The following is a 57,671-nucleotide window of genomic DNA, read 5'->3' as shown; positions in this document are numbered from 1 at the left end:
AGGTTAAACTCCGTGTCTGAAACCTGCTTGCTTGAATAGCTCCATGTAACGGGTTTCTGAATCTCGGCCGACATGCCGAGTACGCAACATAAGAGCAGAAAAGATAGAACTACTTTCTTTGTCATAATGAATATCTGATATTTTTGTTTTTTTATTCTCCTTTAGTGGTCATGATCTCTAACACCATACGGTCGGTTTCGTTCATCCCCTCCGACCCTATTTTAGTAAGATTAAGAATGGTTTTATCCACATCTTCGTCTGTGATGCCTTCGATAGAAGTTACTACTTTGTTATCCATCGCCATCAATGCCGACAATGTAGCTGTGGAAACACCGTTGGACACTTTGAGTGCACAACTGGGTTTTGCTCCGTCGCAAATCATTCCGGTAATGTTACCAATCATGTTCTTAATCGAATAGGCAATTTGCTCACGGGTACCTCCCATCAGGTAAGTGATGCCGCAAGCCGATCCGGTAGCCGCAACAATGGCACCACACAAACCGGACAACCGCCCCAGACTTTGCTTGATATAAATAGTCATCAAATGACTTAGCGCCAGGGCGTGAATCAATTCTTCCTCCGATTTACCCGTTTCCTCGGCAAACACAGACACCGGCAAAGTGGCAGCTATTCCCTGATTTCCACTACCGGAATTACTCATCACCGGAAACATGGCTCCGGCCATACGAGCATCGCAAGCCGCAGCCGTAACCGACAACATACGGGTGAAAATGGTATTTCCCATCACGTTTTGCTGACTGCCATTACGCACGGTCTGCGCTACACTGTGCCCATACTGACCTTTCATCGATTCTTTAGAGGCCGCTTTGTTCATCACGGATGACTTTAGTATAAACCGCAGTTCCTCCACCGGACTCTCGATAGCAAAATCGCACACTTTATTAAACGACAAATTTACACTTTTTTCGCGTAATGTGCTTCCGTCAGTTTCATCATCCAAATGCAGGAGTATTTCTCCGTTTTTCTCGATGTGGGAAAAGCGCGTGTGATCATGGCTAATGATTACCTGCACCTGATCGTTTCCGCTTTTGACCTGTACTTCGATATACAGTTTTTCGGCAATTCCCTGTTTTAAATAAACAGTCATCACCTTATCGTCAATCATTTTTTTACCCTGTTCCAAAGCTTCGGGCGTCAGGTCTTTGAGCACTTCGAGACCGTATTCGGACTTCCCGATAAGCGCACCCAACGCAATGGCGATAGGCAACCCTACCATACCGGTGCCGGGAATACCAACACCCATGGCGTTTTTGAGCATATTGGAACTAAGCAAAACTTCAATTTTATCGGGAATTGCACCCAATACTTCTTTGGCTTTGGCTACTGCCAGAGCAACTGCTACCGGTTCGGTGCAGCCTATGGCCGGAATAACCTCCTGTTTTATCAGGGCTATTATGTCCGAGCGTTCTTCTATTGTGAGCATTTTTTAGTTTTTGAATCTTTATGCAAAGATACTACATAATTCAAAGGTGCTTTGCATTTTAGATATATAATAAATCATTAAAGATATCAGCTTTTTGTTGATCTATAAATTTGGAAGTATATAAGCTGAAAGAACAAGAAAGAGGAACCTTTTTTATCGAAAAACAAAGAATTTAAAACACGAAAAAGAAAAACTCCCCGCTGAGTTATGAATCTCAAGCGGGGAGCTTTGAGTACAAGGAAGATTAAAGAACTATTTAAATATTTCACTAAGGGTTTCCTGAAGTTTTTCTTCTCTCAAATCACGAGCTATTATTTTTCCATCTTTATCAATCAAAAAATTGGTTGGAACCGCTTTTACACCATACATAAGTACGGCTTCATTTTGCCAGCCCTTCAAGTCCGAAAGATGATTCCAGTTTAAACCATCTTTTTGTATTGCTGCTATCCATGCAGGCTTCTTTGTATCCAACGACACCTGAACTATTTCAAAACCCTTATCATGAAACTTTTTATAAGCATTCACCACATTCGGATTTTCTTTCCGGCAAGGTCCGCACCAAGAAGCCCAAAAATCGAGCAATACATATTTGCCTTTAAAATCAGACAGTTTAACGGGGTGACCTGTAGTATCATTCATAGTAAAATTGGGAGCAACTTTTCCTATTGAAACTTTAGCTTCAGTATCCAAAAACTCTTTTATCTGAATACCATAAACGGACTTTCTAGCCTCGGGAGTAAGATAATTAAACATTTTCTGAGCATTAGAAACATCATGCCAGGATACATATCTATCAACAATAATAAAAGCAGAAGCAACAGAGTTCGGATATTTCCTAACTACTGGAAAAACGGTACTATCCGTTTCTACATTCAAAACCTTAAACTCATCATCAAAAGCTTTGCGTGCAGAGTCACTTAGTTTTGCAGTACGGCTATTCGGGTCTAGTCCTTCTTTCTTATATTCCTCATTCATTCGTTTATAAATATCCCCTGCTTTTTGTGTCACTACACTCCACATTTTAGCCCACCCGATATATATATCGGAGATAGGAGATCCTTTTACGGTCGACTTTCCTAAAGAGTCAACAGATATGGTTACTTTATTATTTTCAAGAAAGAAGCCAACAAAAACTTTCCTGTCTTTTGTTGATAAAAACGCGTACACAGGTTCAATCACCTTTCCTTTAAAACTAAATTTACCGCCTGCAATAATAGCCGAATCCTTTTTGTCTTTTGCATTTTCACGATATCCAAGATAAACAACTCCCTGATTAATTCCTTTTACTTCACCCGAAATCAGAAAATTCGGAACCGGATTAGACGAGACTGTCTTTTTTCGGTTATTAACGGCATTTAGCGTTATTGAAACCATGCCACACAATACCAAAGCCAAATATATTTTTTTCATTTTCTATTAGTGTATTACAACTATTTGTTTATTTTAATCGATTAATTATGATGTTATCAATCTTTTCCGTCTATTTGTCTACGTTTTGTGTTATAGAACCATTACCATTATTATCAGTTGCTCCTTTGGGGAAAGGCATTGTCCACAAATGTGAAGTTGGCGACAGCGAGTAGGTCGTTCCACCCACTACTTTGGTAAAAGTTCTAGCCAGATTTGCTTCTTTGTTCCACCTTCGGGTGTCGGCAAAAGGCATAACTGTCATAATCAATTCGTTTGCTTTAGTTTTAATGATATATTTTAAAGCTGTAACGGCATCTGTAGTCACCAATGGTTGATAAACAGCAGGCAGAATTCGTTTTATCCGAACAGCGTTAAGCGCATCCATAGCTTCCTGAACTTTCCCGGTCCGGGCTAAACATTCAGCCTTGATCAGGTAGACTTCGGTGGTTGTTAATCCTCCGTAATTAAAAAACCCAGTTAACGTGCTGGTATAATACGTATCGGAGCCAACAGTTCTGAGCTTCCATCTGGAAGCAAAACGGGCATCTCCGGGCTCAAAAGAAGCAGCTCGCGCAACTGGTATATTTCTTTCGGAGGTAGCATAACTTCTTTCCCCATGCCGGAAATTATAATTTTCTACAGAATTAAATCCCATGGGAGAAACTGTTTTCACATACGAATTCGGATTTTCAATTTGCGCCTTGTTGCTGGCATAATATGCAGTCCAATCAAAAAGTGTTGATTTCACTTGAAGTGCCAGTTCGGCATTTGCCAGAGCATTGCTATATTTCCCCATCTGCAAATAACAACGAGCCAGAAAAGCATAAGCAGTTGCTTTATTCGGATGAAGTACTGTGGCCGATACATCGGGTAAATTCACCAAAGCATCTTCCACACTCTTCAGCATATCATCATAAATTTCCTGTATAGTAACTTGTTTATAGGGTGCGTTAATAACAGCGCTCGAAATAAGTGGAACAGAAAGCTTTGTCGAAGCTGATGATTCGTCATACACATTTGCATAATAATTTACCAGATTGAAATAACTCATAGCACGCAAAACTTTAGCCTGAGCTATTAATGTGTTACGCTCAGTTTCGGTGCACTGGGTAGCAGTCGGAGCATTCTCAATAATAAGATTACAGGTAGAAATAGCAGCATAACTAATATAATAGCAACCTTCATCACTGTTATTCAAAGTAACCCGATTGGCGGATTCGTCCCACATGTAATTTGCTTTCCAAAGAGGATAATATGACAGGTCGGAACTGGTCAGGTTCCTATCATTTAGCAATATGCTTGTCTGAGTCACATCAACTCTCTGGTTGCTATATTCATCGCGTATAAAAGCTTCGTAATCGGCCAACTTGGTCGGAATTTTTGCTCCTTTAGGCAGTACCCCAAGATAATCATTACAGGACGAAAAAATAATACTAGTAAAGAATACCAGCACGTAGCTAATGGTCAATATTTTATTTTTCATTTTGTTCGGGATTTATAAATTAGAAACTAACGTTCATGCCTAGAACGAAATTGGGAGCGTTATAACCACCCAACATGAATTTTGCATCACTGTTCGCAGCAAAAGTATAGAGATTCTCAACATTAAAGTTAAATCGGACACTATTCAATGAAACCTTTCTTACTAAGGATGTTGGGAGTTGATACGACAACGAAACATTACTTAACCTAATATTAGATGCATCAACCACGTTAATGTCGGCATAATTATAAATATCATACAAATCAGAAGTAAAATCCGATTCAGAACCATACATAATCCGAGGAATATTGGTCTTTGTTTCATCACCCGGCTGTTTCCAACTATTGTTTATTTGTTTATTTACAGTAGTAATATTGGGAATATAGTTATAAGTTGCCGACGAATAAGCCACAGGCAAATAGGCCAGATTTGTATTTCTAACCTTATAACCAAGTCGATAAACAAACAAACATGACAGTACAACATTTTTATAATTGAATGAGGTGCCAAAAGAACCTGTATGAGCAGGAACTGTGGACCCACAACTAACAATTGCATCAACATCGGCTGGATTATACGAAACTGCTTTTCCATTTTTATCATAAACCTGAGGCAAACCAGTACTACTTAAACCTGCCCATTTGTAACCGTAAATTGTATTGTACGAATTCCCAATCCTCGGATAAGCTGAAGGATAATCAAGCTGGAGAACATATACAGGAGCCTTTACGTTTACATAAGTGACCTCATTTTTATTGTACCCATAAAGAAATGATGCATTCCATTCAAAATTTTTCGTTTTGAGAACTACGGCATTCAAAGTAATTTCGATACCTTTATTCGTCATCTCTCCATTGTTAATAGCATAGGTAGAATAACCCCAACCTTCCGTGGGAACACCCATGGTGTTTGACAATAAGTTAGTTCCTTTCTTATTATATACGTCCAAATAACCAGTAAGCCTGCTATTTAGAACTGAAAAGTCGATTCCTATATTAGTGGTTGTTGTTTTTTCCCAGGACAAAGCCGGATTTGGTCTGGAATTAATAGTACCCTGCACACCACCGACATTGCTGTTCTGTGAATAATATGCAGTCATGTACGGAGCCGAATTTTTCGCGATGTTTCCACCAACTCCATACGACATTCGTAGTTTTAGCAAGTCCACCCATGCAACATCAAAAAATGACTCTTTGCGAATGTTCCAGCCCCCACCAATCGACCACGAAGGTTTGTTTTGGTATTTTGAGTCAGTTCCCCACAGGTTCGAACGATCCCAGCGCAAACTTCCGGTAAGCAAATACTTGTTATCGTACGAGTATCCGAAATTAGAATATACAGAAACAAAACGATTGACCAGCTCCTTTTGAGCTGCAAAACTGGCTGCGGAAAGGGAAGTACCTCCTATTATCGTACCATACGTATTCATCAATGTTTTTTGATCTACCGGAGTATAGCTTAGCATTTCCGAATCATAATTATAGTAGGTATTATTACCATACTCCAGTTTAGATTCACGAATCTCAGATCCAAGCAAGAAAGTAACATCATGCTTATATGAAAAAGTCTTATTTAAATCCAATTGTTGACGGAAATTATACCCGGTAGATTTTTGAGTTTCACCATACTGTATATTACCATAAGGCAAGTTATAAACTGCAGTATTCGATGCTGAAACAGTAGCCATTCCATTGACCATACTACGCACAGCATACGAATTTTTGTCTTTCAATTGATTAATTCGGTCTACTCCATATTCATACTGAAACATTGTATTATATTTCAACCAGTCCGCAATCTTTACATTAAGTTTTGCATAGGTGCGATTTGAGAACTCATTTTTCTTTCTTAGATTCATTCCCAATTCATTCAAAGCGGTAATATCCATACTATATAAACTATATTTATTGATATTATCCAATGTATAAGAGCTTAATCGAGAAGCAGCAGTAGATGTGAGTGCATTTCCCGACCCATCAACCAACCCATCATAGGCCTGATAACTGTAACCGGGGGCAAGAGCACTATAAGTTTGCGACGTTGAATTTTTATAAGAAGTATAACTACCTAAATCAAGTGTTAGCCAATTTGTAATCTCAGTTGAATTACGAAGATTAACACCATAGGATTCATCCTTTGAATAAAGGTTCGCAAATTTGTTATTTTTATAGGTTACCGAAGCATTGAAAGAATTTCTTCCGGTTGCTTTCCCTATATTCAAATTATATTGTTGATATACCGGGCTTCGTCTGGCATACTTTTCGTAATCTGTATAATAGTTATATCCCTTCCCTGCCAGCGAACTGAGCTTCGTATTTAAGTCACTTTGGGATATTTTACCTGAATAAAAATCAAGTAACGACTGCATACCCTGACTGGTATATACAGCATTCTTTCTCAACGAGGAAGCATAAGAATTTACAGTAGGATCCGTGACAAAGCCCGAGCTACCTGCATTTGTTTGTAAATTAGGATTTCCTGCCGCCCAACCTTTTTCAAGGTTAACAATATCATTAGCATCAGTCATATTTTTTATGTAATATGAATTCGGGGAGGTAGTTAGGTCGGCCGAGAAGGAGACTTCTGTTTTGTCTTTCTTCGATTTTGTTGTTGTTACTACAATCACACCGTTTGAGGCTCTGGCTCCGTAAATAGAAGTTGCAGCAGCATCCTTAAGCACTGTTATACTTTCAATATCCTCAAGGTTTAATCCTGGTAAATTTTCAATAATGGATCCATTAACATCATAACGGGTGTTTTCTACCGGAAACCCGTCTATTACAAATAGTGGATTAGCCATACCTAACATCGAACTTGTTCCTCTGATGCGCCCATCACTATAGCCTGCTATTTGCCCATCCAATATTGAACTGAGATCACTTAGACGTCTTTGACCAAGCTGATTTTTATTTACCTTCGCATATGCTCCGGTCGCTCTTTCTTTCGTTACTGTTTGATATCCTGTAGAAACCACTAAGGCTTCGGAAAGATTTACGCTATTTGGAGATAATGACACATTAACTAAACTACTTTTGGCCTCTACCTCTCTTGCATCAAAGCCTATATAAGAAAACACAAGCACATCCCCTTTTTCAACTTCAATAGAGTATTTTCCGTTTTCATCTGTAATTACTCCTCTATTATTTCCTTTCACACGAATGCTCACCCCAGGCAAGGGTTGCTTATCTACATCGGTTACAATTCCTGAAATCTGTCTTAGCGAGGCATTCTCTGCAGTTTTTGGTTTGGAAACAGACCGCTCGATGATTATAATATTTTCATTTTTTATCGTAAATGTCAAATCTGTATTTGACAACAACAAACTTAGAGTCTCTCTTATTGTTCTGGTTCCCTTATTAATAGTTATATTGTTATATTTAGAAACTTGAGACAATGTAAAAGTTATCCGGAAATCAGATAATTTTCCTAATTCATTCAGTCCATATTCTAAGGTCTTATTTTGCATCCCAAAAGTTATCTTGCTTTCAGCAGTCTGAGCGCATAAGACAGTAGAGAATAATTGACCAGCTAACATAAAACTCAATATCAGATAGACTCTCATCTTTCCAGAGAAATGGAAATGGAAAATATACAATAAATGAGATAATGCATTTATAATTGTTTTTTTCATATCTTTGCAACTAAATTTATAATAATTGATATTTGATTGTTATGATTTGAAATCCCTCAAAGCTTGCAGGCGGAGGGATTTTTTTTATCACTTTCAAACTAAGAAGTATTGTTTTTCATCATTTTTTAATTTTAATTTTTTACATATTTAATTATTACTATATCGTCTTTAATTTCAAACTGCGTATTCAAATTAACAGCACACAAAATATCGAGTATACTCACCAAAGATTCTGTACCACTAAATGATGAAGTTATCTTCTCATTTGCCAATTTAATATTTGCTATTGATATACTTTTTCCATAACGTTTACTAAGTACCTTGGCAATGTCTTCAAAAGATGTTCTATTAAATACCAGATCCTGTTTTGTCCAATTATTTACAACTTCCTCGGCATTTACTTTTTGTTGCTTAGCATCGGTATTCCGAAGATCGTAGTTAACCGATTGATTAACCGTCAATACTGCCAACACTTTCTTATCATCCTCCACCCGAACCTTTCCACGGGTTACGGAAACAATTACATTTTTTTGTCCCGGCCAAGCCTTGATATCAAAAGCAGTTCCAAGTACAGTTGTTTTTACATTCCCGGTGTGGATAATGAATGGTTTCGAATTCATGTGCTTCACATCAAAGTAAGCTTCTCCACTCAATCTCACTTCACGCGTTCTGCCTCTAAATTCTTCCGGATAGTGAAGTGTACTTCCCGATTTCAAAATAACACTGGTTCCATCGGGCAACGTAAGATGGCGGATATACGAAGTAGCTCGATCCGGTGAAACCGTTGGGGCTTTAACAACCACCATGGCCAGTTCACTACTACGATTATTCAATAAAAGAGTAGATATCAACCCTACTGAAAATAAAATAAATACAGAAGCTGCCACAGCAACTACTCTTCGATTGAAGATTACAGACTTCCTTTGCAATTTTATTGTCGGTTTATCAGAATTCAAAATTTCATTTAACTTCCGTTCCTTTTCTGTTTTTGAAATATGAGTTTTAGGCTCATATTGATCTAAAAGTTTCAAAAGCTCCGGTTCTAGCAAATCATCGCTCATTGATTCAATAAGTCGAGCTAATTCCTCTTGCTCAGATTGATTACAATCAAACGCAATGTGTTTTTCCAATAATTCTTGAATTCTGGTGGTTTTCATTTCTTATCAATAATGATTAATTTCCAATATCAGGACAGATGCCTTTGCGCATCACATAAGATATTGGTAAGACGTACGAAGAAAAATAATATCCAGTGGAGATTAAAAAAAAATGAATTTTCTTTTAAATAGACATTAAAACGGCTACAATTAATAGCTCGGAGTAGTACAAAGAGAGGTATTTGTGAATATTTCCCACTGCGAGCTTCATGTGGCTTTGAATGGTTGAGCGGGAAAGATTTAATTGTTTAGCAATCTCATCTTGTCTAATACCTTGTTCTTTGTACAAAGTATATATTTTTTGTTGTTGAGGAGGTAATTGTTTAACAGCTTCAGAAAGTTTTTCTTTTAGTTCGTTATCAATTAAAAGTTCTAATGGTTCAGGCGTATTATTTTGACTGTCTAATTCAAAGTGAATAGAAGTAGCTAAAACTTCACGAGCCAATTTTCTTAAATGATCAATAGCTTGATTTTGAGCTATTCGAAAAAGAAATGCATTGATATTTTCGACATCAACCATATCAGCTCTGTTCTGCCAGATTTTCAGAAAAACTTCCTGAACAATATCCTCTGCCTTTGCTTTTGAATGAATTAACCCAAACACAAAACCAAATAGTTTGTCATAGAAAGTATAAAATAATTCGGCAAAAGCATCTTCATCTCCTGCTCTAAGACGTAACAGTAAGCTAGACTGATCAACACTTCTACTATATTTAGACTTCTTCTCTATCATTTATAATGAAAGCAACACAAACCATTCCGTTGCAAAAATACAATTATATCTTGATTCTCGAGCACAATGTAAACTTAAAAGATGATTTCACTTTAAAAACGCTAATCCAACAATTAAATCTGATTGCAAAGTTAGAGACTATATTCATATCCTGAAATACCTCTTTAAGGGTATAAACATACCCTGATAGTAGTATTTTATGCAAAATGAATAAAAGCAAATAAAAAACTCCCTACCGGAGTTATGAGCCTCAGGCAGGGAGTATAAAGAAAGAAGAAGATTAAATAATCAAACTATGAGAAAGAATGATTATTTAAAAATCTCTTTCAGTTTTTGTTGCAAATTTTCGCCTCTCAAATCCTTTGCAATTATTTTGCCTTGCGGATCGATAAGAAAATTGGTAGGAATAGCTTTTACCGAATACAGCACAGCTGCTTCATTGCTCCAACCTTTGAGATCGGAAACCTGTGTCCACGTCAACTTGTCATCGGCAATAGCTTTTAGCCAGGCAGCTCTGGCATCTTCTTTATCCAGAGAGACTCCAAGAATTTCAAAGCCTTTACTCTTGTATTTGTCATAAGCTACTCTTACATTAGGATTTTCACGTCGACAAGGAGCACACCACGAAGCCCAAAAATCGACTAACACGTATTTTCCTTTAAAATCGGAGAGTTTTACCGGTTTTCCGTTCGCATCTTTCTGCGTAAAATCAGGAGCATCAATGCCCACTTGAGTCCTCTTTACTTCTAAAATGCGCTTGATAACCGATTCTGCTAAAGGAGTTTTCTTTATATCGGAAGAAAGTGTATTGTATATTTTCTCAGTTCCAATGGCATCAAAACCATCTTTAAGGGTAGAATTGATTAGCAACAGTAAATTTTATACATTTTTAATTTAAAACACACAAGAAATGAGATTTTGATGAGAAAAAAATGAGAAAAAAATGAGAGTCGAAAAAATAATAATGTTGTAATATTGCAATATCAACAAATCCTCAAAATAAATATCTATACAAGCAAGAAAAAATAGCATAAACATATAATAAAAACACGTAAATCATAGACGCAAATTAAAAATATCAACCATTAAAAAAAAAATTATGTACAAGACACTAAAAATTTCAACGATGTTATTCTTCCTATTATTATTTAGCTGTACGCAAGATAATATTTCAGATCTCAGTATTGATACAAATAAAGCTGAAGCTTTAGCGACCAAATATGGAATGACAGTCAAATTAAGAGCTTCAAATGAATTATCAGGCAAGACTGACTTCAATTCTTTAGAAGAACTCGATTCATATCTAAGCCAGCACAGACTTAAAGACACGATTAGTATAAATATAAAATCTTCCGTTCCGAAAATTTCTAAAACTGCCACACATTTGAGATATAATGTAGGCTCAGCTGATGAGGCTTATGATGCTTTAGAGACTCAATCATCAGAACAAAATGACTATTATTATTGGACTGGAATATTTCAAAATATACAAGACCAGGGCTTTCCTGGATTCTTTTCATTGGCCATAGCCCGCAGCTACACGAATGTTTACACTGTCGATCAATTTAATCTACAATATGCTGGATCAAACATAGGAACATATAACATCATCCCTGGATATAAGCAAGTTGTCGTTTATACGTCTAATAACTACGGAGAGGTACATTGTGTGGGTGTCTATACAGAAGAGTACACCGTAGCCTTTTATCATTATTCTAAACAATATAAATATGATTTTGCTGGACATTTTGATCTAAGTAGCTTTACTCTCTTTGCTAATATGACTTATTCCAGAATAATAAATTCAAAATAGATTAATATACGGTCAATAAAATTTGCAAATAAATGAGGGTATCTCTAAAAGGTATCCTCATTAAAAACTTCCTTTTTGTTGAAAAACGGTAATAATATGCATACTTCAATTTGCAAATTTAGGAAGTTCTTCGAGATAGTGAAATACCTATTTTAGGGTATAAACATACCCTGATAATAGCATTTTACACAACATGAAGACATTAAATAAAAAACTCCCTACCGAGTTATGAGCCTCAGCAGGGAGTATAATGAAAGAAGAAGATTAAATAATCAAACTATGAGAAAGAATGATTATTTGAAAATCTCTTTCAATTTTAGCTGCAAATCTTCGCCACGAAGGTTTTTAGCAATGATTTTTCCGTCCGGATTGATCAGAAAGTTCTGAGGAATAGACTGAACAGAGTATAACTGGGCAGCCTCATTATTCCAGCCTTTCAGGTCGGAAACATGATTCCATACCAGCTGATCTTTCTCAATAGCCTTTAACCACGCAGCTTTACTTTTTTCGCTGTCAAGCGAGACTCCAAGTATCGTAAAATTCCGGTCTTTGTATTGATTATAAGCAATTACAACGTTTGGATTTTCGGCACGACACGGTCCGCACCACGATGCCCAGAAATCGATCAGCACATATTTTCCTTTGAAATCGGAAAGTTTGAGTTCTTTACCATCGGGGCTGAGTTGCTTAAAATCAGGCGCCTGAGCTCCAACAGCTACCAGTTTGAGCTTTGCTATTTTTGCCAGCAATTCCTTACCCGAAGCTGAATTACGAAGTTGCTCGGTTAACCCGTTGAACAACGGTTCTACCAGTTCAACTTCAAAAACCGGATTGCCCAATGATTTCAAAGCATCCAAAGAGACAAAACTACCGGGATTAACCTGAATATATCCCTTAATAAGAGTCTTCAGCTCATTGTCCACAGCATCATAACGTGTATCGATGTCTTTCTGAAATTCAGCCGACTTTTTCTTTTCATCGGAAGCTCCGTAATATTCAGCTAAAATTGCATTTTGTTTAGCCACAGTCGGAGCCAGCAAGGCATTGTACTTTTTATTCTCAACATTGATAGGCGAACCTGTAATCTCCGATTTGGAAACCGAATCGGTACTAAGAACTTTAATTTTACCCTTTTCAAGATAAATTTCAAGCAAATCAGGTTTTTCAATTTTCTTCAAACCAGTTCCGGCATGATCTACCACCAGACGTGCTTTGGCTGGATCGGCAATCTGTCCTTTAAATTCAAACATTCCATTTTTTAGAATTGCAGAATCAATTTTTGTTACGTTGTCTCTTTTGGTAAGAAGATAAACCTTTACAGGAGCATTAAAATTGCCGACTTTCCCATTAATGGTATACGGACCCGACTGAGCCAGCAAAGCTGTTGGTAACAGAGTCAAAGCTAATAAACGAAATACTTTCATAAACTTTATATTTTTTAAATTAGGGACTGAAATTAAAGAAAACTTTTCAATTTGTTTCGCTTCGTCTCTCTCTTTTAATTTTATTTTTTATCAGGATATAAAATTAAACGGGCAAAATTAGTTCCATCGAGATATTTATTAGCACAAATCTTTATTGATTCAGGAGTAATTTTATTCAAATCATCCTGATACGAAAGAATTTGTTCCAGATTCTCATTATTCTGAAATTGATTCGTCAAATAATTCAACCAAAAGTTATTTTCTTTCAATTGTACCTCGGTAGAGCGTCGCTCTTCGGCCAGCACTTTATTGACATCCACCAACGATGGTCCGTTTTGGCGAAGTTTATTAATTTCATCCAGAGCCGAATTGATTAGTTTTTCCGTATTTTCAGGGCCGCAACCAAACATTACCGAGAAAGAGAAACGATTATGCGGATACTTAGCATAAGAAGCTCTTGCTTCTACTCCGTAAACTCCACTTTCGTCTTCGCGAAGACGCTCCGTAAGTTTAATAGTCAACACCTCAGCAAGCGCATCCAAAAGATTATTCTCATCATTGCTGTAGTTGTACTCACCGCTAAATACCAAACGCACTGTCGATTTCGGATCCTGTCCTTTGTAAACCACCTTGTTTATTTTACCCGCAGGAATATGAATTCCCAAATCACGTGCACTTTCGGTGCGATGTATTGCAGGTAAAGATCCCAGGTATTTTTCCAACAAAGGTTTTACTTTTTCCAAATCCAGATTACCTACAAAAGTGAATGTAAAGTCGCTGGCATCGGCAAAACGGTCTTTGTATATATCAAATGCCCGATCGAGATCTATTTTATCAAGTCTGGCTATGCTTGGAGCAGACCTACGTAAACTATAATTACCCAAAACAGTATTCACTGTATCCGCAAAGACAGCTGCCGGATCATTACCACGAGTAGAAAGAGTAGCTCTTTCCTGAGAAAGTACTCCTTTGTATACTTCAACATCTTTACGAGGCTGTGTAAAATAAAGATAAACCAGTTGCAAGGCAGTTTCAAAATCTTTAGGAGTACTATATCCCGTCAGTCCTTCGGTGCGCTCACCAATATAGGGCGAAACACGAACTTGTTTACCCGTAAGATATTTTCCAAGTTGAACCAGATTGAAATCGGCAAGTCCACTATAACCAACTAACGACGAGGCACGAATTGCCGACTCATAATCGGCGTCGCTATAAAGAGAAGTTCCGCCCGAACTAAAGGCATGAAAACTTATTTCGTCGTTTTTGAAATTAGTCGGCTTCAGATTTACTTTCACTCCGTTGCTGAGTGTATACTCAATCAAACCCAGCGCATCCTGCTTTTTCTCAGAAACAATTTTTCCGGCAACCGGTTGCTGAGTCATTAAAGGTTTATCAACTGACTTATCAATATATGAGTTTATCGTACTTTTTTGAACATCCAGCATCCATTGATTAACAACCTTCTCTGTAGGTAATGTAGTTGAATCTTTGGTAGAACCCAGAACAACGATATCCCGGTTTATATCCACCAGATATTTTTTTATTAACCCATTCAGCTCAGCAAGAGTTATTTTGGGAAAACTATTTTGGTATAACTTATACTCGTATTCAATACCCGGAGCTGCATCGCCCTTCAAAAAGAGGTTTAGATATTCATTCGTGTAACTTTCCGATTGGGTTTTATCTTTTTCTTTATAAACAGACTCCATCGATTGCATCAAAGCTTCTTTAGCCCTGTTTAACTCCGATTGAGTAAACCCAAATTTTTTCAATCGTTCCATTTCAGTCCACACTGCCTTAAAGCCTCTCTCAAGCTCTCCCGGTTTTGCCACTACAGATGCTGAAAGTACATCTATGTTGGCAAGAAAACTTCCAATAGAACCTCCGCCCTCAATAAAGGGAGGACTAGCCTGCTTACTTAATTCATCAAAACGTTCGCTAACAATGAAATTAAAAATAGATCGAAGAATACTTTGATGATAGTCCTCAACCGTTTTTAATGCAGTAGCTTGATGTTTTACGAATACCTGAATAGCCGTTGTCGGATATTCATTATCTGTAGCAATAAGAAATTGATTTTTTTGCAACAACGGTACTGTATATTTAATCCTTGGCTTAGGAGCTTTGGGTAATTTTAAGTCTGAAAACAAAGCTATTATTGTTTTTTCCGTTGCAGCTACATCAACATCACCCACCACTATCAAAGCCTGAAGATCCGGACGATACCACGTTTTATAAAAATCAGTAAGAGTCTGAGGTCTGAAGTTATTTAGTATCTCTTCAGTACCTATAGGAAGACGATTACTGTAGCGCGATTTATTTAAAATAACCGGAAGATATTTATATTGTAACCGCTGTGAGGCATTTTTCCCCAAACGTTTTTCTTCAAGAATCACTCCCCGTTCTTTATTTATTTCCACTGAGTCAAGCAAATCGTCTTGCGCCCAATCCCTCATAATTTGAAATCCATTTTTCAATAGCTCCGGATTATCGGTGGGTAATGGCAACTGATAAACGGTTTCGTCAAAACTGGTATAAGCATTCAGATCGCCTCCAAAGCGGACACCTGCCTTCTGAAGGTAACTTACCAACTCGTTTTTGGGAAAATGCTTAGTCCCGTTAAAACTCATATGTTCAATAAAGTGAGCCAATCCCTGTTGATTATCATTTTCGAGAATCGAACCGACCTTATTGGCTAAATAAAGTGTTACCCTGTTTTTAGGCTCTGTATTCCGACGGATGTAATACGTAAACCCATTCGGCAATTTGCCGACCTTTACCGACGGATCCAACGGAAGAGTAACTTGCTTTTTTGCTTGTTTCTTCCCTCCAGATGGATAGGCAGATACCTCTCCGATAGAAAGCAAAAGAATGGCCACAGCCACCCATACTACTTTTGTATATTTCATTTATTTGTTTCTTTTGTGGCTAAGAATCCAGTTTCCCATTAAATCAAGTACTTCGGGAGCAAAGGTCTCATTAAGACTTTCATATTCCTCACGCGTGCATAGTTTACAATGTTGGAACAGATGATTTAAACCGGGTACACTAACTATTTTGAAATCTTGATTTCCTGCCTCTGTCAGGTATTTTCTGAAGTTCTCCAGATTTTCATTACAAGCCACCATCAAGTCTCTATCTCCATTAATTGCCAAAACCGGAACTTTTACTTTTGTCAGGTATTTGGCCGGATCATATTGAATAAAATAACGATACCAAGGCCCTGAAGCAAATTTAACGTAACTATATATAGGGAAACGGAAATGATCAAACTTGACATTTAGCGTTTTAAAATAAGCATCATCTTTTATTTTCCACTTATTATAAGTTTCGTTCAGTTTGGCTTCCATACTATCTGAATTTGCATACGCGTAGGCTGTATTAAACATCAACTCATTGATGTCGTTCGAACGACCCTTATCGTAGCTAGGCAATGAAGAAGCATCAACAATATCTCTGTTCTGTTTTTTTAGCGCTGTCAACCCATCTGTAGCCAAACCTGCAATACTAATCATAAAAGCAACATCGTTGGATTGTGCTGTTACAATAGAAATCACTGCACCTCCTTCGCTATGCCCAATCAATCCGATATCTTTGGGGTCAATTCCTTTCTGAGATTTCAAAAAGCGAATAAAAGCCATCACATCCTTTGCAAAATCACCGGTTGTTGAAGTCTCATACACACCGGTAGTCTGCCCCACTCCTCTATCGTCAACACGAAGAACGGCAATGCCTCTACGAGTCAGGTTATCTGCAATGGCTGCAAACATCTTATGTCCCGCCATAGTACCATCCCGATCCTGCTCTCCGGTTCCTGAAACGAGAATAACCGCCTGATGATTATTCAACGTATCCGGTATAGTAAGAGTAGCTCCAAACTTAATGGAGTTATCTTCATTGCTAAATTGTATATCTTTTGATATATAAGGCAGAGATGTTGCCTTTTCGCCAGAAGCATTCTGAGCCTTTACCTGATTGATTGCATTGAAGGCTAAAGCAAAGCAAACTACAACAAGGATTCTTGTTGATAATATAATTTTCATCTTTTATTATTAATCGGTTATTTGATACTTTTTGTTAGTTCTACCATTCCTGATATTTCATCGGCCAATTCGCTAGGGCTACCTTTATAACCTATAGAAATGAACTGAACATTGCCATTGCCATCAACAAAAATCTTCTGTGGAATTCCGGATATGGTAAAAGCTTTAGCTATACGACTAAAAACCTCATCATTTATTTTGGCTCCCTTTACCTTATTGTCAAACAGAACATGGAACGGATAGTTATTGTCTTTAATATACTTTATGGCTGCCGCTTTATAATCAGCACTGTGTTCTTCTGTATCGACAAAATAAAATTCCACACTAGGATCGTTTTTGTATCTTTCTACAGCTAACTTCATTCCGGGGAAAGATGCTTTACAAGGTACGCACCAAGAGGACCAAAAGTCAAGTACATAAGTCTTTCCTTTTATATTATTAGAATCTATCAACTTTCCATCAATATCCATCATTTTCCAGGCCGGCATTACACCTTCACGTCTATTTCCGTCCAACGATTTCAACTCTTTAGCAACCAGCTTCGGGTCTTTGTGCGATTTGACAAATTCATCAAAACCTGCTTCTGAATTATGTTCTGCAACGTATTCTTTCTTCAGCAAATCAAGCATCAGAGGCGTTACCTGGTTATTATACAAGGCTCCAATCAGTAGCTTTTTGAGCCCTTCTTTATCACCTGTTTCAGTCAACAATGAAATCATGCTATTATTCACATCGGCCACAGTATAATTGAACGATTGCTGAGCCTGCAACGCGTAAGACAGTGCTTCTTTGTTTTTGCCAACATTTTTCAGTAAATCAATATACGTAATCAAAACAGTTCTTGCCATATCATCCTGCCATTGTTCTTCCCACTCATTCGGAGATAAATAATAGTATCGGGCAGGTTTTACAGACTTAATGCTTTCCATGTGGTCTACAAGTAATTTAGCATACTGGTACAACTCCTGATCGGGAATATCTTTCCTATCATGAGGAATTTGAATCAGTTTGTAAAATAAGGTTATAGACGCACCAAACGAAAGCTGATTTAAATACGTTTGCAAACTACTGTAATTCTTATCCATAGTATCAATAAGAACAATCATTTCGTATGCTTTATCGTAATTAATCATATTGTTTTCGTTGTATTGAGCATCCGCCGGTGATTCAGGGAAATCTATCAGAAATTGAGCCAACGCCTGGCGTTTTTTCTTCATATCTGTTTGTTTACTTGCAGCTCTGTAAGCATTTAATCGTGCAATGGATCCCTTTGGATATCTTCCCAGTATTACTTTAGTCAGCGAATCGGCAGGCTGCGCCATTCCCAGCAGGTTTTTGTAAATAACAGCAGCGTTAACAAGGCTTTCTTCTGTATTTTGCTTTATCAAAAAGGCAGCTATATTCTTCATACGTTGCTCAGCACCATCAACATGACTTCTGTATAAAGAATTAGCAAAAAGCATAGCCATAGGAGCTGCAGACACGGAATTTTTGACAATTTCGTTATTTATCCACATATAAGTAACGGTATCGTTTACAGCAAACTTTTCTAAATCGATATAATTTGGAATTGCATATCCGTAATCGGGAGAGCGCATTAATCCCCACGCCGCATTAGCACCAGGCATAGAAGACTGATCTGCTTTTTGAAGCATCCACACGTATCCATTATTCCCATTATTGTCTATCTTACCATTTGATTTAAATTTAAGGGCAAGAAGTCCGCAATCAGAAGGAACATCCAATGTTCCTTTCCAGTTGTTGGATTCATAATTCAGCGATAAATCTTTAGTTATCCATTTGTAATTACAATACAGATAAACCGTTCCCTTGACGTCTTTAGAATCGCCAAGTGAACTCTCTTTTGCATTATAGCTTATTTCAAGCTTTCCCCCGGGCTGTGGTTTTTCGGGATTTAGTACAACAGCCTTTTCTGTCTGTGCAAACGCACTTAAGCTTAGCCCCAAGGCCAAACTTAAGTGAAGTAGCACCATTTTTATTCTGGTCATTTTATATTTAATTTAAACATTTATGTATCATTCCGGATTTTGCTCCATTTCAGGACTTAGCTTTATTTGATAAGCTGGAATAGAGAATATGTAACGATTACTAGTTGGAGCAAGCGTATAGGTTATTCCTGCTAACGTTCTGGTATATGTCTGCGCAAACATCGGATCATCTTTCAATCGTCTCATATCCCACCAACGCAGCATACGACAGAAGAACTCACGATGACGTTCATCTATCACCTTTTTAAGCGCATCGTTCAAATCTGTTGCAGACAAATCCACATAATCAGCAGCTTTAAATCGTTTTTTCCGTAAAGCGTTCAGCCAATCCATTGCTATTTCCGGTTTGTTATTACGAGCATAATACTCAGCCTCAATAAGCATCATTTCCGGAACGCTGGGGCCTATATTGCGTCCTTCGTTCAAAGCTCTGTCTTTATAGAAAAAACGTCCGCCCGCAGCAGTGTATGAGCTTGATATATTTGCTGCTGCCGTAGTAAACAAGTTATACCGTTGGTCTTTCGTTCCCAATAATGTCAATAAGCTACTGCTCAACCTCAAAGCATAGGGTGTATAAGCAGAAACACCACCATATACTGTCTTTGACAATAGAATTTCAGGATCACTGATCCTCCTTGGATAAGTAGTAGAGGATAGTGCTGTAATAGTGCTCAAATCATTCAGCGTACTTCTATACAACAAAGCGCTATCGGCATATAGTTTGGCATTGGCATAATCATTCATGCACAAATATGTACGGGCTAGTTCACCGTAAGCCGAAGGTTTTGACGGTAAAGTAGTGTATAACTGCTTGAGAGGCAATGAAGGAATCGCTTTTTTCAAATCCGCAATAATCTGATCGTAAACAGCTTGAATTGACGGACGCTTAAGTGACTGCTCGGTTGTTTCCGTCAATATCATTGGCACACCTAAATCGCTGACTGCTGTACTTGCTTTATATGGTTTTGCATATTTATTTACCAACATTAAGTATGCATCTGCTCTGTGTACAAGAGCTTCTGCTATCAGTGCAGCTTTTTGAGATTCTGTTCCCCCTTTGCTCGTAGGCACTTCATTAATCACTACATTCGAATATGTTACTGTATTGTACATGGAATTCCAGTCATCGTCCGACTGATAATTTCCAATCGGATAAATAACTGCTTGCCATGTATATGCTTTTGGCCAATAGCCATAATTATCACTACTGCTCAATGCTAGATACTGTGTACTACCATCGACAAGTTCAACATCATCAGAGGCAATATCTGTTAACCTTGGCCCCATTTCATACCCAGAAGTATTATTCAGTAAATAACGATAATTATCAATATCCCCGGGAACTAATTTTCCCTGAGTTTTGATGTCCACGTATTTTTCACACCCAACGAATGACAGACAGAGAAATGCGGACAGTATAATATATAATTGAGATTTCATTTTCGATTTCATTATAAATTAATATTCAAAGAAACTGTATAAGAGGTTGACGCAGGCAGACTGTATGATGAGCTACTTACAGATGAAACATAATCAGGATCATAACCTTGTTTGTTAGCTGTCCAAAGTAAACCCAGGTTATTTACCGAAAAACCTAACTGAGCACTCTTCAAATGACATTTAGTCATTAATGCAGAAGGCAGTTCATAATTAAGCGATATTTGTCTCAGGCGAATATAATCACCCGATAAAACATTGATATCTGAATATTGATATCGATACTGACTGTAGGTAACTGCCATAGCACTTCCATTAAGTCCCGGAGTGTTCGTTATAGCCTCATCACCAGGCTTTGTCCATCTGTTTGCTATATCTGCACTTAAATCATATTTAGTAGAATAAGAAGATGTTATATAGTTTGAAATGGTTGGTTTAAGAAACACACTCCCAAATTGATACGTCAAAAACGCATACAGGCTAAACTGTTTATATTTCAATGTTGTATTAAAGCTTCCATAAAAAGGAGCAGTGGTACGACCTGCATTTTTAAACACATCAAAAGAAGTAATGGTGTTTGTGGTTGCCTTAATAATCCCACCTTTTTCATCATATACCTGGGTAAGTCCATTAGCATCTAAGCCTGCGTTCCGATACACTAACAACTTATCGGTAGGATAACCAGTTAAAACACCAATACTCATAGGTGACATACTGTAGGAGCTTGTATAGAGACTTGGAATAAAACGTGCATCCGTTACTTTATTGGTATTATACGAAAATGTTCCTCCAACATTCCATTGCCAGTCCTTATTAGTCAGAACAATACCATTTAAGTTCAGATCAACACCTTTCGAATTCATTGAAAGCATATTGCGGGTAAGTGTACCACCAGCAACAGTACCTACATAAACACTACTAATAGGGTAATAGGAATATAGTAAATCTTTACCTCTTTTGTTATAAAAATCGATTCCTCCATTTAGTCTGCGACTAAATAAACTGAAATCCAGTCCTAAATTAGTTACATAGGTTTTTTCCCATCTCAACTGAGGATTCGCCATTGCAATTAAGGTTGCATATGCTTGTCCTGTAGCTTGATCGGAACTTGACATCCCAATATTTGTAAATGGATAAGTGGATAATGATAAATTACCGTTCACCCCAAAGGAACTGCGGAAAGCCAGATTATTTATCCACGATTGCTTCTGAATAAATGATTCTTTGCTCAATATCCACTTCAGCCCTGAAGACCACAAAGGAGTTGCTCTGTATTTTCTATCCAATCCAAAATTGTTATAATCATCGTAACGAACACTCGCTGACAAAGAATAGCGATCCAGTAAAGCATATGCTACATTGCTATAGTACGATAAAAATCTACGTCTTTTATCGTATTGAGATGGATAACCACCATCTGTAAATGTAGTATACGAAGTAGGTGTAGATCCGGCTACGTATGCATAAGTAGGTGTATTACTGTAGTTAATATTGGAGTTCGTGAACCCTGTTTCCTTATTATAACCGTATAAGGAAAAACCTGATTGGCTCATATTGGTTTCACGCATCTCCATACCGGCTAAAGCCGAAATTTGATGGATACCATTGAAAAGGTGGTCGTAGTCTAATTGCCCACGTAAACTATGATTGTTTTCGTTCGTATTACTTTGCTTTAAAACACCTCCATTTGTAATTCCTAAGCTATTGTTAGCGGCCGTTGAATAAGTATAATAGTTAACTAAATTTCGGAAATAATAGGTATTCTGATTGAGAAAGTTTTGTGCTTGGCTATAGGTTCTTTCCAACGTATATTGCAACGAAGCCTTTACACCAAACAAAAGAGGCATCTGCAAATTTATCGTACCAAGGTAATTATCATTTTTCTGAAGATTATCCGCATTTGCCAGTTCGTCCAGATAATTATAAGTCCAGTCTTTATAAACCGGAGATAACGCACCCGTCCAGGTCGGATCTAATCTAGCGTACGATATACTTTTATTGTTATTATCTGCCAATAGACTATACGGCATGAGTGTGCTAGCACTTGGAAGAAATAAAGAAGAAAGTCCTAAACCATTATTCTTATAGGTAAAGAAAGTTCCTTTTAGATTAGTAGAAAAAGTCGCCCAATTAAATAATTTCCAACTATTATTCAACGTCAGAGTAATCCGATCTGCAGAGTTACCTTTGATATTAGGGTTTTCATTGCTGTATGATGTCGAATAGAAATAACGTGAATTATTTGTACCACCACTTACCGATAAGTTATACTGCTGACTGGTTGCCGGTTGAAGTAGATATTTATTTATTTGAGACTTATTGTCAATACTGCTCATGTTTTTTATAGCTGCATCATAGTCAGATTGACTAATCGCACCGGATTTTAGCTTAAGCGCTAAATTTGTTCCATCACTCATCAGATATTGAGCTGTATAATAGGATGTAGCAGGCATAGAAGTAATGAATCCCCTATCTACTAACTCTTTCTCATAACTAAGCTGCTGAGCGGAATTCATCGTTTTCAGATATCCTAAATCAGGCTTATCTGCAACCATAAAGCTGGATGAAAAGTTTATCTGAGGAGCATGGTTCATTACACCTTTCTTTGTTGTAAGCACAATAACTCCATTGGCAGCACGAACTCCCCATATCGAAGCTGCAGCAGCATCTTTCAACACCGTGATATTTTCAATATCGTTTGGGTTGAAGTTAGAAATATCCATTTCTGAAATAGCTCCATCCACTACAAGCAAGGGAAATTTTTCTCCTGAAAACGTACTGCTTCCCCTTATTATTACGTTGTAATCGGTCGCCCCTACAGTTCGCACATCCGAACTTATTGATTTCCCATTAGTGTTATAATCAAAAGAGCGGTCTCCTCCGGTTAGTGATATCTGCATACCGGGAACCAAACCTTCTATCCGTTGTAGGATATTAGCATTTGAACTTTTGCCCAAATCTTTGGCACTGATTGTTCCAAAAGATCCTGTTGCTCTTTCCTTAGGAAGTGTTTGATAACCTGTAGACACCACCGAAACCTCTGACAGCGAAATTTGATTTGGAGTCAACGAAACATTAAATTCACCATCGGTTTTTGCCATAATCTCTCTTGGATTAAAGCCTATATAAGAAAGGAGTATTATATCTCCTTTTTCTACTTCAATTGAATATCTTCCATTTTCATCTGTAATAGTTCCTTTGTCACTGCCCCTTACCCGAACACTTACTCCGGGTAAAGGATCTGATTCCAAATCGGTCACAGTTCCAAACAGTAAAAACTTAGAGTTATCCGACGTCGACTTGGCTCTCGCTTTTTCAAAAACCAAAATACTTTTACCCTTCAAAGTATATGTAAGCGAGGTATTTGCCAATAATAATCCCAACGTTTCTCTTACAGTACGATTGTCTTTTGGTACCGTAATGTTGGTATAACTTGAAACCTGAGGCAATGTATATGCCACCCTAAAACCGGAACGTTTTGCTAATTCATTAAGTCCCTGCTGTAAAGTTTTATCATGTAATTCAAATGTAATTTTAGTTTCCAACGACTGAGCATAACCCGTTGTTGTGAAAAACAGTTGACCTGCAAGCATCAAGCACAATAGCACATAAAACCGTTTGCGCTTAAAATTGATTGCAGAACTTAAGTCTACTAATTTACCTAAAAAATCTAACGTATATACCGCTTGTATAATCTTTTTTTTCATATCTTTGTATGCAGTTATAAAAATTTATTATGGATTTTTTTGACTTAAATCCCTCGGAGCTTCCTACGGCAGAGGGATTTTTTTTATTCCTTTTATTTAAACTAAGATGTATCGCTTTTACCATTCATTCTTTGGTTGTTTAATTTTTATTCGATATAATAATTTCATTATTTTTCTCTTCAAATTGTGCATCGGAGTTAATAGTACAAAGCACATCAAGTATATTTTCCAGAGATTCTGTACCGGCAAATGAAGATACAATTTGCGTTTTGGCTAATTGAACATTACCAATAGATATATCTTTTCCATAACGTTTACTCAACACCTGAGCAATCGATTCAAATGTTGCTCCATCAAAGTCAAGATCTTGTTTCGCCCAACTACTAACAATCTCATCACTATTAACTTTGTGTTGTTTAGCCGTTGTATTCTGAACATCGTAGTTAATCTGCTGGTTAATGGTCAACACAGCTAATACTTTCTTATCATTCTCCACCCGAACCTTTCCACGGGTTACAGAAACTATAATATTCTTGTGATCAGGCCAGGCCTTAATATCAAAGGCAGTTCCCAAAACGGTGGTTTTTACAGCGCCTGTATGAATAATAAATGGTCTTTGGGAGTCGTGCTTCACATCAAAGTAAGCTTCACCAACTAGAGTTATCTCGCGGGTTTTCCCTCCAAATGTCCTCGGATAGTCAATAGTACTACCGGCATGTAAAACCACACTACTTCCGTCAGGTAAAACAATAGTACGTGTATAGGTAGTTGCCTTGTCGGGCGAAACCAGAACAGCTTTGGCTATTACAGCACCTGATTCGTTCAAACCCTTATTCTTCCGAACGTAAATTCCGATTGAAACCAGAATTAGCAATGAAGCTGCCACGGAGATAGCCCTGAGGTAAACAGAACGCCTGTTAGTTCTTCGTTGATCCAGATTCAGATTTTTCTTTTCGGATAGAATATTAGCTAATATATCCTGCGAATCTTCTTCCGACAAAGTCAGTTCAGAAGAATAATTAGTCCAGAGTGCCCGAAACTCAGCTTTAAGATCTTCATCCTGCAAGGAATTAATCAATAAATTAAGTTCTTTTTTCTCGTCGGAGTTACAATTCTGAGAAAGATACTTTTTCAATAAGTACTGAATTCTACCTGTTTCCATTGTGTTGGTCATGTTAAAATAAAAGGATTATGAATTTATTTGTTTTGTATTCAAATAGAAACTAATATGCTTTAATTATCTGTAAGACGTACAGAATAAAAAATACACCTAGTCAAAATTGATTATTTGTTTGAAAAATATGCTTTTTAGCAAAAAATAGAACAAAAGTAGACCGCCAACCCGACAAATAAGCTACAAAAATTATATTATAGGAGCTTTTTATCAATAAGAAGGAAAGTCATTTTTGGAATAAAACGGAGAGAAGATGAATTACATTAAGGGCAAGAATCGTAAAGAAAAAATAAGAATGAGAAAGAAAAATACGAATATTCTTTAAAGCTTCCCTCATGTGATTCTGAGTTGTAGAAACGGAGATATTTAATTGCTCGGCAATTTCATGATGCTTGAATCCATATTCGTTATGAAGAACGAATATTTTCTTTTGTTGCGGCGGCAATTGGTTTACCGCTTCATCTATTTTTTCCCGGGTTTCCTTATTTATCAGGGCACTGACAGGGTCAGGAGTTACATCGGCTTCCTGCGAGTTCAACAGTTCTACGTTGGAAAACAACTCTTTGGAAGATTTACGAAACTGATCAACAGCCTGATTCTGAGCTACAGAATAAATATAAGCATTGAAATTGTCTATTTCAGCCATATTAGCTCTGTTTTGCCAGACTTTAAGAAAAACATCCTGAACCAGATCTTTAGCTTTCGCATCCGACTTAGTCATACCAAAAAGAAAACCATACAACTTATCTTTATATGCATAAAACAAGCTGGCAAAAGCCTTCTCATCTCCATCCCGGAGACGTAAAAGAAGCTCTCTTTCCTGTTGCTTTATATTATTAAAGTCGGTTTTCATTATCTTTTTGGAAGCAAAATAATTGTAATGATTGCAAAAGTACAATTATATATTCAATATCGTATATATTGCAAACTTAAAACTTCGTTTTTGATTAAAAATGGTAATAATATGCATTTTCTTACCCATGCAAATTTAGGGAGTATTTTGCGATATTGAAATACCTCTTTCATGGTATAAACATACCGAATAATAATATTTTACGCAACATGAATAACAGCAAATAAAAAACTCCCTGCCGAGTTATGAGCCTCAGCAGGGAGTCTAAAGAAAGACGAAGATTAAATAATCAAACTACGAGAAAGAATGATTATTTAAAGATCTCTTTCAATTTTAGCAGTAAATTCTCTCCAAGAAGGCTTTTAGCTATGATCTTACCTTCCGGATTAATCAGAAAGTTCTGAGGAAACGATTTATTTCGCTTCGTCCCTTTCTATTAAATCTTATTTTTTCTCAGGATAGAGCACAAAACGAATGAGGTTTTTTCCTGATAAATGTTTATTAGCTGATAGTTTTACTGTTTTAGTTGTTATTTTATTAAGGCGATCCTGAATTGCAAGAATCTTATCCGGGTTCTCATTATTTTGATATTTATCTGATAAATAATTTATCCAGAAGCCGTTCTCTTTTGATTGAACTTCGATTGCGCGTCGTTCTTCAGCTATAACTTTATTTATCTCCTCCTGAGTAGCTCCGTTTTCTCTGATTTTTCTAATTTCATCGAGAGTTGAATTAATTAGCTTATCCACATTTTCGGGAGCACAGCCAAAAGCAACAGTAAATGTGTAACGGTTTCGCGGATATTTCTCGTAAGAAGCATTAACGCCAACACCGTAAACGCCACTCTCATCTTCGCGCAAACGGTTTATCAATCTAATGTCAAGAACTTCAGAAAGTGCCAGAAGGTTATCGTTCTCTGTGATGTTATATTGATAATCACCGCTAAATACCAACTGAACTGTTGATTTTTGTTCTTCTCCTTTGAATACTTTTTTCTCAATTTTTCCTGAAGGAATAACAATCTTCAAATCGCGGGCCTTTTCGACACGTTTAATTGTAGGTAGTGCACCCAGGTATTGTTCAAGAAGCGGTTTAATGGTAGTAACATCAAAATTACCCACAAGTATAAAATTGAAATCGCTGGCATCCGCAAATCTATCTTTATAGATTTCGAAAGCACGATCGAGATTTATTTTGTCCAGTTTTTCGTTGCTTGGCGGAGTATATCTAAAGTTGTAACATCCCAAAACAGCCGAAATAGTATCTGAAAATACAGTGGACGGATCGCTATTGCGGTTTATTAAGCTTTCTCTTTCCAGTTGAATCATTCCTTTGTAAACTGCTGTATCTTTCCGTGGTTGTGTGAAATATAAATAAACCAATTGAAGAGCGGTCTCTAATTCTTTAGGAGAACTAAAACCGGTGAAACCTTCGTAACGAGCACCAATGAATGGAGAAACGCTAACTTTTTTACCTGACAGATATTTTTCTAATTGATTTAAACTATAATCGGCAACGCCACCATAGCTGGCAAGGGAAGATGCATGTATAGCCGATTCGTATTCGGAATCTTTACACAGAGAATAACCTCCGGGACTATACGCATAGAAATGGATTTCATCATTCTTATAATTAGTAGGTTTGAGAACTACTTTCACACCATTACTAAGAGACAGAGTAGTAATTCCAATTTTTTCATCTTTCTTTTCTGAAATGATTTTACCGCCAGCGATTTTTTGCGAGAGCAATGGCTTTTCAGAAACATTATCCACATAAGCACTGATATTACTATTTTGCACATCTGTTATCCATTTATAGACTGTTTCGTCAGTTGGCAAGTTCGCTTTTTCCTGTTCTGAACTTAAAACCAGAATATCCCGGTTTTTATCTGTCAGGTATTCTTTGATAAGCTCATTTATTTCCGAGAGCGTTATTTTGCTCAGGTCATTTTTATAGTAATTATACTCGTAACCAACGCCGGGCGAAGCCTCACCTTTAAGAAATAAATTCAGGTATTCATTAGCATAACTTACTGAAGCCGTTTTGTCTCGTTCGTTGTATGCCGACTCCATACCAGATAGTAAAACATCTTTAGCACGGGCTAGTTCTGTTTCTGTAAATCCGTATTTTTTTGCACGTTCTATTTCAGTCCAGGCAGCTTTAAATCCTTTCTCCAGTTCACCTTGCTTTCCAACTATTGTAGTAGAAGTTGTAAGAAGATTGGCCATAAAATTATTTATATAGTTTTCAGCTTGAAGAAAAGGTGGATTAGGTTGTTGACTCAATTCATTATAACGGGCACCAATGATTTGATTGTATAACGCTCTCAGAATGGTTTGATGATAGTCTACGGTAGTTTTTAATTGATTTCCTGTGAATTTGCTCATTACCTGAATGGCAGTAACCGGAAATTCTTTATCAGTAACCGTTAGAAACTGATTTTTCTGACTAAGCGGAATAGTGTATTCTGTACGAGCTCTTGGATGTGCAGGTGCTTTAAGATCTGAGAACAATTCGATAATCGTTTTCTCTGTTTCTTTGACATCAATATTCCCTACAACAATTAATGCTTGCAAATCGGGTCTGTACCAGTCATTATAGAATCGACGGATTGTGGCAGGTTTAAAATTTTTCAAAATCTCTTCTGTACCAATCGGAATACGTTTACTGTATTTTGATTGATTCATAATAAACGGGAAGTATTTATTTTGCATGCGTTCTTGTGCACTTTTACCCAACCGCTTTTCTTCCAGGATAACACCACGTTCTTTTTCAATTTCCAACGAATCGAATAAGGCTTCGTGAGCCCAGTCGCGCATAATTTGGAAACCGTTCTTTAGTAATTCAGGATTATCAGTTGGCAAAGGCAATTGATATACAGTTTCGTCAAAACTGGTGTAGGCATTCAAGTCACCGCCAAAACGAACTCCGGCTTTTTGCAGATAGCTGACCAATTCGTTTTTAGGAAAATGTTTGGTTCCATTAAAACTCATGTGTTCAACAAAGTGAGCCAGACCTTGTTGGTCGTCATCTTCGAGAATAGAACCCACTTTGTTTGCGAGATACAGAACAACCCGGTTTTGAGGCTCTGCATTTTTGCGGATGTAATAGGTGAAACCGTTAGGCAGATGACCAACAGTGACGGCGGAGTCAAGAGGCAACAGAGCAGGCGATTGTGCCAACAAGCTGCCTGAGCTACCAAGTAATATGGTAACAGTTGTCAGTATCGCAAGTAGTTTATTTGTTTTCATTTATTTAGTTTTAATTGTTTGTTGTCAATAGAGAATCAACAAAATAAGAATTCACACAAAGCAGCATGAAGGTGCTTATTGTAATTAATAAGAGCTCGGGATAACAAGTCACTAGTCAGTGGCTATGTACATTCAAGTCTTTGGAATCTGGAAGCTACTTTACATTTAAGCTCAAAGAGCCTAAATGTAAAGTTCTTGAAATGGTTTTCTTTATTTTAGAATTTCTTCTAGTTCTTGGTGCAGATATTTACCTCTGAGTTCTTTGGCAATAATCTTTCCATTGGGGTCGATAAGAAAGTTTTGAGGTATGGAGCTTACACTATAACTCGTTCCAATCTTCGGTTCGCGGATATTTGTCCATACAAGTTTATCTTTTGTAAATGCAGCTCTCCATGCTTTATCGCCTTCCGCAACATCTATGGAAACACTGATAACAGTAAATTTCTTGTCTTTCCATTGTGCGTAAGCTTTCACTACTTCGGGATTTTCTTTGCGGCAAGGAACACACCAGGATGCCCAAAAATCTAATAATACATATTTACCCCGAAAGTTTGATAGCGTAACCGGTTTTCCATTAGAGTCTACGCTTTTAAAATCAGGAGCTAGATTACCTATTGCAGTTTTCTCGTAAGCGCTTAAATCTTCACCAACAATTTTCATAAAATCATCGTTTCGATATTCCTCCGGAAGCATTTTATAATAAGGATATAATCCATCCTTTTCGTCGGTTGAATAAATGTCCAGGAAAATTTCGGGACTAACCTGTGAAGTAGGGTTTTCTTTTATAAAAGCTTTGTAAACCTCGTTTATTTTATTCTTTATAGATCTCGATCTTTCAACCAATGCGTCCAGAAACGGTTCACTTTTTTGCTTTATCGAATCGGCAGCATAATATTCAGCATCAATCTCTTTAAATTGAGCTAAAAATGGGCTTGTTTGTAGCTGAAGATTGGTCCATTGAGCATTCAGAGCTCCTCCATCAACCTTTGGTAATTCATCCGGACTCTCTATTTTAATATTAATAGTGTCTTTGTCGAGATAAAAATTGTACGCTTTTGCTTCTGCGTTATCTACATACAAATTTAAAATCGCTTTTTTATCTTTTTCTCCTTTAATATTAAAGGAGAATAGCCCATCTTTAAAGACAATTGAATCAGTTTGAATTGCGTTGTTGTAGTTATAAAAAAGTTTGACATATCCTCCTTTTTTATTCGAAAGCGACGTATTAACAACGTAGTTTTTAGCATTTTGCGCTGATAAACCGGCAGTATTAAGTAGTATAAGCAGCAAGCATGCTGCTTTAATTGAAAATTTCATATAGGGTGTGTGAATTATTTATTAATTACGCTCGTTTTGTGTTATTTCGGGATTCAGCTTTATAACTTTCGTATCTATTGGGAAAATGTAATTTGCCGAATTAGGCTCAAGTGTGTAACTAGTACCCCGGTAGATATGTGTAACCGTTTTGGCAAATTGAGGTTCTTTATTCAATCGACGCAAATCAAACCAACGCATTCCATTGCCGAGTAACTCCTTTCTACGTTCGAGAAGAACTGTAGCAAGTAATTCTTCCTTTGAAGTAGCAGTAACATCGGTAAATGAATCTGTCGAATATCTGTTCACCAGCAGTTTGTTTAGGTAATGCAGACTTTTGTCCATATCTCCAAGACGGGCATAGCATTCGGCCAGGTTCAGATACACTTCGGGAATGGTAAGTCCTGTGTTCATATCTTCGCCATTAAGTTTTGAACGCACAAAGGCTTTTCCATCGAAATTTAAAGAGCCAATATTTGCTCCTGTTTGTCCATCTTGTATAAGAAGCTGATAACGCAAATCACCATCAGTATAAGTATTAAGCAAATCTTCGCTTAAGCGAAATGGTAAAGCATATACATTGAATGATGAGTTTTTTATGATCAATAATTCAGGGTTTGCTATTTTGCGAGGCAACAACGAAGGATCATCTACAAAGTCGTTCAGATTTGTCAATGAATCTTGTATGGACAGTGTCTTTTCGGCGTAAATAGCCGATTGCGAGTAATTATCCATAATAAGATAGATGCGGGAAAGAAGTGCGTAAGCTGCAGCTTTAGACGGATAAAGTTTGTTCGGCTGTTTGTTTGGTAAAATTTCGGCAGCGTATAGAACATCTTTTAAAATAGCATCGTAAACAGTTTTAACGGAAGCGCGGGTTAAATTTTTATTTATTACCGGTTCTGTAGGCATTGGTACACCTGCATCCGTTGCTGCAGTAGAAGCATTATACATTTTAGAATATTGATTTACCAATACCCAATATGCATAAGCACGATGCACAAGAGCTTCGGCATATAATTCGTTTTTCTCGGCATCAGTTCCATTCTTAGAATTCATAACCTCGGTGAGAACAACGTTACAATAAAAAACCTGTTGATATAAAAAAGTCCATTCTTCGTCAGATAAAGCAGCTGTAAATAAATCTTTTTTGAATGTATAATAGTTTACAGAAGATTCTATTCCACTAAGAATACCCGTTACATTTTCTTGGTTCAAATCAATATCATCAGTTCCGAATTCATTGTTTCCGTACCCGTTGACAAAAACAGCTGAATAGTTCAGTAGATATCGGTAATCTTCAGTGTTCTCGGGAATCATCTGTCCTTTCGGGTTTTCTTCAACAAATGATTTGCACGAAGGCAAAGCCATAAAAACGGCTAAAAAGAATATGCTAAAAATATATTTTGTTTTCATCTTATTATCGCTTTATAAATTAATATTTAAACTAAACACATAGGTTTTAGCTAAGGGTAAAACGCCTGAAATTAAACTGGATTGATAATCAGTATCTATTCCATATTTGTTGAAAACAATGACACCCAGATTTCTAACTGAAGCAGATAAACTCATGCCTTTAATTACTTTTTTATTGATAAGTTTCTCTGGCAAAGTATAGCTTACACTAAGTTGTTCTAAGCGAATTTGGCTGGCATTTAAAACATTAATATCCGATTCCTGATAACGGGTTAATGATGCAGCAGTAAGATATTCCATCCCCGGAACATTTGTGTTTTGTTCGTCACCGGGCTTACGCCAACGGTCGTTTAACGATGCATCTGCGACCAGATAACCTCTGTATTGAGAATCTGCCTGCACTCCCAACAATGCATTCCGCAAAGCCTTATGACCGAATTTGTATGAGGTCATTAATGAGATATCGAAATTATAGATTCTGGCAGAAAATTGAGCACCTCCAAAATAGGGGGGGGAAGTACGTCCGGCATAAACACGTTCGTTTATAGTGGAAGCGTCATCGTTAATTGTGAGTATCTTACCATTTTTATCAAGCACCTGACTTTGACCTTGCGCATCTAAACCCGCAAATCGATATACAAATAAATTATCAATAGGGTATCCGTAAAGGTTGGGAATATTGGAATAGAAGACATAAGAAGGAGCTATTAAATCGCCATCTGTTACTTTGTGGGTATTATAGGCAAAATTTGCGTTTATCGTCAAACCATAATTTTTTAGGTCAAGAGCCTTAAGGTTTAATGTTACATCAACACCATGACCTTGCATTGATGATGCATTTTTTTGAATAGAAACAAAACCGTTTGTTGGGTTCACCAGAACATCTTTAATTAAATCAGAACTATGTTTGTCGTAATATTCAACTGTACCCGAAAGGATATTGTTGAAAAAGGCAAAGTCAATTCCAAAATTTAATTGTTTTGTTTTTTCCCATTTCAAATTCGGATTTGCAGCACTGTATATCATACCTGCCACAGCATTGGAGTATGGGTCATAATTCCCCATTCTCATTGCAGTATAGGGAAAAACATTGCGAACAATGTTGCCGTTAAATCCATAGGACAATCGAAGTTTCAACTGGTCAATAAAGCTTGCCTTCGATAGAAATTCCTCTTTCCCTATCATCCACGCCAATCCTGTAGAGTACATGGGTTTAGGATTGTTATTTGCATTTCTTCCGTAATAATTATAATCATCTAAACGGATGCTTCCACTAGCGGTGTATTTGTTTTTGTATGTATAGGCAGCGTTAGAATAATAAGATAAATAACGCTCTACATTAGCAGAGGTGTTAGTATAATCAATAACAGGTTCCTGATAGCCGTCTACATTATAGGGCATGGAGGCATTTGTGATTCCATAATCAATAGGCGAGTGCGTTTGTGTTTGATCGTTGTAACCATAATAGCGAAAAGTTTTGCCTTTACCATCAACACTTCTCAGTTCCGTTCCGGCAATAGCTGTAAACATGTGGTCCTTCCAGGTATTATCAAAATTTAATTGAGCCCTGTAACTTTTTTGTTTTGAAGACTCAATTGAATTATCGAATAAGCCTCCTTTTGGCAGACCATACACCAATTCATTATCTGCATTTAGTGATGTATAGTGGTTTACTAAGTCGCGGGCTGCATACGTATACTGATTGGAATAGTTATCTGTCGAATAAACGTTACTTTCATAACGGTAAGTCAAATCGAGCGTTAATCCTTTTGCTATTTTTGTATTCAGATTGGTCGAAACCTGTATAAGATCCTGATTAGAGGTGTTGTCACTATTATCTAATTCATCGAGTTCGTTATATCCCCAAGGTAGATAACCCAGGCTTTCAAGGTTTTTTACGCGTCCCGAAAAATATGCGGGGTATCGTTGAACCCGCTTTCCTGTTTCATCTACAATTTGATCAAAAGGATGCAATGTTTTATTTGCAGAATTCAACGCGTTTAGTCCGATACCATTTTTTTTATCCTTCAACCAGGTAGCATTAATCCTTGTAGTTAATGTAAAACGGTCATAGAATTTGAAATCGTTATTAGCTGTTATTGTAGCTCTATCCGATTGATTGCCTTTTGTGCTTTGCGCCTCTTTGGCATACGAACCATTTACATAATAGCTGGAATTTTCGTTTCCTCCCGTAAGAGAAATATTATATTGCTGCATCCATGGGTTGTTCAGCAAATATTTATCTACCTGATTAAGACCATTTCTATTGCGCAGAATATTGAGTTTCGCATTCAAGGTTGCATCGTCTATTTCTCCTCTTTTATTTTGGAAAATAAGTTCAGAAGCTTGATCCAAAGGTAAGGGTTGCGGCACATTTATTTGATCTTGAATTCTACCCAAACCAATCATTTCCTGAACATAATCTATTGTTTGAGAAGAGTTCAAAGTTGAAAATTTTTTCAAGTCAGGTTTTCCTGACATAGATAAAACTGTTGAGAAGTTGATAGACACAGGAGTGTTTTTATTGCCCTTTTTGGTACGAATAACAATAACACCGTTAGCCGCGCGTGCTCCCCAAATTGAAGCTGCTGATGCATCTTTCAAAAAGGTTATATCTTCAATGTTTTCAGGGTTTAAAGTTGTCAGGTCAAAACTGGTTGGAAACCCATCAATAACTACTAAAGGAGAACTGTCAGCGTAAAACGATTGTAAGGAATTAATCCCCCTTATATTCAAAGCAGACCCTTCGGTATGTTCGTTTCGATAAGTAAAAGTTCCATCACCATGGCGCGTATCAACAAGTAATCCCGCAACCTGACCTTTAATTTTGTCTAATACTCCCGGCGATTTGGCAATTGACAGCTTTTCTTTGCCTATATGACCAAACGATCCGGTAGATCGTTCCTTTGAAACAACCTGGTAACCATTTGAAACAACAGAAACTTCGGAAAGGAGTACACTGTTTGGAGTTAATGAAACATTGATCACCCCACTAGCCGTTGCTTGTACCTCTTTTGGATTATAGCCCAGATATGATAGTATCAGAACGTCTCCCTTTACTACTTCAATTGAATATTTACCATCCACATCCGTAATGGTTCCTGTATTACTGCCTTTTACGCGGATGCTAACTCCGGGTAATAATTCTGACCCTGCATCAGTTACAGTTCCCGAAATTAAAATGGAGGAAGAATTTGCAGCCTGCTCTTTATTCTTTTTTACGATGAGAATGTTTTTACCAGCGGCTTCGAAAGTTAAGGTGGTGTTGGCAAGCAAGAGATTCAATGTGGCTTCAACCGTTCGGGTTTTCTTCTCCACCGATATGTTTTTATACTGACTAACCTGATCGGCAGAATAGGACATTTTAAATCCCGAAAGCTCACCGAGTGTTTGAAGTCCATTGTCGAGCGTTTGGTGTTTAATTCCAAACGAAACTTTGTCCGTCAAGCTCTGAGCACTTAATCCTATGTGTAGAGACAGCATCATAACAAGAAGAAAACTTATTCTGGTTATACGCATCGGGGGTGTAACATTGTAACGATAAGCTCTATGATTAGCCCTAGTTGAAAACGTCTTTTTATTGATTACAAATTCAAATAAAATTGATATTATCTTTTTCTTTTTCATATCTTTGCAATGAGTTTAAAAAATAGTAATGCACTGTTTTTTCTTACCTCCTTTTTAAATCCCTCCAATGCTTCTCAGGGCGGAGGGATTTTTTTTAGTGTCGTTTGAGGCTATTGTTGCCGACATTCTTATTGAGTTTAATTATACTGCATTTTGTGACACCCTTTTATTAGTTAGTATTATCTGTTCTTTTTATTGTTACATTATTCTTATTTATTTCAAAATCACAATTGGAAGTAATCTTACACAATACGGTCAATACATCTTCAATACTTTCCGTTCCGCTAAATGAAGTTACAATGGAAGTACCGGCTATCTTTTGATCGGGTATTTCAATGTTTACACCGTATCGTTTACTCAGCGCAGACGCGATGGAAGAGAATGGCACATGGTCGAATTCTAAATCTTGCTTGGTCCACGTATTGACAATCGTTCCGGCATCCACCGTTTCATGTTTCGCTGTACTAGCTTCGGTATTATAGCTCACACTTTGATTTACACTCAGCACAGCCAGTAAGCGCGAGTCGTTTTCCACTTTTACCCGTCCGCGTGTCACTGATACGGTTACATCTTTTTGGCCTGCCCATGCCTTTATATCGAAAGCAGTACCTAGAACAGTAGTTTTTACCGACCCGGTGTGAATGATAAAAGGTTTTCTGGAATCATGCTTTATGTCGAAATAGGCTTCACCCACAAGGGTTATTTCGCGGGTTTTTCCTGTAAAAGCCTGAGGATAATTGATTGTACTTCCGGCACGCAGCACCACAGTACTACCATCAGATAATACAACATTACGGGTAAATGAAGCAGGTTGTTGAGGTGAAATCATTGGAGTCTTTGCAACTATCTTCTCCGAAGCGGGGTTTCCCGATTTCTGCAAGAATAGTCCCAGCGATAATAAAATCACAACAGAAGCTGCTACGGCAGCAATCGTCCTGAATCGGAATATGAGCGGTTTATTTTTCAATGGCGCTGTTTCCTCAGCGGCAGAAGAAGTCAGAATACCATGTAATATCCGTTGGGTCTTATTCTCAGACAAAACTGATTTAGAATTGTAGTTTTCCCATTGCTCTAACAGCTGCGATTTTAGTTCTTCATTTCTAACAGCATCAATAAGCAAAGCCAGTTCTTCTTTCTCTTCGGCAGTACACTCCTGAGCAAAGTATCGCTGCATCAAATAATTTAATCTATCGCTTTTCATTACAAAAGTTCTATTAGCAAATTGGTATTAAAACAGGAAATTTTAATACAAAAGGTTATTATACCTTTGCATTTACTATTAAGACGGATGAAAAGAGATAATGTCTAGTCTATTGTAGATATTTTTCTAGAATAAACTAAATCCGGCTAAAAAAATCCAATAAATGAAGATATTTCCGGGGTAAGAATATGAGAGAAGTTTACGGATATTTCCCATTGCCTGACTCATATGGTTTCGGATAGTAGAAACAGAAAGATTTAATTCTGAGGCTATTTCCTCATATTTATAACCATCTTCGTTATGAAGAATGTAAATACGTTTTTGCTGAGGCGGCAGTTGATCAACTGCTTCTTTTATTTTTTCGCGAATTTCTTTATTTAACAAAGATTCTGCAGGATTCGGACTAAGAGCTTCCTCATTTATAAATTCAGAGGAATGTGCAAGCGTTTCTTTTGAGAATCGGCGAAGTTCATCAATTGCCTGATTCTGTGCCATGCGAAAAATGAACGCATTAATATTTTCGATGTCGGCAATATTGGCTCTGTTTTGCCACAGCTTCATAAAAACATCCTGAACCATATCTTCTGCACGAACCGATGAATTTGTAAGAACCATTGCAAAACCCAACAATTTATCTTTATAGGCATAAAACAAGCTGGCAAAAGCCTCCTCGTCTCCTTGTTGGAGACGTAAAAGAAGTTCGGCTTCCGTACTTCTTTGTTGACTGTTTTTACCCTTTATATTCATCTTAAACCTTACAGAAAATCAATTCTGAATGCGCAAAATTACTAATTATTCTCGATTTGCTTATTCTTTTGCCACGCTATAACTATTTTTATCGTAAATATGACAAGTAATACGACCTTAATAACTAAAAAATGACACTAACAAGAACACAACAACTACAATACCTTTTCCAGTGTCGTTTTATTTTGAGGAAGATCACTTGCAATAACAGTTACCCTGGTTCCTCCGGGCAAACTATTCTGTTCTGTAGCAGTATACGTCCAATAAAATTCATTTTCAATATCCTCCACAGCCTCATCTGATTCCAGTAACACCCCATTAGCACCTTTGATAGTCACAAGAACTCTGGCAACTTTAAAATTATCCGTTGCTTTAACCCTGATTACAGAGCCAACCTGCCCGGTATAGTTACTAAGGTCAATTTCCTCAATAGTAGGCGCATTCAGATAATCAGCAACAGCTACGTTGAAAGCCGTTTGTCCGCCCGATGTTTTTTGAGCATAAAGTGACTTTAGGTCTGGATTTGCTACGACAGACTTTCCGTACATCACAGCCTGCTGAAATCTATCATTCACTTTCTTTTTTGCTTCAGTCGGAGCGACTTTATGCGGCGAAGGAGCCGCCGACACAAATACCTTTCCATCCTTCTTGCGTCGACGAAATACCAGATTGCCTATTTTGCCACTCAGTCCTTCGATAACTATGTTACTCTTTGATCGTGCCATTAGGAGACTTTTTATAAATCGACCATAAAGATAATAGAAATAAGAATAACTCGTTTATTGTATACTCATCTTCTATTCATTTACCGCTCATCTATCGCTCATCTACCACTATTTCTATATTATTGGACTATCTATTCTCCATCTAGCAATTATTCAAATTGAGGATATAGTACCAATGAAACAATTCACTAACCCAGGAAATAAATCCTGACAAAACTATCTACTAACCGATAAATGCATAGTCTGAAACAGGCTCTACTCCAAGTCCAAAATTACACCCAAATACAAAAAGGGGCAATAACCTCTATGAGGTAATTTGCCTACCTTAAAAAGGGTATCTTCTATCCATAAAAAGCAGTTGATTCTCTGGAAACAAAAAAACAGGTTGATTAGAATTATCAACCTGTTTACCTTCTCTTGTATTATCGTTTACATTATCTCACCGCTTCCCACACAAATCCGCGATTCGGCATCGTACACCACCCCAAACTGTCCCGGTGCAATCCCCTGCAATCGCTCTGTTGATATTAAACGATAACCCTCGGGGGTCTGAATAATTTTCCCCTTCGTAAAGTCGGGCGTATGTCTTATTTTAAAAGTCACATCAATTTCAGATCGCCGATTTTCCCACGGATTGTCGGTAATAAAATGAAAGTCGCGCATAGAGAATTCGTAACCATACTGCGCTTCAGCATCAAATCCTTTTGAGGCGTACACTATATTAGCCGCTACATCCTTCTTTATCACATACCATGGGCCTCCCGAAAGTCCAAGCCCCTTGCGTTGCCCAACCGTATGAAACCAATAGCCGTTATGCTTCCCTAGAATTTTGCCTGTTTCCAATTCCACAATGGGTCCAGACTTCTCGCCTAGATAACGACGAATAAAATCATTGTAATTCACCTTCCCCAGGAAGCAAATGCCCTGACTATCCTGACGCTTAGCACTGGGTAGATTCGCTTTGGTGGCTATATCACGCACTTCATTCTTCATCAGGTGTCCAATCGGAAACATGAGCTTTGAGACTTGTAACGAATTGATCTGAGCAAGAAAATCGGTCTGGTCTTTTATCGGATCTTTCGCGGTAGAAAGGTAAACTTTTCCGTTCTTCTCAAGCGTAGTGGCATAATGTCCGGTAGCCGTTTTATCAAAATCTTTACCTACCCGCTGTTCAAACACACCAAACTTAATGAGCTTGTTACACATCACATCCGGATTGGGAGTCAATCCCTGTTTCACTTTTTCGATGGTATATGAAACCACATTGTCCCAGTAATCCTTATGTAAATCAACCACATCAAGACTACAACCATACTTACGGGCAATGAGCGATGCCATTTCAATGTCTTCTTCCGATGTACAATGCAATAGCTCATCATCATCCATACCTATCTTTATGTAAAACAACGATGGTGTATATCCTGACTCTTTCAACATATGCACCACCACCGAGCTATCAACTCCTCCTGATAGTAAAGTAGCTATATTCATTCTAAATTTATCCTGTTCTTATAATGCATGGTTTGTTCCATGCTTAATATCAAATATAATACTCAGCCATATCCACTATACCTGCTCGCATAGCATACTTGGTAGCTTCGTGTACATTATTTACTTCTATTTTGCGAAAGATATTCTTGCGGTGAGTCATAATGGTATGAACACTAACATGTCTTTTGGACGCTATCTCTTTAGTAGTTTTTCCTAACGCCATCTCCTTCAAAATCTCTTGTTCAGTAGCAGTCAGCAAGTTTTTGAAGCCTTGATTTTGTATATTTCTGCTGTTATCAAGTAATATATTACTCACATGATTACAAATAAAACGATTTCCTTTTAAAGCTTCCTTCAAAGCACTCAATATCTCATCCTTTGAGCCATCCTTCATCAACACACTAAAAGATTGCGTGTTATAAAGCAAAGTACGCATAAATTCATCGCTCAGTGCGTCCGAAAACAATATCCAATCAACATTCTCGAATCTCGCCTGAAGTATCAATAATTCGTTTGCGCTTTCAAAATCGAATAAGGTATAATCAAGTATAACCAGAGCATTTGGATAATTGACCAGTAGTGAGATTAAGTCTTTTTTATCCGTTGCTTCGGCTATCACCTGCCCGTCCGATATCCCCTGAAAAAGATAGTACCAACCGGCAATAGAAATATCCTGATTATCAGCAAGAATTACATTTCTCATTTATAGATATTTATTTAAAGTTATGCTTAAAAACGCAATGCGTTGAATATCCACAATAATATAATTACGAATACAGCTGCAAAAGTACTGTTTTCTACGTGTTTAAATCCTATCAATATAAAAAAAGACGACAAACAGTCGTCTTTTTTTATATTTTATAATGTTTTCTAATTTGTGGAAACAAATTTATACCATTAATACTCCCAAAGATCCTGTTCAAAGTTCATCAATTCGGTTTCTAATCGATCTTGTTCTTTTTTAATCTTAACCGGATCAACAACATAATCTAAAAGCATTCTGTTGAACATATTACTATCACCGAGCAAATAACTTGAATATAGCTTTTGAGCAAAAAACTCATCATAAGTCAAACGTTGAGTCTCATTACCGTTAGGAATGACATACTGTTTTGCTAAATACGGACGAAGTTCATCAAACAAGAACCAACATAAAACTGATTCCTGAAAGTATTTTATCGATTTTTTTGATTTGGTATTATCCGGATGCAATGCATATAATGGAGCTATAGCCATTATCTGAGAATACATTCTGGATGTATGTTTATCAAAGAAAACAATCTCTTGTACTAAAAATTTAAACTGATTCTTTACGTAGTTATAGTATTGGTCAGTGTTTACTTTAAGTTCTTTTGATACAGAATCTTGTTGAATGAGATTATTATCATTATCATTATCGTAGGCAAACACTTTTGACAGTTCATCACCTACAAGTTTATCTTCTTCATGAAACTGCGGCTTCAAGTCTCTTGCATTACGTCTGTAGACAGTAATTCCATCAGTAATAGCATCAAGCATTACACGAAACAAACTACGATACTCGTCACTTGCACGCATTGGAAAGTAAAGTTGATAGTTCTGCTTTTCACGCATATCTATTACCCTATATACCACCCGAGACCACCTAACATCATCGGCTCGGTGATTTACTTTAGCAATAGTATCAGCCAAAGCATCCAACTCAGTAGTCTGGAGCCTTACGTTTCCTTTACTATCAAAGAATGGCACTTGGTTAAGCTGCGCTTTCATTACGCTTGGTATAGCTGTAAAGAGTATGATTAAAGGAACAATCAAATATTTTTTCATATTTATATCTCTTAATTTGTTCAACAATTTCATGTATCTAAATTTGTACTTGTATTAATCCTAAGCTCCGGACTTTTCCATCGGGTCCTACTGCTTTTATATTTTTAAAGGTTATCAGATCTCCACCTTCCAGTCTGTCAATATCACTTAGCATTCTCGCAGATAATCTTGATCCACTCGTTGACGCTGACCCTACTGGAGTCACCATCGTGAACGATTGTACCGTGAAGTTGGCTTTTATCAATTCATCAGCTCCATAACTTGCGACAATACCCACTCCGGACTTTAAGACTCTCTTGGTTAGCGCACCATCCTGAAGTAATCTGACAACACCACCGGCATCAGTATATTGTAAAAATGATTTTGGATCGGGGATATATTTTACCCGATACGCTCCACCACCCATTGGTAATTCTTTTCCGTCTATCTTCGCATATACAGAGATATTAATTTCACCATCCTGTGTCGGACGAATAATATATCTTCCGGCCACTTTTTGAACTGTTCCACCACTGACCCTTACTGATACATTATCTGAAGCTACACCCGGTACAGAGATACCAAATTTATTATCAATCCCGCGATAGACTACATTCAAATCTTCATTCGAAACTGTTGCCGAAGGATCACCAACAATATAATCACTCTTGAATGGATACGTCTTTATCGATCCATCAGTCATTGGTAACTTTATAAATCCGGAATAATTAAATGAACCGGATTTAGCACAATTTATATCGTAGATGCCGTCTTTAATTCTTGTTGACCCAATGTAATATTCAGGTGTTTTTGTCGAATCCACAGCCGAAAGAACTATTCTTGAACTATATTTTCCTCCGCGAATTACATACCTCGAATTCGGCACCACTAAAGCCGTAATTTTATTTACCCTGAAATCCAACGCATCGGTTTGTCCTTTCAGATATTGTACCACTTCAGCTTCCGATGTACGTATATCACTCTGATACTTAGTCAATATCGTAACCACTGCCGAAAGCGGCATTCCCTCAAAGAGAGCAACATCCCAAGGTTTACCATCTTTGGTTTTTTTAGTCGAGAATATGGCTTCATACATCTTTTTCTTAGAGGGGTTATCCGCCGATAACTTAATCAAAAAATCTCTATAATCCTCAATCTTCTTTTGAAGTATCTTTCCGTTGCCATTATTAATCCCGTATTCCGCAGCTTTATCCAGATTATCTTTTGCGATAATCTGCTTCACATAGGCGCTGTCATTAGCCTCATCGCTGTCGGCAAGTTTGATAATCTTTTTTTTGAAATCCTCTATATATTTATAAATTTCATCCGATTTCTGCTTTACCACCTTGGCTTTATCAAGCCATTCTTTCACTTTTTGAGGATTATCAGCATTTAAAGCTTCAAAATCGGCATATAAAGATTTATTTCTGGCGTCTGAAGACTCAATGGTTTTATGTAAACTATTATCCACCATAGTAAACCCATTCAGGATTTCGCTTGATACATTCAATGCCAACATTGCTGTAAGCACCAAATACATCATACCAATCATTTTTTGTCTGGGCGTTTCAGGACAATTTTTTGCTCCACTCATTAGAAAACTCTTTAAAATTTAAGATCAAAAAAAATCAACATTAGTTACTTAAAGCGTTTAGCATATTACCGTAAACCTGATTTAAGTCGGCAACCTGTTTAGCAAGCTTCGATGTGCCTGTCTTGAAGTTTTCTGTTTCTTCAGCAGCAACAGTTGTTGCTGTTTTCATTTTTTGAACGTCTCTAACTACTACATTCAAATCCTCATTCACCAGGCGGATTCGTTCAGTTTGCTGAGTTAATCCTTCCGACTGTGCCTGAATATTTTTCAGTTGAATTTCATAAATAGAATTTATTGAAGCCAGATTCTTATTAATATCCTCAACTTTTCCGGCATACAATTTAGTATTTTTCTCAACGGCATCCATACTGGCCGAAATTCCCTGATATGAAGTGGCTAACGTACCTGTGGCTCCATTAAGAGATTCCTGACTCTTGATAAACTTGCCTGTAGTTGCTGACGCCTCATCAATATTCTTTACGAATTGTTCAGTAGCACCAATTACACTTGAAAGACTTGAAAATTGCTGTGCTGTAGCAGTAAGATTTTTTATTCCTTCTGAGAGTTTCTGAACATCTTCATCATCAATTGTTTGATTATAATTGAGTCCAACTGCTCTTGCAGGTGCTGCTGATGTTCCTGTATTTACGTTTTGAGATACCTGATTATTAGCACCTACTGTTCCGTTTCCATCAAAATCATACACTTTATCCCAATCAAATTCCTTATGCGGTTTATCAAAGATACCTAGAGCAAAAAGAAAAGCTTCCACGGACATACCTATACCCAACATAGTACCGGCTCCTGTTAAGTGTAGAATCTTAAACATAGCCCCGATAATTACAACAGAAGCTCCTAAACTATAAGCGGCACCTACTTTCTGCTTTGTTTCAGGGGAATTCCACCACAAATCAAATTTTGAAACATTTTCAGACATATAATTCTTGTTTATTAGATCAATTTAGATTATTCACCGTTATATGAGCGAACGCAACGGAAACCAATATAAGGTCGGCTTTCATTTTGGTACTCGTAATCTCTGACACCACATTGCAGAAAGTATGCAATATCTTTCCACGAACCTCCCTTGATTACTTTGCGCTTCATCACATCCGGATCACTGTTCTTAGCATTATATTGGAAACTTGGATTCATATCCGATACAACTAAGCTACTTGAACCATCATAAGCAGAAGAAGTCCATTCAGCCACATTACCTGCCATATCATACAATCCGAAATTATTAGGAGGGTACGAAGCAACTTTCATTGTTGTAGCTCCCATATCGTCGGTATAACTACCTCTCATTGGTTTGAAGTTGGCTAAGTAGCAACCTTTCTTGTCGCGAACATAGTTTCCTCCCCATGGATAAAAAGCCATTTTACGGCCACCACGAGCTGCATATTCCCATTCAGCCTCTGTAGGTAAGCGATAATCCTGACCTCCAATTGTATTTACATTATTGAATAATCTTGTTCTCCATTGAGAAAATGCTTGAGCCTGTTCCCAGGTTACACCTACAACCGGATATTGTGAGAATCCCGGGTGAGAGAAGTACATGTGCATCTTAGGGTCATTATACGAGAATTGGAAATCGCGAAGCCACATGATCGTATCAGGATATACATTTACAATGCGGGTAGAAATCAAGTCTCTTCGGGTTGTCAATTTTCTCTCAATAGTTTTATTGACGATAATACCGTTTTCCACATAAGAAGTATCTACACGCGCCTTAGCATTAGCCGGATATGCACCTGTATTTACATTATATTTGTTTCTTGGTAAAGCTGCCTGATCATAGTTAATCCATTCGTACTTGTATTGCAACTTTCCGGGATCGATTTGTCTTTTACCGTGTAATCCATTTTCGTTTTGATAGTACAAACTTGCTAAAACGGTTTGAACTTCTTCATCCTTAGAGTTCCATGGTATTTTTGTTTTCCAGTTCAATCGGGCAGTCTCAGGAGAGGCATCATCGTTCTGGTTTTTAAATTTCTGGCGAAATTCATCTTTTCCTGCCACTACTAAAGAGCGTAAAGCAATAGAATCACGAACATAATAAACAAATTGTTTGTATTTGTCATTAGTTATTTCAGTTTCATCCATCCAGAATGCATCAACTGTTACATTTATTGATTTCTTATTTATTTCTCCAAGAGCTGATTGATCGTTTGGCCCCATCATAAATGATCCTCTTTTTATGAACACCATTCCATATGGCTGAGCTTCAACAAATGAGCCTTTGGTTCCAAGACCCGTCACTTCACCTGCAGGTTTGTTGCAAGCAACCAACAACAAAGTCAGTACAATAATTGGCAGATTTTTTTTCATTCTTATGTGATTTTATTTTTTAAAATAAAAATTTTAATCTTAGTAGTTTTCGTTTCTTACAAAAAAGAGTTCAACACTCTATAATATCCTTATACTCTTGTATTTGCTATTTTTCTTGCTGAATATATATTCAAAACTGTACATTAGTAGTATCTCATGCGACCCTGAACTAACTCTAATAATTTGAGAAGTAGGAAGATCATATGAATACCCTATTGATAATCCACTCGCAATATTCACTCCCGCCAAAAAAACAACAGCATCCTGAAATCTATACGATAATCCTCCCCAGTATTTGTTGTCATACTCCATCCGCCCGGTCAGGTCGCATTGTACTGAAGACATATCAGTTTTAATCAACGTCGAGGGTTTAAAAACATATTTAGGGTTTGGTAAAATCCAGTTATATCCTCCGGTAACGAATAAAGAACCAGTCTGTTTGAATTTGGTTTTTGTACCCCACGATACTGTTGGATTATTTAAATGCAAATACGATACACCGGCATAAAAACTTGGTGTAGAATAAAACGCACCTAAATTCAAGTCAAAGCTCATCCCAACTACAGCTGTTTTCGGAATCTCAGGGTCAGCGGTTATATTGTGATACTCGCCCGTTATAGAACGCACACTATCTCCGCGAAATCCTAAACTCACGAATCCAAAGTCCGCACCAACACTTACCAAGCCAGTTCCCAATTTCCGTTTGTATGCATATTGCAAATGCGCGCTTTGATTGGTAAAAAGTCCTGCCTTATCATCGATAAATCTAATACCAACGCCCTGTAGTACATTCCCTATTTTTAAGGGAGAATTTACACTAAAGACAGTTGTTCGTGGTGCATTTGGCATTCCCACCCACTGAATTCTGTGCTGCCCAACAATCTGAATCATTCCACTTTCACCTACCGCCGCAGGATTAAATGATGAATTGTGAAACATATATTGACTTAGTTGAACATCAAATTGTGAATAAGCCGAACCTATATTAAGGAGTAAAATAAGAAAACAGAATACTACTTTTTTCATAGGAATTTCAGCTATTTTTCACTCTACTTTACTCAACAAAGAACGATTAAAGCTAAGACACCTTTAATCAAACTCTAAATCATCAAAAAAATTGTTTACATTAACCTATTTGTTTCAAAAAAAACAAATATTTCTCTCAAAACTCACCGTCTTGAGTCATTAAATTGTTATTTTACAATTGATTAATATTCCTCCTCGTTGAAGAAAAAGTCTTCTTTACTTGGATAGTCAGGCCAAATATCTTCAATACATTCATAAATTTCACCCTCGTCCTCTATTTCTTGCAAGTTTTCAATAACTTCCAGAGGCGAACCTGAACGCATAGCGTAGTCAATAAGTTCATCTTTTGTGGCCGGCCAAGGCGCATCCTCTATTTTAGACGCTAATTCTAAAGTCCAATACATAGTCAGCTCAAAGTTTTAAGTAAATAAGTTTAGCGTAATTTTTTAATTTTGTGCAAAAATAGGAATTTTTTTTATTAATCCTGCTTTTTCCAATAAATTTCTTCCTCTCCTTTCTCTACCGTCAAATAGCGTGCGAGAGCAAAAAAGTAGTCCGACAGACGATTAATATATACAAACACCTCATTATCTATAAAATACACATTCCCAACATCCAAAAGTCTTCTTTCTACTCTTCTTGAAATTGTTCTACAAATATGACTAAAAGCCCCTGTTTGAGAGCCTCCCGGTAAAATAAACGAATTCAGAGCCGGTAACATGGCATCCAGCCGATCAATTTCTTTTTCAATTGCATCAATAACGTCCATTTTAAGGATGGACGCTTTTTGCAATGCTACTTTCGACGTATCAGTAGCCAGATAAGATCCTATTATAAAAAGATTATTTTGAATTGATCTCAAAAAGTCTCTGTCAACATCCGGAATATGGAATGTTGTAAGGGCACCAATGAACGAATTTAGCTCATCGACTGTACCGTAAGCTTCAATTCTTATATCATTTTTAGGTACTCGGGTACCTCCGATAAGTCCGGTCTGGCCTTTATCTCCTGTTTTAGTATATAATTTCATTTTAATGTGTTGCTTTAAAATCCAATATCGAATTGGATTTGTCATTGATTTAGCTTTTAATAATGCATTTTATAATGCTTCTTGTGCAAATTCGGATTAAAGAAAACGATTCCAACCTGAAACAAGTCTATCGTAGATGTCACCTTCGATGATTTCTTTATCATTTCCCAGGCATACTCCATATCAGCAGACCAATAGATATCATCAATTACCATAACGGTACTATCATTTATTTTCGGGATACACTGGTTGAAATAATTCAACACTGACTGGGAGCGATGATTGGCATCAAAAAATATCAAGCCCAACTCTTCAATACCATCCAACACTTCAGATAAAGTATTATCTATGTTCCCTACCACAAGTTCAATATTGTGAAGCTTCAACTTTTTAAAATTCTCCTGTGCTACTTTTGCAATCTGCGGACAGCCTTCTAAACTGACACAGCGAATATCTGACGACGATGAGGCTAAATACGATGTGGTCACACCTAACGAGGTTCCTAACTCCAAAACGGTTTTTATTTTCAAGTAATTAGTTATCCTGAACAGAAGCTGCCCATACTTCGCTGATTTCAACGAACTTTTTGCAATATCGGAAACAGTTCTCTCTCTGTCGCTGCCCGTTCCATAGTCGAGAATACTTATAGTCCTTTTATCGTGTAACAAAGTGGTTCTGACCCACTCAATTTTAGGGAATATATAATATAAACCTCTGTTATTTAAGATGAAAGTCGTAAAATTAAACAGAAAAGGAGAATGAACTCCATGTCCCTTTGTATTTCGAGCTGAAAAAAAATGAATGATATACTTGTACAATAATCGCAATTGCTTCATAATGTCACAAAAATAGGAAAATAAATTGGCATCATTAACTATATACGGACATTTTTTTATGCTATTATTTCAAAAACAAATTCCAGTATCATTAATCGCAAAAGAAGAGGCTTTTCAGCCTCTTCTTTTGCGATGTAAAACCAGTACTATTCTATTTCTGATTAATCACGTTTCTAATCATTTTTCATCTACAAAACTACACTTTAAACAATCTCTATTCCTTGTTCTTGGCATAATTCGATAGCCATTTCTCTGAGCTTAAATTTTTGAATTTTACCGCTACCGGTAAGCGGATATTCGGAGACAAAGAACACATAACGAGGTATTTTGTATCGTGCTATTTTATCTTTACAGAAATCACGTACATCTTCAAGTGTAAGCTGATAACCAGCATGCTGTATAATGAAAGCCGCTACATCTTCTCCATAACGCGGGGAAGCAAGCGCTACAATTTGAGCATCTTTCACACCGGGCATATGATATAAAAATTCTTCAATTTCTCGTGGTGAGATATTCTCTCCTCCGCGAATAATCATATCTTTTATTCTTCCGGTTATGCGGTAATTCCCATCAAGGTCTTTCACGCCTAAATCGCCAGAACGCAAATATCCATTCTTATCGATTACCTCTGAGGTCGCTTGAGGATTTTTATAATAGCCTTTCATCACATTGTACCCCCTACAACACATCTCCCCCTGCACTCCATCCGGACAGATTTCGCCTGTTTCCGGATTAATAACGGCCACTTCGGTGAACTCATAGTCACTCCCCACTGTAGTGCAACGTACTTCAAACGAATCTTCAAGCCTTGTTTGAGTCATACCGGGCGAGGTCTCGGTAAGTCCGTAGACGCTGGTAATAGTCATAAACATTTTCTCACTAACCTGACGCATAAGCTCAATAGGACACAAGGCCCCTGCCATAATTCCGGTTCGCAATGAGCTCATATCAAACAACTCAAACATGGGATGATTCAACTCGGCAATAAACATCGTAGGCACTCCATAAACCGCCGTACAACGCTCTTTGTGAATGGAAGCAAGGGTAATCAACGGGTCAAACTTTTCGACCATTACCTGCGTACAACCGTGAGTAAGGCAATTCATAGTAGCCAAAACAACCCCAAAACAATGAAATAACGGCACACAAACACACAACTTGTCAGCTTGTGTGAATTTCATGTGTTCGCCGGTAAGATAACCGTTATTCGCAATATTATGATGCGAAAGCATTACTCCTTTAGGAAACCCTGTAGTACCCGAAGTATATTGCATATTGACTACCTCATGACAGCTTACAGACTTTTTTATTTTCAGAAAAGCATCATTGGGTTGATTATCTCCCAACAACAATACTTCGGCAGTATTATACATACCTCTGTGCTTTTCCTGTCCGATATAAATTACATTTTTCAGTTCGGGGAAACGCTCACTTTTTAAATGTCCACGTTGATTTGTTTTCAGTTCGGGAATCAGAGAATAAACCATCTCTACGTAATCACTTCCTGAAATTCCATCGGTTATGCAAAGTGTATGCATATCGGAGTTTTCTAACACAAACGCCAGCTCATGATCTTTGTAATTTGTATTTACCGTCACAGCCACAGCACCAAGTTTAGCGCAAGCATATAAAAAAGTCAACCAGTCCGGAACGTTTTGAGCCCAGATGCCTACATGACATCCTTTAGTCACCCCAACAGCCAACAGTCCCTTTGCCATATTGTCAACACGCTCATTAAAGGCTGACCATGAAAACCTCAGGTTACGGTCTGAATAAACTATGTATTCATGATCGGGAGTTTCGGCAGCCCAGTGTTCAAGCCAATCACCTAATGTTCTATCAAATAATTTCATATCAGATTTAATAATTAAAGTGGCGTATAAACAACTGCAACAATCTTTGCCGGTGTATCATTCAGGGCGCTAACCAAATGGTCGACAATAGAATCATAATAAATACTGTCGCCCTTATGAAGAATATGAGTTTCTTTTCCATAATTTATTCTCACCGAACCTTCTAACACAAAAATAAACTCTTCCCCTTCATGCGAAGACAAAATAGGTTCGTTTGTCGGAGAAGCTTTGATGTCAATTAGAAATGGCTCCATATGGCGTCCTGTTTTGCTGGCAGCCAAAGAGAAAAAGTCGAGATGGGAATTAGCACTTGAAAGTTGGCTTGAGAATGTAGCCGGTTTTTGGCTATCGGTTTGACGATGAACAACAGGACCCAATTCATCGCTGTCATCAAGGAAAGTACCAAGACGAACACCCAACGCACGGGCAATTTTTATCAGTGGCGATAAAGATGGTACAGTATCGCTGTTTTCTATAAACTCAATCTGAGCTACAGTAAGGCCTGAACGTTCGGCGAGCTCCTCTTTTGAAATGTTTTTGTCAGCACATAAGGTACTGATTTTTTCTCCGACAATGATTTTTTTCATGTTTTTACGCTGAGTACTATATTAAATTTACAGGGCGCAAAAATAAATAAAATCTTTCATGAAAAAAGGTTTTCTATTGAAACTTATCACAATTTCAGCAGAAAACCTTTTAAATGATCAGAAAAATACAGCTTTCCGTTCCAAGTTGGAAGTCGAAAAGAAAAAATGCTGTATTATTTCAATATCTTATCATAACCACCCTGAGGCATCAGCAAACCCAACGCTACTTTCAAATCTTTGTCTGTACGAAGTGAATATTGAATTTCTCCTTTTTGATAATAATATCTTTTAATAATTTCGAGACTCAACAATTCCGCAACTTCCTCTCTATTCTCCTCTATACTTTTTGAAATATCTGGTATCAATTTGGCTTTCAACGCATCAAATTCATCACTTGCTCTTTTGTCCAAACCTTCTATTTTGGCGATATTAATCAATTCTTTATAGTACTTTTCAGTTTGTGTAGTATAAGTGAATTTCTTTTCAATCAAGTAATCAGTAAAAGCTTTAAAATCTTCATCAGATAATTTAAACTCGGCTGGAGAAGCAATATGCGGATGTTTCAAAACATACTGAGTGGCAAACTCGAAATACAGATTTTGTGAATAAATATAGTACGCAATGTTTACCTTACGATCATCCTTGGTAAGCGTATCCGGTACAATACCGCCTCCATCGCGCACTTTACGACCATTTTTGGTTTTAAACTCCGAAGTGAGGCTATCCGGAATATGACCTACACTACCGTCTTCATTTCTGTGACTATAATCAATAGCCTGAATACACCGACCGCTTGGGATATAGTATTTAGCCGTAGTAACTTTTAAGTGTCCGCCATAGCTTATAGGGAGGATGTTTTGAACCAAACCTTTACCGAAAGTTCGTTCACCTACTATCACAGCTCTATCCAAATCCTGAAGAGAACCGGCTAATATTTCGGAAGCGGATGCAGAAGAACGATTGGCCAGCACTACCAGTTTCATCTGTGGAAATATCGGTTCAGTAGGTGTTTTGTATGTTCTCTCCGATTCTTTATTCTTACCTTTGGTGGTAACTACAGCCGTACCTTTAGGCACAAAATAGCCGACAATCTTCACAGCCTCATCAATTAGTCCACCGCCATTATTGCGAATATCCAATACCAAAGACTCAATTTGATGTTGCTTAACAAGATCTGAAATAGCATCTTTCAATTCGATAGCTGCTCTTTCGGTAAATTCATTCAACAGCACATATCCCACTTTATCGGCAACAACAGCAGAGTACGATACCGGATTCATCTGTATTTTCTCTCTTAGGAACGATATTTCAATCGGCGCCTTACCTCCCGGTCTATCCAACCTTAGCTTAATAGTCGTATTGGGAGTTCCTTTGAGCAGCGCACTTACCTCGCTAACAGTCAATCCATTCACATACTTACCATCGATCTGAAGGATAATATCTCCGGCACGAACCCCGTTTCGCTGCGCAGGTTTACCTTCGTAAGGTTCAGAAATTACAACTCCTCTGTCACTTTTAGAAATAAGCGCACCAATTCCGGCATACTCACCGGTAGTCATAAATTTCAAGTCGTCGGTTTCCTCTTCGGGCATATAAACGGTGTACGGATCGAGCTTCTCCAACATATTATCAATAGAGGTCTTTATCATTTTATCGTAATTCAAGGTATCTACATAGTGTATATCCAGGTCACGAAACACCGAATTGAATATAGTAAGGTTTTTGCTGATTCTGAATGTCCGTTGTTCGGGCTTTGAAGCTCCGTAAATCACAGTGCTAAAGCAAAAAACAAAAATGGAAAGTTGTATTATTTTCTTCATAAGAGTGGATTAAATTGTCTATTTTTCAGCACACTACAGCTTTACATTAGGAGGAAGAAATGTAGATATATCTTTTCCAAATGCAATTAAATCGCGTGTAACTGTAGATGATATAAAGGAGTATTCCGATTCGGTAAAAAGTATAACAGTTTCAATGCCTGTAAGTTTTCGGTTGGCATCGGCTATCGATCGCTCGTACTCAAAATCCACCACCGAGCGAAGTCCTCTCAACACAAAGTTGGCATCGACTGAAAGAGCAAAATCTACCGTCAGGCTATCATACGATGCCACCTTCACTCTGGAATCATCTATAAAAGCCTGCCGTATAATATCGAGCCGCTTATCGACCGAGAAAAGTGTCTTTTTTGACTGATTAAGACCAATGCCTATCACTATTTCGTCAAAAAAAGATAACCCGCGCTGCACAATGCTATAATGTCCGATAGTAAACGGATCGAATGTTCCTGGAAAAATTGCTCTTTTCATATATGTGTTTTATATAAAAAACAAACGTTGATGGAAAAATATCTGCAAAGATAGATGAATTTAACTTCGCCTGCTGAAAATAGTCCACTAAGTTTGTATTTTTTAGTTTTTCAATCGATATTTCTGCTTAATAAGTATCTTTGTACTGAATAAACAGCCCATTTCAAAAACAATTATAAAAACAACATGAAGAAAAGAACTGCTATCATATTGCTTCTGATCGGATGCATTCAACAATCAGTATTTAGTATCGAACCTGTTTATTCTTTTCCGATTCCTGACAAAACAACTTTTGCCGATAAAACAATCTCGCTTGAAAGGTATGACATGCGCGAGCGCTATGATCGGGAACAAATAATAATTGCGTACAATCACTCCGTAAGTTTTGCCATTATCAAACGAGCCAACCGGTATTTCCCTATTATTGAGCCTATTCTCAAAGAAAATGGCATCCCTGACGATTTTAAATATCTAGCCGTAATAGAAAGTAATCTTGATCCGCGTGCTGTTTCACCGGCTCAGGCCGCCGGCTTATGGCAGCTACTCCCAAAAACAGCCCAGCAATTCGGACTGGAAGTAAATGACGAGATTGACGAACGCTATCACATTGAAAAATCTACAATTGCCACCTGCAAGTACCTGAAAAGCGCGTATGCAAAATTCAAAAACTGGACAACAGTTGCTGCATCGTACAATGCCGGGATGGGAAGAATATCTACCGAAAAGGAAAATCAACAGGTTGAGGATTCATTCGACATGCTGCTAAGTTCAGAAAGCAGCAGGTATGTATTCCGCCTTCTCGCCATGAAACGTTTTCTTGAAAATCCAAAAGCATTTGGCTACATTCTCGAGCGTAATCATTTTTATCAAACCGTTGGAACAAAAGACACTATCATAAATTCGGCTGTCGAAGATTGGACGGTATGGGCGCAACGCAAAGGCATAAGTTACTATCAACTTAAAGATTTCAATATTTGGATCAGAGGAAGAAAACTCACCAATAAAGACAGTAAAAAATATACTATCCAAATACCAAACAAAGAAGACATTACATTTAATCCTGATAAAATAAAGATTCACAATCCTACATGGATTAGCTATTAATCTGAAACGAAATACGAAACGCGAGAAATCGGCGTTTATTTATTATGTGTTATTTACCGTTAAAAATTACAAGTATGAAAAAAATTATTATTGCATCTGTGCTGTTACTCTCTGTTACTTTCACTTATGCACAAGTCAATTTTGGTATTAAAGCGAGTTATAACTCTTCACTCAGCATGAACAATTTGAGCTCTGTGACCTCTGGAAGTTATAATCTGAATTCTGTCAATTCAGAATTATCGAACGGCTTTCAAGCCGGGGTTTTTGCACGTTTCGGATTCAACAAACTGTACTTTCAACCGGAGTTTCTTTACAACATGGGAAAGAAAACGGATAAAATATCATTTCAAGCGAATTCCAATAGCAGCGTAGTAACGACCTTTAATAAAAATGTAACTGTTAGCACACTTGATGTACCATTACTTCTTGGATATAAGTTGTTGGATTTGAAAGTCGTAAATCTACGTGCATTTGCCGGTCCGAAACTTCGTTTCAATGCAGGTTCTTCGCTCGATTACAGCAACCTTACTACAGGCGGCAGTGTCACTCAGGATCAGTTAGAAAAAGATATTAAAGCCGCGCAACTAGGTCTGGAAGCCGGTGTCGGTGTTGATGTTTTGATGTTCACGTTGGATGCCCGTCTCAATTTGATTAAAGACATGTATCAAACAAAACTAAACAGTACTACTATTGATAATATCAGAGCAAATACCTTTGTTATTTCATTGGGTTGGAAATTACTCTAAATCAACTCTTAATTTTTCTATTAACGCCTGTTTTTCGAAAGAGAAGCAGGCGTTTCTATTTTGCAGCCGGATAAAGACCTCCAACCACTAACTTGTTCACACTTATCACTAATTTTTGTATCTTTGCATCCCGAACAAAATAACGATCAATTTATGAATTTAGAAACAATTCTTGGAACTGTAGTAGCCAATGCCGTAAAAACTCTTTACGGATTGGAAACCGAACCAAATCAAATACAACTTCAAAAAACAAAGAAAGAATTTGAGGGCGACCTCACGGTGGTTATTTTCCCATTCGTGAAAGCTGCACGCAAATCGCCCGAACAAACAGGACAAGAAATTGGCGAATATCTTCTGCAAAACAATCCTGTGGTTTCAAAATATAATGTCATCAAAGGATTTCTGAATTTGAGCATCAGTAAAAGTTATTGGCTCGAAACGTTGAATCTGATTCATTCCACCCCTGCATTCGGGACAAAAACTGCAACCGATGATGCTGAATTAATGATGATTGAATACTCATCGCCCAACACAAACAAACCTCTCCATTTAGGTCACATCCGCAATAATTTACTCGGTCACAGCATTGCTGAAATTCAGAAAGCAAACGGATGGAAAGTAATAAAAACCAATATTGTAAATGACCGTGGTATCCATATTTGTAAATCCATGCTTGCATGGAAACTTTTCGGAAATGGAGAAACTCCAGACAGTTCAGGTTTGAAAGGAGATCATCTGGTTGGAAAGTATTACGTTATTTTCGATAAGCATTACAAGGCAGAAATCAAGGAACTCATCGAAAAAGGCATGAGCGAAGAGGAAGCCAAAAAATCGGCACCGCTCATCCTCGAAGCGCAAAAAATGCTTTTGGCATGGGAAAACAACGACCCTGAAGTTCGTCAGCTATGGGAAACCATGAATGGTTGGGTATATGCCGGATTTGATAAGACTTATACGCAAATGGGTGTAAGTTTTGATAAAATATACTACGAATCTGAAACATACCTCGAAGGTAAAGATAAAGTAGAAGAAGGACTGGCCAACGGAGTTTTTTATCGCAGAGAAGATGGCTCTGTATGGGCAGATTTGACAGGGGATGGCCTCGATGAGAAGCTTCTTTTGCGCGCCGATGGCACTTCGGTGTATATGACTCAGGACATAGGCACGGCTAAACTTCGTTACGACGATTATCCTATCAATAAGATGGTTTACGTAGTTGGGAATGAACAAAACTACCATTTTCAGGTACTTTCTATTTTATTAGACAAACTGGGATTTGAGTGGGGAAAGAGTTTGGTACATTTCTCTTATGGCATGGTAGAATTACCCGAAGGCAAAATGAAGAGCCGCGAAGGCACAGTTGTTGATGCAGACGATTTAATGTCGGAAATGATTGAAACCGCCAGAGAAACTTCGCAGGAGTTGGGCAAGTTAGACAATTGCACACCCGAAGAAATAGAAACTATAGTAAGAATGGTTGGTCTGGGATCACTTAAATACTTTATTTTGAAAGTGGATCCACGAAAAAACATGACTTTCAACCCGAAAGAATCAATTGATTTCAATGGTAATACAGGTCCGTTCATACAGTATACGCATGCCAGAATAAAGTCCGTTCTTCGCAAAGCATCAGAACAAGGATTGGAATTTGGCTCAATAAACAATACGCAGCTCGAAATTTCGGAAAAAGAAAGCTATCTGGTTCAGTCTCTCACCGAGTTTCCTGCCGTGGTAAAACAAGCCGGAGACGAATTTAGTCCTGCTTTAATTGCCAATTACATTTATGATTTGGTAAAGGAATATAACCAATTCTATCATGATTTTACTATACTGAAAGAAGAAAATGCAGCGTTAAAGCAGTTCAGACTTATTCTGTCTGAATCAATTGCTTCAGTCATAAAAACCGGTATGGGACTATTGGGAATAGATGTTCCTGAACGCATGTAAGAACCATTGAGTTGTCGAACGTTTATAATATAAAATGTAGTAATATGAAAAAAGCTAACTATTTTCTATTTCTTTGTCTTCTCAGCATTCTGGTTGTTTCTTGTTCTACGGGTAGTAGCGCATATAAACACGGCGACTATTACAAGGCATGTCTGGAGTCAATTGACCGGTTACGATCAAACCCAAAAAATGACAAATCACAGTCAGTACTTTTAAACGCCTACCCATTAGCATTAAAGACAGCTCAACGGGATATTGACAATGCACTTGTTGCCAATCAACCTGACAAGTATGATATAATTGTATATCAATACGAAAGGATAAATCAGTTAGCCAATCAGATTTTCAACTGCCCCAAAGCCCTTGAACTTATTCCACAGCCCAAAGAATATATTGCTGAGCTAAGCAAAGCCAAACAAATGGCTGCTGAGCAGGC

At 37.5% G+C, this 57,671-nt stretch carries 42 protein-coding genes (2 of these 42 cut by a window edge); 5 read left to right on the top strand and 37 right to left on the bottom strand.

All coding sequences use genetic code 11. The features are described 5' to 3' along the window. The 8 genes from PALPR_RS12655 to PALPR_RS12620 form a co-directional block, all read right to left on the bottom strand. On the bottom strand, positions 1 to 125 hold the beginning of the coding sequence (locus tag PALPR_RS12655; RefSeq protein WP_013446034.1) for a protein-disulfide reductase DsbD family protein. It extends 1,915 nt beyond the left edge of the window; 125 of the gene's 2,040 nt are visible here — the first part of the coding sequence; it begins with the start codon at positions 123 to 125; its stop codon lies off the left edge, out of view. Between the two features lie 26 nt (positions 126 to 151). After that, entirely contained in the window at positions 152 to 1,444 is a 1,293-nt protein-coding gene (locus tag PALPR_RS12650; protein ID WP_013446033.1) for an L-cysteine desulfidase family protein, read from the bottom strand. Positions 1,445 to 1,696: 252 nt separating this feature from the next. Beyond that, positions 1,697 to 2,854, bottom strand: coding sequence for a TlpA disulfide reductase family protein (locus PALPR_RS15535; protein ID WP_013446032.1), 1,158 nt, complete (start codon positions 2,852 to 2,854; stop codon positions 1,697 to 1,699). Between the two features lie 70 nt (positions 2,855 to 2,924). Then, complete coding sequence (locus tag PALPR_RS12640) at positions 2,925 to 4,337, bottom strand: RagB/SusD family nutrient uptake outer membrane protein (protein ID WP_013446031.1); 1,413 nt, start codon at positions 4,335 to 4,337, stop codon at positions 2,925 to 2,927. A 19-nt stretch (positions 4,338 to 4,356) separates the two neighbouring features. Beyond that, positions 4,357 to 7,968: a SusC/RagA family TonB-linked outer membrane protein gene (locus PALPR_RS12635; protein WP_013446030.1), complete on the bottom strand. Its 3,612-nt coding sequence runs from the start codon at positions 7,966 to 7,968 to the stop codon at positions 4,357 to 4,359. 131 nt (positions 7,969 to 8,099) lie between these two features. After that, positions 8,100 to 9,125 (bottom strand): FecR family protein, encoded by a 1,026-nt coding sequence (locus tag PALPR_RS12630; RefSeq protein WP_013446029.1) that lies wholly within the window; start codon positions 9,123 to 9,125, stop codon positions 8,100 to 8,102. Positions 9,126 to 9,249: 124 nt separating this feature from the next. After that, on the bottom strand, positions 9,250 to 9,858 hold the full coding sequence (locus PALPR_RS12625; protein WP_013446028.1) for an RNA polymerase sigma factor: 609 nt from the start codon (positions 9,856 to 9,858) through the stop codon (positions 9,250 to 9,252). Between the two features lie 309 nt (positions 9,859 to 10,167). Beyond that, on the bottom strand, positions 10,168 to 10,728 hold the full coding sequence (locus tag PALPR_RS12620; RefSeq protein WP_013446027.1) for a peroxiredoxin family protein: 561 nt from the start codon (positions 10,726 to 10,728) through the stop codon (positions 10,168 to 10,170). 229 nt (positions 10,729 to 10,957) lie between these two features. Between PALPR_RS12620 and PALPR_RS12615 the strand changes: the two genes are divergently transcribed. Continuing rightward, positions 10,958 to 11,671 carry a hypothetical protein gene (locus PALPR_RS12615; protein WP_013446026.1) on the top strand — a complete coding sequence of 238 codons (714 nt, stop codon included), beginning with the start codon at positions 10,958 to 10,960 and terminating at the stop codon, positions 11,669 to 11,671. Between the two features lie 293 nt (positions 11,672 to 11,964). On the opposite strand, the gene PALPR_RS12610 is transcribed toward PALPR_RS12615, so the two are convergent. From PALPR_RS12610 to coaD, 29 genes are all read right to left on the bottom strand, one after another. Next, on the bottom strand, positions 11,965 to 13,095 hold the full coding sequence (locus PALPR_RS12610) for a TlpA disulfide reductase family protein (protein WP_013446025.1): 1,131 nt from the start codon (positions 13,093 to 13,095) through the stop codon (positions 11,965 to 11,967). An 80-nt stretch (positions 13,096 to 13,175) separates the two neighbouring features. Continuing rightward, positions 13,176 to 16,004: a M16 family metallopeptidase gene (locus tag PALPR_RS12605; RefSeq protein WP_013446024.1), complete on the bottom strand. Its 2,829-nt coding sequence runs from the start codon at positions 16,002 to 16,004 to the stop codon at positions 13,176 to 13,178. Next, complete coding sequence (locus PALPR_RS12600) at positions 16,005 to 17,138, bottom strand: alpha/beta hydrolase family protein (protein ID WP_013446023.1); 1,134 nt, start codon at positions 17,136 to 17,138, stop codon at positions 16,005 to 16,007. It lies immediately after the preceding gene. Positions 17,139 to 17,155: 17 nt separating this feature from the next. Continuing rightward, positions 17,156 to 19,147, bottom strand: a complete 1,992-nt coding sequence (locus PALPR_RS12595; RefSeq protein ID WP_013446022.1) for a TlpA family protein disulfide reductase — start codon at positions 19,145 to 19,147, stop codon at positions 17,156 to 17,158. A gap of 27 nt (positions 19,148 to 19,174) precedes the next feature. After that, entirely contained in the window at positions 19,175 to 20,587 is a 1,413-nt protein-coding gene (locus PALPR_RS12590) for a RagB/SusD family nutrient uptake outer membrane protein (RefSeq protein ID WP_013446021.1), read from the bottom strand. Positions 20,588 to 20,598: 11 nt separating this feature from the next. Continuing rightward, a complete protein-coding gene (locus PALPR_RS12585; RefSeq protein ID WP_013446020.1) occupies positions 20,599 to 24,291 on the bottom strand; it encodes a SusC/RagA family TonB-linked outer membrane protein in 3,693 nt (1,230 codons plus the stop codon). Between the two features lie 139 nt (positions 24,292 to 24,430). Then, positions 24,431 to 25,453: a FecR family protein gene (locus PALPR_RS12580; protein ID WP_148226480.1), complete on the bottom strand. Its 1,023-nt coding sequence runs from the start codon at positions 25,451 to 25,453 to the stop codon at positions 24,431 to 24,433. A gap of 238 nt (positions 25,454 to 25,691) precedes the next feature. Further along, positions 25,692 to 26,318, bottom strand: coding sequence for an RNA polymerase sigma factor (locus PALPR_RS12575; protein WP_013446017.1), 627 nt, complete (start codon positions 26,316 to 26,318; stop codon positions 25,692 to 25,694). Positions 26,319 to 26,761: 443 nt separating this feature from the next. Next, complete coding sequence (locus PALPR_RS12570; protein WP_013446016.1) at positions 26,762 to 29,569, bottom strand: M16 family metallopeptidase; 2,808 nt, start codon at positions 29,567 to 29,569, stop codon at positions 26,762 to 26,764. A 210-nt stretch (positions 29,570 to 29,779) separates the two neighbouring features. Continuing rightward, positions 29,780 to 30,886, bottom strand: a complete 1,107-nt coding sequence (locus PALPR_RS12565) for a TlpA disulfide reductase family protein (protein ID WP_013446015.1) — start codon at positions 30,884 to 30,886, stop codon at positions 29,780 to 29,782. Positions 30,887 to 30,907: 21 nt separating this feature from the next. Beyond that, a complete protein-coding gene (locus PALPR_RS12560) occupies positions 30,908 to 32,299 on the bottom strand; it encodes a RagB/SusD family nutrient uptake outer membrane protein (protein WP_013446014.1) in 1,392 nt (463 codons plus the stop codon). A 12-nt stretch (positions 32,300 to 32,311) separates the two neighbouring features. Further along, positions 32,312 to 35,785, bottom strand: a complete 3,474-nt coding sequence (locus PALPR_RS12555; RefSeq protein WP_171805045.1) for a SusC/RagA family TonB-linked outer membrane protein — start codon at positions 35,783 to 35,785, stop codon at positions 32,312 to 32,314. A gap of 310 nt (positions 35,786 to 36,095) precedes the next feature. Then, positions 36,096 to 37,127, bottom strand: coding sequence for a FecR family protein (locus PALPR_RS15530; RefSeq protein WP_013446012.1), 1,032 nt, complete (start codon positions 37,125 to 37,127; stop codon positions 36,096 to 36,098). 126 nt (positions 37,128 to 37,253) lie between these two features. Next, the gene (locus PALPR_RS12545; RefSeq protein ID WP_013446011.1) at positions 37,254 to 37,874 is read right to left on the bottom strand and encodes an RNA polymerase sigma factor; all 621 of its coding nucleotides are present in this window, start codon (positions 37,872 to 37,874) and stop codon (positions 37,254 to 37,256) included. A 155-nt stretch (positions 37,875 to 38,029) separates the two neighbouring features. Further along, positions 38,030 to 38,599 (bottom strand): hypothetical protein, encoded by a 570-nt coding sequence (locus tag PALPR_RS12540; RefSeq protein ID WP_013446010.1) that lies wholly within the window; start codon positions 38,597 to 38,599, stop codon positions 38,030 to 38,032. Positions 38,600 to 39,028: 429 nt separating this feature from the next. Continuing rightward, positions 39,029 to 40,090, bottom strand: coding sequence for a tRNA 2-thiouridine(34) synthase MnmA (gene mnmA / locus PALPR_RS12535; RefSeq protein ID WP_013446009.1), 1,062 nt, complete (start codon positions 40,088 to 40,090; stop codon positions 39,029 to 39,031). 49 nt (positions 40,091 to 40,139) lie between these two features. After that, positions 40,140 to 40,793 carry a response regulator transcription factor gene (locus PALPR_RS12530; RefSeq protein WP_013446008.1) on the bottom strand — a complete coding sequence of 218 codons (654 nt, stop codon included), beginning with the start codon at positions 40,791 to 40,793 and terminating at the stop codon, positions 40,140 to 40,142. A 194-nt stretch (positions 40,794 to 40,987) separates the two neighbouring features. Further along, a complete protein-coding gene (gene porN / locus PALPR_RS12525) occupies positions 40,988 to 41,896 on the bottom strand; it encodes a type IX secretion system ring subunit PorN/GldN (RefSeq protein ID WP_013446007.1) in 909 nt (302 codons plus the stop codon). A gap of 37 nt (positions 41,897 to 41,933) precedes the next feature. Next, complete coding sequence (gene porM / locus PALPR_RS12520) at positions 41,934 to 43,469, bottom strand: type IX secretion system motor protein PorM/GldM (RefSeq protein ID WP_013446006.1); 1,536 nt, start codon at positions 43,467 to 43,469, stop codon at positions 41,934 to 41,936. A gap of 40 nt (positions 43,470 to 43,509) precedes the next feature. Continuing rightward, positions 43,510 to 44,406 carry a type IX secretion system motor protein PorL/GldL gene (porL, locus tag PALPR_RS12515; protein ID WP_013446005.1) on the bottom strand — a complete coding sequence of 299 codons (897 nt, stop codon included), beginning with the start codon at positions 44,404 to 44,406 and terminating at the stop codon, positions 43,510 to 43,512. A 29-nt stretch (positions 44,407 to 44,435) separates the two neighbouring features. Then, positions 44,436 to 45,800, bottom strand: coding sequence for a T9SS ring complex lipoprotein PorK/GldK (gene porK / locus PALPR_RS12510; RefSeq protein WP_013446004.1), 1,365 nt, complete (start codon positions 45,798 to 45,800; stop codon positions 44,436 to 44,438). A 78-nt stretch (positions 45,801 to 45,878) separates the two neighbouring features. After that, entirely contained in the window at positions 45,879 to 46,826 is a 948-nt protein-coding gene (locus PALPR_RS12505; protein ID WP_013446003.1) for a PorP/SprF family type IX secretion system membrane protein, read from the bottom strand. 182 nt (positions 46,827 to 47,008) lie between these two features. Further along, positions 47,009 to 47,230, bottom strand: a complete 222-nt coding sequence (locus PALPR_RS12500) for a DUF2795 domain-containing protein (RefSeq protein WP_013446002.1) — start codon at positions 47,228 to 47,230, stop codon at positions 47,009 to 47,011. A gap of 74 nt (positions 47,231 to 47,304) precedes the next feature. Continuing rightward, the gene (locus PALPR_RS12495) at positions 47,305 to 47,901 is read right to left on the bottom strand and encodes a cob(I)yrinic acid a,c-diamide adenosyltransferase (protein ID WP_013446001.1); all 597 of its coding nucleotides are present in this window, start codon (positions 47,899 to 47,901) and stop codon (positions 47,305 to 47,307) included. An 11-nt stretch (positions 47,902 to 47,912) separates the two neighbouring features. Beyond that, positions 47,913 to 48,692, bottom strand: a complete 780-nt coding sequence (locus tag PALPR_RS12490; protein ID WP_013446000.1) for an O-methyltransferase — start codon at positions 48,690 to 48,692, stop codon at positions 47,913 to 47,915. Positions 48,693 to 48,895: 203 nt separating this feature from the next. Continuing rightward, complete coding sequence (locus tag PALPR_RS12485; protein ID WP_013445999.1) at positions 48,896 to 50,545, bottom strand: AMP-binding protein; 1,650 nt, start codon at positions 50,543 to 50,545, stop codon at positions 48,896 to 48,898. Positions 50,546 to 50,559: 14 nt separating this feature from the next. Continuing rightward, positions 50,560 to 51,132, bottom strand: coding sequence for a helix-turn-helix domain-containing protein (locus PALPR_RS12480; protein WP_013445998.1), 573 nt, complete (start codon positions 51,130 to 51,132; stop codon positions 50,560 to 50,562). Positions 51,133 to 51,305: 173 nt separating this feature from the next. Further along, the gene (locus tag PALPR_RS12475; protein WP_013445997.1) at positions 51,306 to 52,952 is read right to left on the bottom strand and encodes a S41 family peptidase; all 1,647 of its coding nucleotides are present in this window, start codon (positions 52,950 to 52,952) and stop codon (positions 51,306 to 51,308) included. A gap of 33 nt (positions 52,953 to 52,985) precedes the next feature. After that, the gene (gene coaD / locus PALPR_RS12470) at positions 52,986 to 53,438 is read right to left on the bottom strand and encodes a pantetheine-phosphate adenylyltransferase (RefSeq protein WP_013445996.1); all 453 of its coding nucleotides are present in this window, start codon (positions 53,436 to 53,438) and stop codon (positions 52,986 to 52,988) included. Between the two features lie 186 nt (positions 53,439 to 53,624). Here coaD and PALPR_RS12465 point away from each other — a divergent pair, with 186 nt between their 5' ends. The 4 genes from PALPR_RS12465 to PALPR_RS12450 all read left to right on the top strand — a co-directional run. Continuing rightward, positions 53,625 to 54,542, top strand: coding sequence for a lytic transglycosylase domain-containing protein (locus tag PALPR_RS12465; protein WP_013445995.1), 918 nt, complete (start codon positions 53,625 to 53,627; stop codon positions 54,540 to 54,542). 74 nt (positions 54,543 to 54,616) lie between these two features. Beyond that, complete coding sequence (locus PALPR_RS12460; protein WP_013445994.1) at positions 54,617 to 55,288, top strand: porin family protein; 672 nt, start codon at positions 54,617 to 54,619, stop codon at positions 55,286 to 55,288. 153 nt (positions 55,289 to 55,441) lie between these two features. Then, a complete protein-coding gene (gene argS, locus PALPR_RS12455; RefSeq protein WP_013445993.1) occupies positions 55,442 to 57,235 on the top strand; it encodes an arginine--tRNA ligase in 1,794 nt (597 codons plus the stop codon). Between the two features lie 44 nt (positions 57,236 to 57,279). After that, positions 57,280 to 57,671, top strand: the start of a protein-coding gene (locus PALPR_RS12450; protein ID WP_013445992.1) for a hypothetical protein. 751 nt of this gene lie beyond the right edge of the window; only the first 392 of its 1,143 coding nucleotides appear in the window; its start codon is at positions 57,280 to 57,282; its stop codon lies beyond the right edge, outside the window.

This window comes from Paludibacter propionicigenes WB4, from assembly GCF_000183135.1.
Lineage (GTDB): Bacteria > Bacteroidota > Bacteroidia > Bacteroidales > Paludibacteraceae > Paludibacter > Paludibacter propionicigenes.
The sequence above is the reverse complement of the archived record's forward strand: the minus strand, read 5'-3'. Positions and strand labels throughout refer to the sequence as shown.

Excerpts from the sequence above, each read along its gene's own strand:
- PALPR_RS12635 (WP_013446030.1), bottom strand. The coding sequence starts at position 7,968 with ATGAAAAAAACAATTATAAATGCATTATCTCATTTATTGTATATTTTC.
- PALPR_RS12625 (WP_013446028.1), bottom strand. The coding sequence starts at position 9,858 with ATGATAGAGAAGAAGTCTAAATATAGTAGAAGTGTTGATCAGTCTAGC.
- PALPR_RS12630 (WP_013446029.1), bottom strand. The coding sequence starts at position 9,125 with ATGAAAACCACCAGAATTCAAGAATTATTGGAAAAACACATTGCGTTT.
- porK (WP_013446004.1), bottom strand. The coding sequence starts at position 45,800 with ATGAAAAAAAATCTGCCAATTATTGTACTGACTTTGTTGTTGGTTGCT.
- PALPR_RS12595 (WP_013446022.1), bottom strand. The coding sequence starts at position 19,147 with ATGACCAGAATAAAAATGGTGCTACTTCACTTAAGTTTGGCCTTGGGG.
- PALPR_RS12570 (WP_013446016.1), bottom strand. The coding sequence starts at position 29,569 with ATGAAAACAAATAAACTACTTGCGATACTGACAACTGTTACCATATTA.
- PALPR_RS12545 (WP_013446011.1), bottom strand. The coding sequence starts at position 37,874 with ATGAATATAAAGGGTAAAAACAGTCAACAAAGAAGTACGGAAGCCGAA.
- PALPR_RS15530 (WP_013446012.1), bottom strand. The coding sequence starts at position 37,127 with ATGAAAAGCGATAGATTAAATTATTTGATGCAGCGATACTTTGCTCAG.
- PALPR_RS12590 (WP_013446021.1), bottom strand. The coding sequence starts at position 20,587 with ATGAAATCTCAATTATATATTATACTGTCCGCATTTCTCTGTCTGTCA.
- PALPR_RS12460 (WP_013445994.1), top strand. The coding sequence starts at position 54,617 with ATGAAAAAAATTATTATTGCATCTGTGCTGTTACTCTCTGTTACTTTC.
- mnmA (WP_013446009.1), bottom strand. The coding sequence starts at position 40,090 with ATGAATATAGCTACTTTACTATCAGGAGGAGTTGATAGCTCGGTGGTG.
- PALPR_RS12490 (WP_013446000.1), bottom strand. The coding sequence starts at position 48,692 with ATGAAGCAATTGCGATTATTGTACAAGTATATCATTCATTTTTTTTCA.
- PALPR_RS12500 (WP_013446002.1), bottom strand. The coding sequence starts at position 47,230 with ATGTATTGGACTTTAGAATTAGCGTCTAAAATAGAGGATGCGCCTTGG.
- PALPR_RS12650 (WP_013446033.1), bottom strand. The coding sequence starts at position 1,444 with ATGCTCACAATAGAAGAACGCTCGGACATAATAGCCCTGATAAAACAG.
- PALPR_RS12480 (WP_013445998.1), bottom strand. The coding sequence starts at position 51,132 with ATGAAAAAAATCATTGTCGGAGAAAAAATCAGTACCTTATGTGCTGAC.
- PALPR_RS12555 (WP_171805045.1), bottom strand. The coding sequence starts at position 35,785 with ATGATGCTGTCTCTACACATAGGATTAAGTGCTCAGAGCTTGACGGAC.
- PALPR_RS12530 (WP_013446008.1), bottom strand. The coding sequence starts at position 40,793 with ATGAGAAATGTAATTCTTGCTGATAATCAGGATATTTCTATTGCCGGT.
- porM (WP_013446006.1), bottom strand. The coding sequence starts at position 43,469 with ATGAGTGGAGCAAAAAATTGTCCTGAAACGCCCAGACAAAAAATGATT.
- PALPR_RS12565 (WP_013446015.1), bottom strand. The coding sequence starts at position 30,886 with ATGAAATTTTCAATTAAAGCAGCATGCTTGCTGCTTATACTACTTAAT.
- PALPR_RS12560 (WP_013446014.1), bottom strand. The coding sequence starts at position 32,299 with ATGAAAACAAAATATATTTTTAGCATATTCTTTTTAGCCGTTTTTATG.
- PALPR_RS12605 (WP_013446024.1), bottom strand. The coding sequence starts at position 16,004 with ATGAAATATACAAAAGTAGTATGGGTGGCTGTGGCCATTCTTTTGCTT.
- coaD (WP_013445996.1), bottom strand. The coding sequence starts at position 53,438 with ATGAAAAGAGCAATTTTTCCAGGAACATTCGATCCGTTTACTATCGGA.
- PALPR_RS12585 (WP_013446020.1), bottom strand. The coding sequence starts at position 24,291 with ATGAAAAAAAAGATTATACAAGCGGTATATACGTTAGATTTTTTAGGT.
- porN (WP_013446007.1), bottom strand. The coding sequence starts at position 41,896 with ATGAAAAAATATTTGATTGTTCCTTTAATCATACTCTTTACAGCTATA.
- PALPR_RS12505 (WP_013446003.1), bottom strand. The coding sequence starts at position 46,826 with ATGAAAAAAGTAGTATTCTGTTTTCTTATTTTACTCCTTAATATAGGT.
- porL (WP_013446005.1), bottom strand. The coding sequence starts at position 44,406 with ATGTCTGAAAATGTTTCAAAATTTGATTTGTGGTGGAATTCCCCTGAA.
- PALPR_RS12495 (WP_013446001.1), bottom strand. The coding sequence starts at position 47,901 with ATGACAAATCCAATTCGATATTGGATTTTAAAGCAACACATTAAAATG.
- PALPR_RS12540 (WP_013446010.1), bottom strand. The coding sequence starts at position 38,599 with ATGGCACGATCAAAGAGTAACATAGTTATCGAAGGACTGAGTGGCAAA.
- argS (WP_013445993.1), top strand. The coding sequence starts at position 55,442 with ATGAATTTAGAAACAATTCTTGGAACTGTAGTAGCCAATGCCGTAAAA.
- PALPR_RS12485 (WP_013445999.1), bottom strand. The coding sequence starts at position 50,545 with ATGAAATTATTTGATAGAACATTAGGTGATTGGCTTGAACACTGGGCT.
- PALPR_RS12610 (WP_013446025.1), bottom strand. The coding sequence starts at position 13,095 with ATGAAAGTATTTCGTTTATTAGCTTTGACTCTGTTACCAACAGCTTTG.
- PALPR_RS12615 (WP_013446026.1), top strand. The coding sequence starts at position 10,958 with ATGTACAAGACACTAAAAATTTCAACGATGTTATTCTTCCTATTATTA.
- PALPR_RS12580 (WP_148226480.1), bottom strand. The coding sequence starts at position 25,453 with ATGGAAACAGGTAGAATTCAGTACTTATTGAAAAAGTATCTTTCTCAG.
- PALPR_RS12575 (WP_013446017.1), bottom strand. The coding sequence starts at position 26,318 with ATGAAAACCGACTTTAATAATATAAAGCAACAGGAAAGAGAGCTTCTT.
- PALPR_RS15535 (WP_013446032.1), bottom strand. The coding sequence starts at position 2,854 with ATGAAAAAAATATATTTGGCTTTGGTATTGTGTGGCATGGTTTCAATA.
- PALPR_RS12640 (WP_013446031.1), bottom strand. The coding sequence starts at position 4,337 with ATGAAAAATAAAATATTGACCATTAGCTACGTGCTGGTATTCTTTACT.
- PALPR_RS12600 (WP_013446023.1), bottom strand. The coding sequence starts at position 17,138 with ATGAAAATTATATTATCAACAAGAATCCTTGTTGTAGTTTGCTTTGCT.
- PALPR_RS12465 (WP_013445995.1), top strand. The coding sequence starts at position 53,625 with ATGAAGAAAAGAACTGCTATCATATTGCTTCTGATCGGATGCATTCAA.
- PALPR_RS12475 (WP_013445997.1), bottom strand. The coding sequence starts at position 52,952 with ATGAAGAAAATAATACAACTTTCCATTTTTGTTTTTTGCTTTAGCACT.